Here is a 57081-nt window from a genome sequence, read left to right as displayed (position 1 = left end):
GCAGGGCAAGACGGGGCTGCACGGTTGGACTTAGCGAATCGCGCCCGTCGCTTTAGAGGTGTCCACCCATGACGCGGTATGTTTTCATCACCGGCGGCGTGGTGTCTTCGTTGGGCAAGGGCCTGGCGGCGGCGGCACTGGCCGCTCTCCTGCAAGCCCGTGGACACACGGTTCGCCTGCGCAAGCTCGACCCCTATCTCAACGTCGATCCGGGCACGATGAGCCCGTATCAGCATGGCGAGGTCTTCGTGACCGATGACGGGGCCGAGACCGACCTCGACCTCGGCCATTACGAGCGCTTTACCGGCCGGCCCTGCAACAAGGGCGACAACATCACCACCGGCCGCATCTACATGGACATCCTGACCAAGGAGCGCCGCGGCGACTATCTCGGCGCGACGATCCAGGTGGTCCCCCACGTGACCAACGCCATCAAGGAGTTCATCCTCGACGGCAATGAGGGCTATGATTTCGTCCTGATCGAAGTCGGCGGCACGGTCGGCGACATCGAGAGCCTGCCCTTCCTCGAGGCGATCCGGCAGACCGGCCAGCAATTGCCGCGCGGGCAGTGCATCTTCATCCACCTGACGCTGCTGCCCTATATCCCGACCGCTGGCGAGCTGAAGACCAAGCCGACGCAGCATTCGGTTGCGGAGCTGCGCTCGATCGGTATCCAGCCCGACATCCTGCTCTGCCGCACCGACCGCGAGATCCCGCGCGAGGAGCGCCGCAAGCTCGCTTTGTTCTGCAATGTCAGGGAGACTGCGGTCATCGAGGCCCGCGACGTCGCCTCGATCTACGACGTGCCGCTGTCCTATCATGCCGAGGGGCTCGACAACGAGGTGCTGGCCGCCTTCGGCATGGATGCCAGCCACGAGCCCGACATCTCGAACTGGCGGCGCATCTCAGAGCGGGTGAAGAACCCCGAGGGCGAGGTCACCATCGCCATCGTCGGCAAGTACACCGGCATGAAGGACGCCTACAAGTCGCTGATCGAGGCGCTGATGCATGGTGGCATCGCCAACCGCGTCAAAGTCAATCTCGACTGGATCGAATCGGAGGTCTTCGAGAAGGAGGACCCGACGCCGTTCCTCGAGCATGTCCACGGCATCCTCGTGCCCGGCGGCTTCGGCCATCGCGGCGCCGAGGGCAAGATCAAGGCTGCGACCTTCGCACGGCAGCGCAAGGTGCCCTATTTCGGCATCTGCTTTGGCATGCAGATGGCCGTGATCGAGGGCGCGCGCTCGCTCGCGGGCATCACCGATGCCAATTCGACCGAGTTCGGCCCGACCACGGAGCCCGTCGTCGGCCTGATGACGGAATGGATGCGCGGCAACGAGATCGAGCAGCGCGAGGCCGACGGCAATCTCGGCGGAACGATGCGGCTGGGCGCCTACGCCTCGACGCTCGCCCCCGGCTCCAAGATCGCGAGGATCTACGGCTCGACCGAGATCTCCGAGCGCCATCGCCACCGCTACGAGGTCAATATGGGCTACCGCGAGCGGCTCGAAGCACAGGGCATGAGCTTCTGCGGGCTCTCGCCGGACGGGCTCCTGCCCGAGACGATCGAATATCCCGACCACCCCTGGTTCATCGGCGTGCAGTATCACCCCGAGCTCAAGTCGCGCCCGTTCGAACCGCATCCGCTGTTTGCGAGCTTCGTCGAGGCGGCGGTGGTGCAGAGCCGGCTGGTCTGAGGCGGCGGCACGGGAGGCCGAGGCGACGCTGGTCGCCCGGAGCATGGCGGCCTCTATGAAGGCTTCGACCGGAGGCTCGCGGCGACGTCGTCCGCGGCCCTGTCCGCCTCGTCCGAACTCTCATCGGCAGCCATCCGGATTTCGGCCCCGGTCTGGCCCTTGAACTCCAGCGAGGCCCGGTAGACTTCGTCGCCCGCCTCGTCATCGACCTTCACCGAAGACTTGAAGCGCCTGACGCCGGGCAGTTTCTCGCGGGCGACATCCGCCAGGGATGATTGGGCATCCCGCGTGGCGGTGTTGCGATCGGGAAATTCGACGGGGCCGTCATGGCTGACCGCACCGTTTCCATCATCGCTCGTGATGAAAAACCTGGGCATGGGCGGTCTCCAACGGCACCACGATCAACGCGCGGTCGTAACCGCAGTTCCGCTCGCTTGTTGAAAACCGGCACCTTGCCAGGCCTCAGCAAGGGTACGCATCACGCAGATCGTTGGTCTCAGCCCTTTTTCGCCGGCCCCGTCGCGATCGGGCGTTCGCTCGCGCCCCATTCGGCCCAGGAGCCGTCATAGATCGCACGCGCCGGCTTGCCGATGGTTTCCAGAGCCATGGAAAGAATGGCGGCCGACACGCCCGAACCGCAGCTGGTGATCAGCGGCTTGTCGAGATCGACGCCCGCCTCGGCGAAAGCCGCCGCGACGGCGTCGGGCGATTTGAGCTGACCGTCCTTGATGATCGCGGGGAAGGGCAGGCTGAGCGAGCCCGGCATATGGCCGGAGCGGACACCGGCGCGCGGCTCCGGCGCCTCCCCGCGAAAGCGGTCGCCGGGGCGGGCGTCGACCACCTGCGCGGTTCCCTCCGACAGCGCCCGCGCGACATCGTCGGCATCGGCGACGGCCGAATGGTCGAGCCTGGCGGTGAAGCTGCGGGCGGCGCGGGCGCGCGGCGGGCCCTGTTCGATCGGTCGGTCCTCCGCCTGCCATTTCGGGAAGCCGCCCTCGAGGATGACGACGTCCCTGGCCCCGAAGGTCCTGAAGGTCCAGCGCACGCGCGGCGCCGAGAACAGGCCGAGCCCGTCATAAACGACGATGCGCATGCCGTCGCCGATGCCCATGGCACCCACGGTGGCGGCGAAGGCCTCCGGCCGCGGCAGCATGTGCGGAAGATCCGAGCCGGTGTCCTTCACCGTGTCGATGTCGAAGCGGAGCGCGCCGGGAATGCGGCGCTCGGCATACTCCGCATGCGGATCGCGGCCATGGACCGGCAGGTACCAGGAGCCATCGACCACGACGACGTCGGGGGCGTTCAGGTGCTCGCTGAGCCACTCAGTCGAGACGAAAACATCTTCGCGTGCCATGTCGAACGATTCCTCGTGTTGTCGTGCGGGGCTCGTCGGCCCCTTGCCGTCTCAGCCGAGCGCGATCCGGACGCGCCGGTTCTGCTTGCCCTTTTTCTCGATATCGGTGACCGCGACAAGGCCGATCTCGGCGGTGTTGCGGACATGGGTGCCGCCGCAGGGCTGCAAGTCGATATCGCCGATCGCGACCAGGCGGACACGGCCGGAGCCGCGCGGCGGCTTCACCGACATCGTCTTGACGAGGCCGGGATTGGCGTCGAGCTCGGCATCGGTGATCCAGCTCTCGGTGACATCGGCGTTGCGGGCAATGAGCGCATTGAGCTTGTCGGCGATCTCGGCCTTGTCGAGCCCGCCCTCGGGAATGTCGAAATCGAGCCGACCGTCGCCATCGCCGATCGCGCCGCCGGTCACCGGATAGGACAGGACGACGCTGAGCAGATGCAGCGCGGTGTGGATCCGCATGCGCTTCAGCCGCCGCTCCCAGTCGAGCAGGACCGTCACCGCCTCGCCCGGCTGGGGCGACGCCTGCCCTTCGAGCGGGACATGGATGACGCGGCTCCTGTCTTCCGGATCGTAGATCGCGGTGCCGATCGCAATCGTGGTGCCATCCGCGCGCCGCAGCATGCCGGCATCGCCGGGCTGTCCGCCGCCGGTCGCGTAGAGCACCGTGCGGTCGAGGATGATGCCGCCGCGCTCGTTCACGGCTTCGACGATGGCCGATGCTTCCGTCAGATAGGCGTCGTCACGAAAGAGCAATTCTGTCGGCATGGTCCGTCGGCTCGCTGTCTCGGCCCGGCGCATCGACGCGGGCCGCCCTCAAGGGCCGTGGAGATTGCACGGATCGGGCGGGTGGCGCCACAGCGCTTTCGTTGCATGGCGATGGAGCCGGGCCTGTTGCGCCGGCCCTTCCGCCGCGAGGATGCGCGCCTTAGTAAGATGAGCGGCTGGCCCTGCGGTCCCCGCAACTCGGGAGGTCCCATGACATTGGCGCGCATGAAGCCCGGTGACGGCGTCGCCTGGATCACCGGGGCGAGCTCGGGCATCGGCGAGGCCGTGGCGCTGGAACTGGCGCAGCGCGGCTGGACGGTCGCGATCACCGCCCGCAGGCTCGACCAGCTCGAGGAGATCGCACGCCGTGCAGAAGGCCTACCCGGCCGCGTCGTCGCCCATGCCGGGGATGTCACGGAGACGGGAGCGATGAAGGCACTGGTCGATGCCATCGAAAGCGTCCACGGGCCGATTGCGCTGGCCTTCGTCAATGCCGGCATCGCGCCAGACAGCCCAGGCGTGCTCGACATGGCCGTCTTCGAGCGGATCATCGCCGTCAATCTCACGGGAACGGCGCGGGCGCTGTCGGCCGTGATCGCGCGCATGACGCCGCGCAAGCGAGGCCAGGTCGCGATCAATGCCTCGGTCGCAGGCTATGGCGGCCTGCCGGCCTCCTCGGCCTATGGCGTGTCGAAGGCTGCGGCGATCCATCTCGGCGAGACGCTGAAGTTCCAGTGCGAACGGGACGGCATTCGCGTGCAGGTCGTGAATCCCGGCTGGATCGACACGCCGATGACGCGGCCGAAGGACCTGCCGATGCCGTTCATCATCAGCCAGGACGAAGCTGCCCGCCGGATCGTCGACGGCTTCGAAAGGGGAGGCTTCGAGATCACCTTCCCGCGTCGGCTGTCCTGGGTGATGAAGGCTGTGAACCTGCTGCCCTATCCGCTGTATTTCTGGCTGATCGCACGCGGCGCGCGCCGGACCGGAGCCAAATCGTTGTGACGGTTCAGCCGGGCGCGTCTTCCGAGCGCGTCATCGCCAACGCATCGAGCGCCCGCTTTCGGCCTAAATCGAGGTCGACGATCGGCCGCGGATAGGTCTCGCCCAATGCGATCCCGGCTCTACGCAGCGCGCCCGCATCGGCCTTCCACGGCTCATGGATCAGGCTGTCGTCGAGGCCTGCGATCTCCGGGACCCAGCGGCGGACATAGCGACCCGCGGTGTCGAATTTCAGGCCCTGCGTCACCGGGTTGAAGATGCGATAATACGGCGAGGCATCGGCGCCGGAGCCGGCAACCCATTGCCAGCCCGCGGCGTTGTTGGCCGGGTCCGCATCGACCAGCGTGTCCCAGAACCAGTCCTCGCCCTGGCGCCAGTCGATCAGCAGATGCTTGATCAGGAAGGAGGCCGTGATCATCCGGACGCGGTTGTGCATCCAGCCCGTGGTCCAGAGTTCGCGCAAGCCCGCATCGACGATCGGATATCCGGTCAGCCCGCGCTGCCATCGCTCCAGCGCCGGCTCGTCGCGCCGCCAGGGAAAGGCATCGAAACGCCGGTTGAAGTTCTCCGTCGCGAGATCGGGATTATAGAACAGCAGGTGATAGGAAAACTCGCGCCAGCCGACCTCCGACAGGAATTTCTCGACATCCGAAGAGCCCGCCGAGGCGTCTCCGCTCTCGATGGCGCTGCGGGTCGCGTGCCAGATCTGGCGCGGGCCGATCTCGCCGAAGCGCAGATGCGGCGACAGCCGCGAGGTCGCGACCCGGTCGGGACGGTCGCGGCCCTCGCCATAGCCGTCGAGGGGCCCCGCCAGGAATTCGCTCAGGCGTGCCGCCGCGCCAGCCTCGCCTGGCGTCCAGGTTTCGCGGAGTCCTCCAGCCCAGTCGGGCCTGGTCGGCTCAAGCGCCAGCTCGGCGTGAGACACCGCCATTGCAGCCAGGGCAGCAGGGAGTGGCAGCGAGGCCATGCGCCGGGGCGCCGGCATAGGTGCCGCAGGCTCGCCGACGGCACGCGCGGCGCGCCAATAGGGCGTGAACACCTTCATCGGATCGCCGGTCTTGGTGGCGACCTGCCAGGGCTCGTTCAGCAAGGCCGCGTTGAAGCTCTCGACCCTGGTGCCTGCCGCAGTGAGATCGGCCTTGAGGCGGCTGTCGAGCGCCATCGATGGCGCATCGTAGCGGCGGCTCCAGGTGACGAGGTCGACCCCGCTCGTCTCGACCACGCGCGGCAGAATCGCTGCGGGATCGCCGCGCATCAGGACGAGTTCGCTGCCCTTCGCCTCGAGCGCCGATGCCAGCGCTGCAAGCGAGCGCGACAGCCACCAGCGGCTGGCGCCGCCGAGCGGGCGGCGGGAGCCGCCTTCGTCGAGGATGTAGAGGAACAGCGTCGGGCCATGCGCCACGGCAGCCGACAGGGCAGGGTTGTCGGCGAGGCGAAGGTCGTCCCGGAACCAGTGAAGCGATGAGGCCGGCATTGGGTTGGCGTGATGCTCCGTGACGCGAGCCGCCTGGGATAGGGCGCGCAACGGGTATTACGATGGAGGCCGGACATCGGATCGCCCGGCGCGGACGTGCGGGCGAGAGACATCAAAACGCCGCCGGGCGCGAGCCCGGCGGCGGAAGCATCAGATCACCAGCGACGATCCCATTGGCGATCATTATAGCGCCGGCCATAGGCGCGCGCATGCGGTGGCGGGCCGCCGTAACCGCGTCCATAGCCGCGCCCCCGGTAGCCGTAGCGCGGGCCGGCACGATAGCCGCGGTGGCGGTAGCCATAGCCATATTGGGCGAGCTCGGCGCCGGCGGGCGCAGCGATGTCGGTAGGGACGGCGAAGGCGGGCGCCGCCGACGCGGCGCCGGGGATTGCCCCGAGACCGAGAGCCAGTGTCGCCGCGAGAATCAGTCTGCGCATATCGATCTCCTTGGGTTGACGGTATCGGTCCATCCAACGCCATCGCAGGACAACCGCGCATGAAGCGAAAAGTTCGCTGCCGTTCATCCCGGGGCGCGAATGGGGATCGGCGCGGGCCTGGGACCTACATGCGTTCCCAAAGCGAGGCGTCGCGGGCCGACTGGCGCTTGACCCAGGCATAGCGGGTCTCTGCCCGGCGCCGGATCTCGGGGCTTAGATTGTCCAGCACCAGATCGCCACGATCGGATCTGACGAGCAGCAGCAGATGCCCTTCGCCGGCAGGCGTCCTCGCGACGGCGATGAGCAGGGCCGAGGCCGGCAGCCCCAGCGCCAGGAGTTCGTGCCGCTTGGTCACGACATAGTCGTTGCAATTCCCCGTTTCGGGGTCGATCCGCCAATCGGTCGTTGCCTTCACGGATCTGATCCGCTGATTGACGCCGCGATTGATCTGCTCGATCGCGGATTCGAGCTCCGGCGTCATCTCGATCACGGCGTCGGGCACGCCCAATTCGCAATCGGCGGCATGACGCAGGCAGAATCGCGTGTAGTCGAGCGGGGCGAGTTCGAGCCGAGTTGGATCGAGGCTGGCGCGCTGCACAACGGGCCGCGAATCGACGGCGCTGTCAGTCGGGCGCGACGCGCAGGCGCCGGCGAGGCCGGCTGCGACCAGGACCATCGCCGCTGCGAATCTGGCTGTGTTACTCATGATCCGAACGGTAAAGCAGTCCCGTAAAGACTTTTGCCACGACCAGCGCGGGCAAGGGGCTCCCGGATGGCGGCAAGATCACCGAAAATCAAAAAGACCACCGAAAACCAAAAGGGCCCGGGCGATGCTATCGCTCAGGCCCTCGAAATGACTGGCTCCCGGAGCAGGATTCGAACCTGCGACCAATCGATTAACAGTCGATTGCTCTACCGCTGAGCTATCCGGGATCGGTGCTGGCGTATAGCGACGGCTCCGCGGCTGCGCAACCCCTTTCCGTCCGATGGGCGCGATTGCGTGGCGGGGGGAGGACCGGCCACGCTTGGCTGTTGCAGCGAACCTCCGCATGTGGTTATAGGCGGCCTTCGGGATTTCGCTGCGGCGGCGTCCCGCGGAAGGCCTCGTGGCGGAGTGGTTACGCAGAGGACTGCAAATCCTTGCACCCCGGTTCGATTCCGGGCGAGGCCTCCAGATTTTTCCAGCATTCGGCGCGGGCCAGGTGCCATTTCCCATCATGGGGCGGCCCCCTTGATCGGGCGGCCGCGTGGCCGTCCCGCATCGGCGGTTGCGCCCGGGCCGCGATGTCTTGCCTTTTGCCGCGCGCTCGAACAGAAAGCACGGACAGGCGCCAACGCCACCGGGTAGTCCCCGGCAAGGTCGGTCGCCGGGCTCATCGCTGCCGCAGACGGAGATTTCGGGACATGGAGAGTTTCGCCGGGCTGCGCCGCATGATGGTCGACTGCCAGATGCGCACCTATGACGTGACGGATCGCGCCGTCCTGGCCGCCGCCGACGAGGTTCCGCGCGAGGCATTCCTGCCGACCTCGCTGTCGCACCTGGCCTATCTCGACCAGCCGGTGGCTCTCCCGGGGACCGGCCGCGCATTGATGACGCCGATGGTGATCGCCCGCATGATCCAGACGCTGGACCTGCAACCGGGCGAGCAGGCTCTCGAATATGGCGGCGGCAGCGGCTATGGCGCGGCCCTGATGGCGCGCATGGGCGCGCAGGCCACGCTCTGGGAGCCCGACACGGACGCTTTGGCGCTTGCGCAGTCCGCCTTGCGCCAGACGGTGTCGAGCGCGAGCGCCTCCGCCACGCGCCCCGGCGACGAAACCTTCGACGCGGTTCTGGTCAGCGGCGCTTGCGAGACTATCCCCGAGACGCTTTTTCCACTGCTGCGCGAAGGTGGCCGGCTGATCGCGGTCGAGGGCCTCGGACGCTCCGCGCGCGTCAAACTCTACCAGAAATCGTCCGGAAAGGTCTCGGGACGCCCGGTGTTCGATGCCGCTGCGCCTGTTCTGGCCGAATTCCGCAAGGCGCCCGCCTTCGTTTTCTGACGCCGGGGTGTCGCATTTTTGCGGCACTGCGAAATTCAACAGCCCGTCCTCCTCCGGCTCCGTTGGCGCGTGCGATCGGGCAGGCTATGTAACACTTTGTTAGTATGCCGAGGCTGGGGCGATGCCTGGGCGCGACTCGAGTCCGCACATGAGGCGTCCAGTGACACGACGGAATCATTCCAAGACGATCGCCAGCCTCGGGTTCGCGGCAGCGCTGGGGTTGGTGCTCGCATCGGGCGTCTCGCCGGCTGCCATGGCGCAGACGATGGATGCGGCGCTGGCGCGTGCCTATGCCGGCAATCCGACGCTGAATGCGCAGCGCGCCTCGGTGCGTGCCACCAACGAAAACGTGCCGCAGGCGCTGTCGGGCTATCGCCCACGCATCACAGCCTCGGCCGATATAGGGGCCAGCATCACCGATTCGAATATCCCCGGAACCGTCGGCGTGACCTCGCGGCTGGGACCGCGTGGTGTCGGCGTACAGATCGATCAGAACATCTTCGACGGCGGCAAGACGCGTAACTCCGTCGGTCAGGCCGAGTCGCAGGTGCTCGGTGCCCGCGCCACCTTGCGCAACACCGAGCAAAACGTCCTGTTGGATGCCGCGACCGCCTACATGAACGTGCTGCGCGATACGGCGATCCTGAGCCTCAACCGCAACAACGTCGAGGTGCTCGAGGAGCAGTTGCGCCAGACGCGCGATCGTTTTCAGGTCGGAGAGGTGACGCGCACCGACGTCGCGCAGGCGGAGGCGCGCCTGTCGCAGTCGCAGTCGCAGGCGATCCTGGCGGAATCCAACCTGAAAACCTCGATCGCGCGCTACCGCCAGAATGTCGGCGTCGAACCCAAGCAGCTGGCGCCCGGCCGCCCCGTCGAAAACTTCATGCCCAAGACGTTGCCGGCCGCGCTCAATGCTGCCCTTTCGGGCCACCCCGCGATCATCGCCTCGTTGCACGGCGTCGATGCGGCCGAACTTCAGGTCAAGGTCAGTGAGGCCGATCTGTACCCGGTGCTGGGCGTTAGGGGGCTGGTGCAGCAGCGCTACGACGCGTCGACATTCGGCGACAACCGAACCTCCGCCAGCGTGGTCGGCACGCTGACGGTCCCGATCTATGAAGGCGGACAGGTGTATTCGCGCACGCGGCAGGCCAAGGAGACGGCAGGCCAGCGCCGGATCGAGGTCGATACGCAGCGCGACACGGTGCGTGCCGCAGTGGTCTCGGCCTGGGGCGGCCACGAGGCGGCCAAGGCCCAGATCGTCGCCGCGCAGGCCCAGGTTCAGGCGGCCGAGACCGCTCTCTCGGGTGTGCGTGAAGAGGCCAAGGTCGGACAGCGCACGACGCTGGACGTGCTGAACGCGCAGCAGGAACTCGTCAGCGCACGCGCGACCCTGGTGACGGCGCAGCGCGATCGGGTCGTCGCGTCCTATGCCGTGCTGTCCGCGGTCGGCCGGCTCTCGGCGGAAACGCTCAAGCTGAAGGCCGAGGTCTACGATTCCCGCAAGCACTACGATCAGGTCAAGGGCCTGCTCTGGGGCACGCAGACGCCCGACGGCCGCTGAGCCTCGCAACGCGGCAATCGAGCCTGGTCCCGGTTTCCTTGGGCCTCTGCGGCGCTCACGGCCCCGGCCGAATCGACATTCGCGCAACAGGCCGGATTTCCCTGTGGGCGGAAAGACATGGCGCCTTGCCTGCTAGGCCTTGCGTGAAATACTCGATGATCGGGCGGCGCTGATTCTGTCGATACGCCCGGTGTCGAGTGGTCCGGATCCTGATGAGCGCGCAACCGAAGCCCAACGAACCGTCGATGGAGGAAATTCTTGCCTCCATCCGGCGGATCATCGCGGATGACGAGGTCAAGCCTGCCGAGGCGCCAGCGGAGGTCGAGGCCGCGCCGGTCGCCGTCGAGCCTTCGCCCGAGCCGGTTGCAGAGATCGACGAGGATGTGCTCGATCTCGGCGCCGAAGCTGCGCTCGTCCTGCCACCTGCGCCCGAGATGGCCGAGTCCGATGACGGCGACATCGATTTTCTAGAACCGCCGCCGCCGGAGCCCGTCGCGGCTGCACCTCAGCCCATTCCCGAGCCGGAACCCTATGAGCCTCCGGTATTCATCGCACCGGAACGGCCCGCGAGCCCGCCGCCGTTCGACATGGCGCAACTGCTGTCGGCTCAGACCAGTTCGGCCGTCACCAGCGCCTTTGGCGATCTCGCTCATACGGTTTTGACCAACAACGCGCGCACGCTCGAGGATCTGGTCATGGACATGCTGAAGCCGATGCTCAAATCCTGGCTCGACGACAACCTGCCGACCATGGTCGAGCGGCTGGTTCGGGCCGAGATCGAACGCGTCGCCAGAGGCGGGCGCCACTAGGCCCACCTCGCAGCAACGAACGACGGCGTTCAGCGGCGCTGGACCCGTTTTGCCGTCGCAGACCGCCTGGTCGTCGGCGATGGCGCCAGTCTTTCGAACGCCCCCGCATCGTTCAGACGCTTGAACGCGAAGGCCAGCATGGTCATCGCCGCTGTCGGCGCGCCGAGGCGCGACACCAACATCGAGAGCCCAACGGCGACGGGCCGCGGATAGCGGCCGGAAGCGGCCTCCGAGGCGATCCAGGCGCCGACGACATGAACGAGCAGGTTCATCAGAGCGCGACCTTCCGGTTTGTCCCGAGATCAGGCTTGGTGCCGGTCAGCGCAGCGGCTGCCATTTTCACCGTGGTGACGATCTTCCCGGCACCCGCCCAGAACTCCGCGGCTGACGGCCTGACGCGCAGGACGCGGATATTGGGATCGTCCTTGCTGTCCCAGAACGCCTTGTTGCTGGGGTCCCAGATCTGCTCGACCTTCGCGCGATCGTCGAGAACGGTGGCTGTGCCCGTCACCGAGACGTAGCGCATGCCGCTGTTGTCGGCGAAGGCCAGGCAGACATTGTCGTTCACGTTGATCTCATCGTCCTTGTGGTGGCGACGATCGGTGAGGAAGTAGATGGCGTCCTCCTCGCGTTTGCCGTGGGCGTGCATCGGCCGGGCGCGCAGCTCGTCGCCTTCGCCGTCATGGGTGACGAGCATCGTGAACTTGATGTCGTCGATGAGGTCCCAGACGCGGTCCTGGTCGGTATGATGGGTCATGGTGAAGCTCCTGGCTTTTCGGGAGACTCAACCGGTGAACAGCGCGGCGGTTCCGTCGTCGAGGCTGCCAAACCGGCATGCGGCGAAACGCATGCCGCGCCGGCGCGACGAGGTCACGGCTCCGCGCGTGCTTCACGCGCGGACGAACGCGCGTCCTCGCGTCACGCCATCGACCTTGCCGGCGCCCCAATTTCCGACGAAACTGCACGCATCATGAGCAGCATCGATCCGTCCGTCTCGGCCCTGTCCGTCTGGCTTGCGCTGGAAAGCCCCACCCACCACACGCCCGGCGTCAACGGCATGATGGATCTCGTCGCGAGCGAGGTCGACGGCTTGCCGATCGCGGTCGAGCGCATTCCCGGCCGCAATGGCCTCGGAGACAGCCTGATCCTGCGGGCCGGGCTCGACACGGGCGAGCCGTCGGTCGCGATCATGTCGCATCTCGACACCGTGCATCCGGTCGGGACCAGCGCGCAGGATCTGCCCGTGCGGGTCGAGGGCGATCGGCTCTACGGGCCCGGCGTCTACGACATGAAGGGGGGCGCCTGGCTCGCGCTCCAGGCCTTCAAGGAGGTTGCTCTGTCGGCCACCGCGAAGCGGCCGATGGTCTTCCTGTTCACGCCCGACGAGGAGATCGGCTCGCCGACGACGCGCAAGCTGATCGAGGAGATCGGCCGCGCGTCGGCCGCCGTGCTGGTGACCGAGCCGGCGCGCGACGGCGGCAAGATCGTCACCGCGCGCAAGGGCGTCGGCCGCTTCGAGGTCAAGCTCGAAGGCCGGCCGGCACATTCGGGCTCGCGCCATGCCGATGGCCGCAGCGCGATTCGCGAGGCGGCGCACCAGATCCTGGCGATCGAGGCCATGACGGATTACGCACGCGGCATCACCACCTCGGTCGCGCTGATGGGCGGCGGCACGGCCGCCAACGTCATTCCCCAGCATGCCTGGTTCAGCGTCGATCTGCGCGTCGCGAGTTTGGTTGATGGCATCGAAATGGAAAGTCGCATTCTCGGCCTGAAGCCGCACGATCCCGACGTCGCGATCAGGATCAGCGGCGGCATGAACCGGCCGCCCTATGAGAAGTCGACGGCGGTGGCAGGGCTGTTCGAGACGGCGCGCGCGATCGCGACCGGCATCGGCTTCGACCTGCAGGACTGCCCGATGACCGGCGGCGGCTCGGACGGCAACTTCACCGCCGCGCTCGGCGTGCCGACGCTGGACGGGCTCGGCATCGACGGGGAGGGCGCCCATACGCTGTCCGAATATGCGCTGATCTCCTCGATCGCGCCGCGGCGGGCGCTGATCAAGGGGCTGCTGGAGAGCGTGTGAGGGCGCGGCGTCGCCCGTCATTCTCGGGCGAAGCGAAGCGCAGACCCGAGAATCTCCTGCCGCAGAAGCGCTGTTGCCGCGCCTTCCTAGCCTGAGATGCTCGGGTCAAGCCCGAGCATGACGTCAGCGTTTTCCAGCTCTCAGAGCGAAGCGCCTCATGCCTCGCCGCTGTCCTCCGGCGCCGGGCCGGTCTCAGCCTCGCCCTCTTCGCTGTCGCCCTCGTCGGCGATGCGCTCGACCGAGACGACCTTCTCGCTGGCGTCGGTGTTGAACACGGTCACGCCTTGGGTCGAGCGGCCGGCGATGCGGATGCGGTTGCCCGGGCCGGCATCGACGGGAACGCGGATGACCTGCCCGCCATCGGTGACGAGCATGATCTGGTCGCGCTCATCCACCGGGAAGGAGGCGATCAGCTTGCCGTTGCGGTCGTTGACGACCATGGCGACGATGCCCTTGCCGCCGCGCCCGGTGACCCGGTACTCGAAGGACGAGGTGCGCTTGCCGTAGCCCTTTTCCGACAGGGTCAGGATGAACTGCTCGGCGAGCTGCATCTCGACGCGCTTGGAACCGAGTTCGACCTCTCCGCCCGTCTCCTCGCCATCGGCCGCGGCCTCGGCCACCTCCTCGCCTTCGCCGGTCAGGGCACGGCGCTGGGCGGCGGCGTCCTTGAGATAGGTCGCGCGCTCCTCGGGTGTGGCATCGAGATGCTTCAGGATCGCCAGCGAGATCACCTCGTCGCCCTTGCCGAGGTTGATGCCGCGCACGCCGGTGGAATCGCGGCCCTTGAAGACGCGGACCTCGGTGACCTCGAAGCGGATGCACTGGCCAGCCGAGGTGGTCAGCAGCACGTCGTCGTTCTCGGTGCAGATCTGCACGTCGACGATGTGGTCGCCCTCGTCGAGCTTCATCGCAATCTTGCCGGCGCGATTGACGTTGACGAAGTCCGACAGCTTGTTGCGCCGGACGCCGCCGGATGCGGTGGCGAACATCACGTCGAGCGTCTCCCAGCTCGCCTCGTCCTCCGGCAGCGGCATGATCGTGGTGATGCGCTCGTTCTTGTCGAGCGGGAGCATGTTGACCAGCGCCTTACCCTTGGCATTCGGCGCCGCCAGCGGCAGGCGCCAGACCTTTTCCTTGTAGACCTGGCCGAGCGACGAGAAGAACAGCACCGGCGTATGCGTGTTGGCGACGAAGAGGCGGGCGACGAAATCCTCGTCGCGGGTCGCCATGCCGGAGCGGCCCTTGCCGCCGCGCTTCTGCGCCCGGTAGGTCGAAAGCGGCACGCGCTTGATGTAGCCGGCATGGGACACGGTCACGACCATGTCCTCGCGCGCGATCAGATCCTCGTCGTCGAGGTCGGAGCCCCAATCCTGGATCACGGTCCGGCGCGGCGTGGCGAAGGCGGCCCTGACCTCGGCCAGCTCGGCCTTGATGATGTCCTGGATGCGGACGCGCGAGCGCAGGATGTCGAGATAATCGGCGATTTCGGTGGCGAGCTTCTGCAGCTCGTCGCCGATTTCGTCACGGCCGAGAGCCGTGAGGCGGGCGAGGCGCAGTTCGAGGATCGCCTTGGCCTGCGCGTCCGACAGGCGATAGGTGCCGTCGGCATTGATCGGGTGGCGGGGATCGTCGACCAGCGCGATCAGCGGCGCGATGTCCTCGGCCGGCCAGTCGCGATCCATCAGCGAGGCGTGGGCTGCCGCCGGCGTCGGCGCGGTGCGGATCAGGCGGATGACCTCGTCGATATTGGCCACCGCCGTGGCGAGGCCGCAGAGCACATGGGCGCGCTCGCGGGCCTTGTTGAGCAGGAAGCGGGTGCGCTTGGAGACAACCTCCTCGCGGAACTCGACGAAGGCGACGATGAAGTCCTTGAGGTTCAGGACCTCGGGGCGGCCGCCCGTCAGCGCGACGAAGTTGCAGCCGAAGGAGGTCTGCAGCTGGGTGAAGCGATAGAGCTGGTTCAGCACGACGTCGGCCAGCGCATCGCGCTTGATCTCGATGACGACGCGGACGCCCTCGCGGCTGGATTCGTCGCGCAGGTCGGAGATGCCCTCGATGCGCTTCTCGCGCACCATGTCGGCGATCTTCTCGACCATCGAGGCCTTGTTCACCTGATAGGGAACCTCGGTGACGATGATCGCCTCGCGCTCCTTGCGGAGCTCCTCGATATGCGTCTTCGAGCGCATCACCACCGATCCGCGGCCGGTGTGATAGGCGGCGTGGATGCCGCTGCGGCCCATGATCGAGGCGCCGGTCGGGAAATCGGGGCCCGGCACGATCTCGATCAGCTCGTCGATCGTGATCTCGGGGTTGTCGATCAGCGCAACGCAGGCGTCGATGACCTCACCGAGATTATGCGGGGGGATGTTGGTGGCCATGCCGACCGCGATGCCGCCGGCGCCGTTGACGAGGAGGTTGGGATAGCGTGCCGGGAGAACCTTGGGCTCGCGCTCCTTGCCGTCATAGTTGGGTTGGAACTCGACGGTGTCGAGGTCGAGATCCTCCAGCAGCGGCATCGCCGCCTTGTCGAGCCGGGCTTCGGTATAACGATCGGCGGCAGGGGAATCGCCGTCCATCGAGCCGAAATTGCCCTGGCCGTCGATCAGCGGCAGGCGCAGCGAGAAATCCTGAGCCATGCGCACCAGCGCATCATAGACCGCGAGATTGCCGTGCGGATGGTATTTACCCATCGTGTCGCCGACGATGCGGGCGCATTTGGTGTAGGGTCGGTCGGGCAGGTTCTTGTTCTCGTGCATCGAGAACAGGATGCGCCGGTGGACGGGCTTGAGGCCGTCGCGGACGTCGGGCAGAGCGCGGCTCACGATCACGCTCATGGCGTAATCGAGATAGCTCTTCTTCATTTCGTCGGTGATGGCGATCGGCTTGATGTCGCCGCCGAAATGCGGCTCGTCCGGGCGCTTGTCGTCTTTGTCGTCGCTCAAGGGATTGGGTCCCGATTCCTGCTTGTTTTCAGGCTTCTGGCTATCCGATTTCGGTGGTTTAGGCCAGCCGCGCAGCCGGCTTTTCGGTGGAAAATAAGGTCAATTAAATCAATGGCTTATGTGGGTGGCGCAGAGCACCTTCCGATGCCCTGCACAATCCCGCCTTGATTGGGCGTCTCCGCAGGCGCGGATGGGTCGAGCCAGCATGGCCGCACGCTGACCGTTGTTCCAGTTCTCATCCTGAAGAGGTCGCTCTAGCGACCGTCTCGCAGGGGGCTCCAGCTCGCTCCAGAGCCTCCTGGAGCATCCCTTAGAGACGCTGCTGCGCAGCTCCTCAGGATGAGGGCTGGGCGTGGGCCGCTGCGCTCGAGAGGCGGGGGCCCTTCCGGTGCGGTGCGCGGCGTGTCTTAACTGGCGTCATGTCCATCGAATTCCTCACCTCCGCCCTCGTCACCCTGCTGGTGACGCTCGATCCTCCCGGGCTGGCGCCGATCTTCCTGTCGCTGACGCAGGGCATGTCGGCGGGCGAGCGGCGGCAGGTCGCGATCCGCGCCTGCATCATCGCGTTTGGCATCCTCGCCTTTTTCGGCGTGGCCGGCGACGTCGTTCTGAAGGCGCTCGGCGTCTCGCTGCCGGCCTTCCGCATCGCCGGCGGGCTTTTGCTGTTCTGGATCGCCTTCGAGATGGTGTTCGAGCGCCGCAGCGAGCGCAAGCAGCAGACCGCAACGACCGCGATCACGCAGGATCACATCCGCAATGTCGCCGCCTTCCCGCTGGCGATCCCGCTGATGGCGGGGCCGGGCGCACTGACCGCGATCATCCTGCTGGCGGGGCGCGCGGAGGGCGACCCGCTGCGACTGGTCGCGCTGGCGGTCATCTGCGGGCTGGTGATCCTGTCCTGCCTTGCCGTCTTCCTGCTGGCCTCGCCCCTGGCGCGACTGTTGGGCGTGACGGGGAACATCGTGCTGACGCGGCTGCTCGGCGTGATCCTGGCGGCGCTGGCGGTGCAGTTCGTGATCGACGGGGTCTGGGCTGTGGTACGGGCGGGATAGGGGCGGCGGTGGGTCAGTTGCGGGCAGAAGTGCTGACCTCAACCGAACGTTTCCGGGGTTCAAGGATGTCCGCTGCCAGCGTCTCGATTCACTAGCGAAATCGACCGGTTAAGTCTTGATCCACGCCGCAAGGGTCAGCCCCTCGCGTCGTGTCAGCCACCGAGTTCGATCTCAAGCGGACCCTGGGGCGGCCGAGGCCGCCTTGTCGTCAGCGAAAGAGGCCCGGGGGCAGCGGCGGCTCCTCATTGAGCAGCTTGATCGTCACCCGCCGGTTCGGCGAGAGGTAGGGGTTGTCGGGGAAGACCGGCTCGGTGTCGGCGCGTCCGACCACGGCGAAGAAGCGGTCGTTGGGGAACCCTGCCGCCGACAGGATCTCGCGCACAGCGAGCGCGCGCCCGCTGGTGAGGCTCCAGGAGTTGACGGCCCGCACCGAGCCCGGGCGCAAGGAGGCGGTATGGCCGGTGACAGACAGGCGGTTGGGCAGCCGGCGCAGGGTCGGTGCGAGCGCCTCCAGCACGAGGCGGGTGCGCTCGTAAGGGTCGACCGAGCCCTCAGGGAACATGGAGCGTCCGTCCTGATCCACGAGCGAAACGTCCACCCCATCCTTGGTCGGCTCGATCACGATGTTTCGCGACAGCTCGGCAAATTCGGGCATGTTCTGAAGCGCCTGCCGGATGCTGGCTGCGGCGCTGTGGTTGGCCTGCACGCTGGCGGCCTGGCGGACCTCGCGGTCGCTGGCACGGCCCGAATTGGTCAGGCGCGCTCCGTCTTCCTGCTTGGTGGTGCCCAAAGCCGCGTCGCGGGGCGCCGACGACTTGTTGCCTGACGTGTCCAGGGCGGTGCCCATCAGGATGCCGCCAGCGCCACTGGTGCTGGGACTCAGAGCAGCCGTCGGCGCGAAGTATTCCGCCAGGCCGTTCTTCTGCTCCTGCGTCGTCATGCTGATCAGCCACATGAGCAGAAAGAACGCCATCATGGCGGTCACAAAGTCCGCATAGGCGATCTTCCAGGCCCCGCCATGGTGCGCGTGAGCGGCCTTCTTGACCTTCTTGATGATGATCGGCTGGAGCGGCTTGGTCATCGGGTCCTTACTGGAGATTGGGGCGGGCCTAGGCGGGCAGAGCGGCTGTCGCCGTTTCCACTTCCGCGAAAGTCGGGCGGACGTCGCTCATCAGCGCCTTGCGGGCAAATTCCACCGACATCACCGGCGGCTGGCCGCTGATGTGGGCGAGGAGACCCGCCTTAAGTGAAAGGTAGTATTTGGCTTCCGCCTCAAAGGTGCTCTTGAGCGACGCCGCCATGGGCGCGAAGAAGCCATAGGCGACGAAGACGCCGAAGAAGGTGCCGACAAGCGCGCCGCCGATCAGATGACCCAGCACCTCCGGAGGCTCCTTGATCGCCCCCATCGTCTTGATCACGCCGAGCACGGCGGCAACGATGCCGAGCGCCGGAGTTCCGTCGGCAAGCGACTGCATGGCCCCAACGATACGCTCCTGCTCCTGATGGTGCGTCTCGAGTTCTTCATCCATCAACGCGTCGATCTCATGGACGTTGTTGGCGCCCAGCGACAACATACGCATGTAGTCGCAGACGAATTCGACCGCATGATGGTTCGCTGCAAAAGTCGGGAAGGCGTTGAACAGCGTCGAGCTGCTCGGATTTTCAATGTGCTCCTCGACCGCGAGCATGCCCTTCTGCTTGACAAGCTTGTACAAGGAATACTGCATCCCCAGCAGCTCGACATAGCATTTCTGCGTGTATTTGGGGCCCTTGAAGATCGTTCCAAGCATTCCGGGCACGGCCTTGAGCACCGGCCCGGGGTTGCCGATGATGAAGGCGCCGATCGCTGCACCGAGGATGATAACAAACTCGAACGGCTGCCAAAGGACCTCCAGATGGCCGCCCATAGCCGCGTAGCTGCCGAAGACGCAGGCGAAGACGATGATTGTGCCGACGATAAGCCGCATGGTTTGCCACCCCTGCGCCGCGGCAGGTACACCCCACCGCGAAGCCACTACTCGTCCGACGAGATGCCCGATCGAAGTTAAGGGCGAGTTTAGATTGGCCTGCAGGTCTGCAATCGTCATCATCCAGCCATGCTTGAGGCTGGGGCGGCAGGGTTGAGCCGGGGAGGACATCGCGCGCAATGAATCTCCGGCGTATCGTGCGATCGGTGTCCAGTCGAGACCGTCTCCGGGGCATCGACGCTGCGCTGCCTTGTTGTGACCGAGCGGTTGTCTCCGGCGACCGACCTCCGTCAATTGGATGACGCCGGTTCGGGGCCGGTTGCCGATACTGCCGTGGGGGAATCACTCGCGCCGGCGGAGGCAGCATGCGGATTCAGTCGAGGGGGCTGGTGGCGTTCGCCACTTTGGTCATGGCGCTTGCAATTCTGGCGCTCGGCGCCACATCGGCCTTCGCCCAGAAGCGGCTCGCCTTCGTCATCGGCAATGGCGGCTATACCGGGGTCGCGCCGCTGCAGAATGCGCTGAACGACGCCAATGCGACCCGTACTGTCTTGCAGGAGGCCGGCTTCGAGGTCGTGCCCGCGACCGATGCGACGCTGACGGGGATGCGCAGCGCGCTCGAGACCTTCATCGAGCGGGTGCGGGCAGCGGGGCCGGGCGCATCGGCGATGGTCTATTATGCTGGCCATGCCGTGCAGCTCGATGGCACGAACTACCTGCTGCCGGTCGATGTCCGGCTGGAGCGCTCGGCAGATCTGTCGTCGCGGGCGCTGTCGCTGAGCGAGATCCTGCGGCGCCTGGATGGGACGTCGGCAGTCTCCAAGATCGTCGTGCTCGACGCCTGCCGCAACAATCCCTTCGCCAATGCCGAGCTTTCGCGCGGGCTCTCGCTCCAGCTCGTCGACGGTGCCACCGAGGGCATCCGCTCGGAAGCAGGCCTGGCGCGGATCGATTCCGGCAGCGGCACTTTTGTGGCCTTCTCGACCTCGCCAGGCGCCACGGCCGCCGACGGGACGGGGGCCAACAGCCCCTTCACCACCGCTTTCCTGCGCGAGATCCGGGAGCCCGGCCTGCCGATCGAGCAGCTCTTCCGCCGCATCCGGCTCGCCGTTCACGATACCACCAGCGGCCAGCAGATCCCCTGGGAGACCTCATCCCTGATCACCGACTTCACCTTCTTCCAGCGCCCGGCGGCGACGCCCGGCACGGCACCGGCGGCTCCTACAACCGCGCAGGGGCCGTCGCTGACGATGCGGCCGACGGCGGCAGCGCTGCGCGCCATGGCGCCAGCCGACGCCTATCGCGCCGCGATCGCCTGGGACCGGCGCGACATCTACCGCGCCACGCTCGACGCCCACCCCGACGACGAGCGGGCGGTGCGGCTCCATCGCAGCTTCTCGTTGCGCACGGAGGAGACCACCTGGGCCGAGACAGCGCGCGCCGGCGATGCCGAATCCTACCACCTCTTCGCCAGGCTCTATCCGGGCTCGACCCATGTCGCGGAAGCGCTGCGGCTCGCTCCGGCTGCGCCCAGCCGCAACCGCGTCCAGGTCGCCGCGGCCTGCCCGGTCTGCCAGGCCGTGCCAACCCGCACCCGCCGTGCCGAGATGACCCCGCGCGACGTCACCCCGCGCGATGCGGCGCCCGCCCGTGTCGTGCCCGTCCGGCAGACGCCCCCGCCGGCAGGCGTGGCTCCTGCCCAGCCGGCCGAGGTGCCAGCACTGCCGCCGCCGCTTTTGCCCGGCAAGCCGCGCTGGACCGGGTTCTATATCGGCGGCTCGGTCGGTGGGGCCGACCAGAGGTCGCCGACGCGGATCGCCGGCGTCGGGCCCAACAACGAGGTCCAGACCTCGATCGATGCCGGCAATGTCGCGGCGCGGCTGTCGCCCTCGGGCCGCAACGTGACGTTCTCGGGCCAGGCCGGATTCAACTACCAGATCGGCATGGTCGTGCTCGGAGCGGAGACGGATTTCTCGGCGATGCATACCGGCGGCCGCAAATCCTCGACGGTCAATCCCTTCGGCGTCCAGGTGACGACGCAGGCGCAAAACGAGCTGTTTACGCTGGGCACCGTGCGCGGCCGCGCCGGCGTCGCGTTCGGGGACCTGATGATCTTCGCCACCGGCGGCTATGCCTATGGCCATCTCGGCCAGCGCGGCGCGATCAACCCCGACCCGACCAACAACCCGACCTATGCGGGCTCGAACGGGCAGATCGCGTCGGGCTGGGCATTGGGCGGCGGTCTCGAATATGCGCTGGGGCCGATGTTGTCCTTGAAGTTCGACTATCTCCGCTACGACCTCGGGACACAGCGCCTCGTGCTGAGCGAGACGCTGGGCTTCTTCACCGACGAATATGCGACGATGCGGGCAAAGACCCGCGGCGACATGGTCCGCATGGGGCTGAACATCGGCTTCTGAGGGGCCCTGCTCCGGTCCCTCGAAAACGGGTGTCATTCCGGACGCAGCCGCTGTGCGGCTTGTCCGGAATGACGGCGTCGTAACCGGGCGGGCGGCCCTACTTTTCCAGGAAGGCCCGGATCGCGCCCTCGGCCTGCTTCATCGAGATCACCCCGTCGAGATGGCCGCGAGCGCCCTGCAGATAGGCCTGCGTGACCGACACGCCGCCCTTCCTCAGGGTCTCCGCCGTTTTCTCGACCGCATCCGCGGTGAAGACCAGGTCCTTCGGCTGGGTGATCAGCAGAACCGGCGCCTTGATCTTCGTGGCTGCGTCCGCCAGCGAGGTGCCCCCAGTGGCGAAGAGCTGGTTCGCCTTGACCAGATAGAGGAAGTGATTGGCGTCCGAGACCTTGGCGCGGGCCTCGCCGGCGTTGTCGAGAATGCTCTGGATCTGGAAGCGGTTGGAGAGGGCCTTGGCCGGGTCCTCTTCCGCCTTGGCCGGACGGCGGCCGAAGGTGGCGTTGGCCCAGTCCTGATGGTTGGCCTGCAGCGTCACCACCGCCAGCGCCTTGGCGAGACCGGCATTGGGCGGCGTCCTGCCGTAATAATCGCCCTTGTTCCAGTTGGGATCGACGAGGATCGGTGCGGCCCAGACGTCGAGCCAAGCGATGAGCTGCGCATCGGCCTCGCCCGCGCCGATCACCGGCATCGCCTTGGCGACCATCTCGGGATGGCTCGCCGCCCACTCGAATGTCTGGAGCGAGCCCATCGAGGGGCCGGCGACCAGCGCCAGCCGCTTGATGCCGAGGCTTTCGACCAGCGCCTTCTGGACATTGACGAAATCGCCGACGGTCACCACCGGGAAATCGAGCGCATAGGGCTTGCCGGTGTCGGGATTGACCGAGGCCGGGCCGGTGGTCGTGGTCTTCGGGTCGCCAGTGTTGAGGTTTACCAGAGTGTCGGAGGACAGCACGAAGTATTTGTTGGTGTCGATGGCCTTGCCTGGGCCGATGATCGCATCCCAATAGCCGGGCGCGGCGTCCTTCGCGTCGTATTTTCCCGCTGCATGCGAGTTGCCGGAGAAGAAGTGGCAGATCAGGACGGCGTTGGATTTGTCGGCGTTGAGCGTGCCGTAGCTCTCCCACCCGACCTTGACGTCCTTGAGGGTGCGGCCGCCCTGCGTCGTGTAGCTTTGCAGGGTGAAGACCTTCTTCTCGGTGATCAGATCCTCAACCGCATTCTGGGCCGCTGCCGGCTGCGCCTCGATCATCGCCATCGCCATCCATCCCACGACGCCGGCCGTGGCCGCGATCCAGTATTTCATGAGCCTGTTCCTCGCCTGAGCGGCCGTCGCGCGGCCTTGACCGCATCCAAGCCGAATCCGGCGGGAAACGGAAGCAGGGAAGACAGCGCCTCAGCGCAGCGGGAAAGGCCCGCCACCGACGGCTCCGGTGGGGCGCAGCATCGATTCCGGCTCGAGCTCGAAGGTTGGCGCCTCGATCGGGCCGGTCAGGCTGAAGGGCAGCCGGAGCGCGCCAGTCGTCGGCTGGAGCAGCGCTGCCATGTCGAGCGTCTGCGTCGGCAGCGAGGCAGTGCCGATCAGGGTCATGCGATAGCCGGGGCCCGTGACCTGCGCATCGCCCAGCGTCAGCAGGCCGTTGGCGATCACGGCACTGGCGCTGGCGGTCTCGAAGGCTGTCCTGCCCTGGCGCCAGTCGCGCAGCGCCGGCCCCGGATTGCGCTCGGCCCGGCGCAGCAGGTCGCCAAAGGCAAAGCCGCCGAGTTCGCCCTGGCGCAGGGCCAGCGTCGCCTTGCCATTGAACGAGCCGAGCACATCCGGCAGCGAGCGCCCGAGCCCGTCGAGGCTAAGCTGGAGGCCGCCTGTGCCGCTCAGGCGTGAGAGCTGCGGCAGGTCGAGCCCGGCCTGGCCGAGATTGATCCGGTCCAGCCCGGCCACGAGCTTGACGTCGATTCCGTCGGGCGTCGCCATGGCGAGGAGCCGGCCCTTGACGCTACCGCCATAGGCGCTGGCGCGCAGGATGCCGGTCTCGAAGCGCCCCGTCTTGACCAAGAGATAGGTCGCAACGTCGCCGAGCTTGGCGCCGTTGAGGCGGGCGGCCTCGACCGAGACGCGCAGGTCGATGTCCTGAGCAGTCCAGGTGTCGAAGGGCAGGGCGGCGGCACCCGGCGCAGTCTCTGGCGCGGCGATGTCCATGCGCGAGACCAGCCGCCCGAGATCGAGCTCGGCGCCGGCCAGCGTACCCGACAGCGATGGGCGCCCGCCCGACATCGTCACGTTCAGCGCGCCGTCGAGCCGGTCCGTGTCGAGGCGGGCGACGACACTGCTCAAGGCCATGTCGTGCGGCCGAATCCTCGCGTCGGCGGTGAGGCTGAATGCGCCGATCGCGGAGGCCAGCCTGGGCCGTTCGCCGAACCAGCCGAGCAGCTCCGGCAGCGCCCGCGTCGCCAGGCTCAATTGCCCGGTGGTGATGGGTTCCGGCGCAGCACTTCGCGTACCGTCGAAGCTCAGTTTCAGCAGCGACGAGGTCACGCTGAGCGAGGTCCGGCCGCGTCCGGCTGCGACCGGCCAGAGCAGATTGACCTCGGCGGGAACGCCGCGCCAGGTCAGCGAGCCGGAAACGGCCAGCGGTTGTTCCGCCTCGCGCTCGTCGAGGACGAGGTTGACGTCGCGCAGGATGGTCGCGATCGCGCCTTGCGAGCGCATGAAGATCGAGCCTGAGGTGATGATGATCCGGCTCTGGCCGCGCAGGCCCTGGAGATAGTCGAGCGGGGCCGCAAGCCAGTCGGTCAGGCCCTCGCTCCCCGGCGCGACGGCGACGTCGATCTGTGGTGCGACGAGGTCGATCCTGTCGAAATCGACACGCCCGGCCAACAGGGGCAATAATTTGGGCCGTGCCCTGATGCGCAGCGCGCGACCAGAGACCTCTCCGCCGCGCTGGCTGAAGCCGACATTCGATAGGCTGATTCGCGGCAGTGGCAGCAGCGCGATCTCGGCGCGGTCGAGGCCCATTACCACGAGACCCGTGCGCGCCTCGATCGCGGCGATGACGTGCTTCTCGACGCGCGCGACCGCGATGCTCCACGATTGCAGGCCGAGCAATCCAAGCATGATGACGATGCTGTAGACGATGATCGAAGCGCGTCGTGTCATCAGTTTGCGGTATCAGGGGCTTTCGGATCGATCGGCGTTGGGAACGTATGCACCTTCCGACCGGCTCTGGGGCGGCTTTCCGTGCCGCCGAGACGATGCGTCGTCAGCGGACGCATGGAGCGATACTGACTGCGGCTACGCCCGCCTCTCACTCACCATGGGGAGGGCATGAAGCCGACCGAAATACGGCGCCCGGCTTTCGGCATCATGTCCCGTGCGTTGCCCGGTTTAGGCCGATGGCTGCGACTTGTCGAGCCGGCGAAGCGGGCTGGCCGCCCTCATCCGGGCTGGCCGCCGGCGCGCGCCAGCCTCATGGCGGGATAGAGGCCCGCGAGCACGATCAACAGGCCGGCCAGCGCGCCGTCCTCGAAGGAGCCGCGCGCGGCGTGGCCGTAGACGGTGGTCGCCAGCGTCTCGACGTTCAGCGGACGCAGCAGCAGGGTCGCGGGAAGCTCCTTCAGGCAGTCGACGAAGACGAGCAGGGCGGCGGCGGCGATGGCCGGGCGGGCAAGGGGCCAGTGCAGCTTGCGCAGCACCTCCGGCGCGCTGGCGCCCAGTGTGCGGGCGGCGTCGTCGATGCGCGGCGATATCCGCGACAGGCCGCTCTCGATGCCAGAGACCGCGATCGTGAGGAAGCGCACGACATAGGCGAGAACGAGCGCCGCGCCCGAGCCGATCAGCAGCAGTCCGGGATTGGCACCCAGCCAGCGTATCGCGGCATTGGCGACGACATTGTCGAAGGCGGCCAGCGGCACCAGGAGACCGAGCGCCAGCACGGTGCCGGGCACGGCGTAGCCGAGCGAGGCAATGCGGGCCAGCGCCGGCAGCCAGGGTTCGCGGCCCTGGCGGCCAGCGGCGACGATGCCGATCCCGAGCGCGATGACGATGCCGGCGGCGAGGCCGGAAAAGACGAGGGCATTGAGGAGGCTGCGCAGCAGGGCGGCGTCGAATTGCTGCCAGGGATCGCGGCGCAGCACCTCGAGGCCGAGAAAGCCGATCGGCAGCACGGCGCCCAGCATCACCGGCAGGGCGCAGGCGAGGCTGGCGGCGAGCCCGGCGCGTCCTGCCAGAGGCACCCGCCCGACGGCACGCGGCTGGCGCACGGGCAGGGCAAAGCGACGCTGGCCGCGCAGCTTTCCTTCGATCAGGATCAGGGCGACGACGAGCAGCAGCATGACGCAGGCAATCTGCGCCGCGCCGGGCAGCGAGTTGCGGTTGACCCAGGTCGTGTAGATCGACAGCGTCAGCGAGCGGACGCCGAGATATTCGCTGGCGCCGATGTCGTTCAGCGTCTCGAGCAGCGCGAGCGTCAAGCCGGCTGCCAGTGCAGGGCGCGCCATCGGCAGCCCGATCCGCCAGAACAGCCTGCCGCGCGAGGCGCCCAGCGTCCGGGCCGATTCGACGATCGCGGCCGCCTGGAGGCCGAAGAGCGCCCGCACGCTGAGATAGACATATGGGTAGAGCACGATCGCCATGATGCAGATCGCACCAGCGAGATTGCGCGGATCGGGAAACCAGTAGTCGCGCAGCGAGCGCCACCCTGTCAGCGCACGCAAGGCCCCCTGCAGGGGGCCCTGGAAGCCGAGGAATTCGACGTAGACATAGGCCGTGATGTAGGTCGGCAGCGCCAGCGGCAGCACCAGCAGCCATTCGAAGGCGCGCCGGCCCGGAAACTCGTACTGGGTGACCAGCCAGGCCGCACCCACCCCGATCAGTGCGCAGAGCCCCCCGACGCCGAGCAGCAGAAGCACCGTATCGGCCAGGGCAGCGGGAATGACGTTGGCCGCCAGATGCGGCCAGATCGATGCCGCCTGCGAGGACAGGGCGGTGATCGCGAGCGCCAGCACCGGCAGGGCGACGAGGCCCGCGCCGAGCAGCGACGCCCAGACGAAACGCGTCGACGGCCGCCACGTCAGTGGCGACCGTCGCTGGCTGGCGAAAGGAGCGCTCAGGCTCAATTGTCGAAGCCGACCTTGTCGACGAGGTCCGCAGCAGCCTTGCGGTTCCTGGCGACGTCGCCGAGCGGGGTGGTGTCGGGGGTGATCGTGCCGAGCAGCTTCACCGCGGCGCTCTCCTTGACGTCCTGGTTGACCGGGAACTCAAAATTGCCGTCAGCGTACAGCGCCTGTGCCTTCTCGCTGAGCATGTACTCCACCAGCTTGACGGCATTGTCCTTGTTGGGCGCGTTTTTGGCGATGGCGGCGGCAGAGACGTTCACATGGGTGCCGCCGCCGGCGAAGGTGGTCTTGAGCGGCTTGATCGCGTCGTACCAGCCCTTCTGCTCGTTCTTCGCGACGCTCATCAGGCCGATGTAATAGGTGTTGATCAGGGCGATGTCGCACTGGCCGGAGAGGATGTCGCGGGCGACGTCGCGGTCGCCGCCGCCGGGCTTGCGTGCGAGATTGGCCTTCAGCGCCTTGAGATAGGCCTCGGTCTTCTCGGCACCGTGGCGGGTGAGATAGGCTGCGAAGAAGGCATTGTTATAGGGGTGCTGGCCGGCGCGGATGCAGAACTTGCCCTTCCATTTGGGGTCGGCGAGGTCCTCATAGGTGATGGCGTCCTGGCCGACGCGCTCCTTCGAGACGACGACGATGCGGGCGCGCTTGGTCAGGGTCACCCAATTGTCGCCGGGTCCGCGGAGCTGCGCCGGCACCACCTTATCGACGACCGCAGACTTGATCGGCTGGGTCACACCGGCATCCACGGCCGCGTTGATCTCGCCGACGTCGACCACCAGCATCACATCGGCCGGGCTGTTGGCGCCTTCGGCCTTGATGCGTTCCTGCAGGCCGTCCTTGAGGAAGACGGCATTGACCTTGACGCCGGTTTCCTTGGTGAAGGCATCCAGAACCGAATTGAGCAAGGCGGGCTCACGGGTCGTGTAGAGGTTGACGCTCTGGGCCAAGGCAGGCGCTGCCAGCAGGCAGCAGGCCAACGCCACAGTCGACAGGCGGGTTGCGTGAATCATGGTTCGCTCCTTCGGGTTCAAGGCCCGTTCTTCGCATTGCAGGCGGAGCGGTAGAGGCCGGCCGAACGGGCGTCAACACAAAAAAGCGTGTTGTATCAATCGGTTAAATCAATTCTAAACTGATATGAGATTAGGATTATTCTAAAGTTCTTCAGCGTGCCGCCGCTTCGCCATGGGCGAGCTGCGCCTGCCAACGAACGGGCGTCTCGGACAGAGAGCCGCTTTGGCTGCGTCTCGGAGCGATGGCGAGGGCCCGATAGCCTCGGCGATCAAGGGACCAGGAGCGAAATCACGCGGACAGGGCCGCGCCTGACCGGATCGAGCGAGCCGCGCAGGGTGAAGCCGCCGACGGCGTCGCTGGCCAGATTGTCATCGTGGAGGCTTGCCTCGCGCAGGCGCATCTGCCGGCGCAGGCCACGGGCCTCGGCCTCCATGCGGGAGATGCCGACGCGGTCGTCGATCTGCTTGCGTTGGCCCTTGCTGAGTTCCGACGCGCTGCGGAAGTCGCGGAAGTCGCGCGCGCTGTAGGGCCAGCGCGAGCCGCCCGCGAAGGTTCGGACTTTGCCGTCGAGCACGACACTGTCGCCGGGACGCAAGGTAAAATCGCGCAGGAGCGAGACGCGGCGCTCGCCGGCCTGGACGATGGCGGGACGGCAGGCGGCCGCGTCGCGCGTGCTCTCATGGCTGTAGGCCATCGGCAGGGCGCCGTAGCGCTTGCCGTCGGCAGCCTGGGCGTTGCCGATGTCGGAGGCTCCGGCAGAGACGCGGAACACCTTGACGGGGATGCCGGGGTTCATCGCCTGGCACAGCGCTTCATGAGCTTTCATGTCGGAAGCGGTGCGCAGATAGCCGAGTGGTGCGTGAAAGCCATCGCAGAGGCGCACGCAGATCGTTCTCGCGACGTCGGCCGCGCCGGAGACGGTGTCGAGCCGGACATGGGCGACGCTTTTGGGCTGCCGTTTCTGGCCGTGGACCACCACGCGCTGGCGGAACGGGTTCAGATCGACCGGCGGATGCGCGATGCGGCCATCCGACTCCATGCGGAGCAGCGGAATCTGCCAGCCGGAGCGCGACGGGGCATAGGCGTAGGCGCGCGGCTGTGGCTGTTGAGGTGTGGCCTGATAGCCTCCAGCCTGGCGGCTGGCCGCTTCCTGGCGGTGAAAGGCGCGGATGCCTGCGTCGTCCTCGGCCTGAACCAGGGACACCGTGAAGACGGCCCCGCCGGCGCCCAGTGCGAGGCCCAGCGCGCCCAATGCGGCGAGCCTTGCCGGCCTGGCGGCTCGCGGCAGGCTGTGTTGTGACGGATTCTCGGCGGAAGCGCTCGCAGCGACAGCTCTATCGGCGCAGGTCGAAGCCTGCGTCGCAACGTCTCGGACACGCAACATCGCGTCGACTCCACCCTACGCCTGTTTACTCGTCCGCCGCCCGCCGGGTGTAGTTTACTTCTCGTTAAGGTTCAACGCCGGCACAGGATCGGAGCGGCAAAACGACCGCGATGCTTAACGCGACGGGCTTGCGCAGAACTTTTGCTGCGAGACACGCTTATCGTCATTGCGAGCGCGGCGAAGCGATCCAGGGAGGCGTCGAGCGCTGCGGTGCTGGATCATGTCGCGGCGCTCGCAATGACGGCAGGGATCCCGCGTGACTTCTCGGCCAGCCGTGGATGCTACAGGACGGCGAGGACGACGCCGATCCACATGCCAAACAGGATGGCGACGCCGACCGCGAAGATGGAGGCGCGGAGCTTGAGATTGTTCGAGCCGACATGGACCAGCGTGTGGGCCACGCGCGTCGCGACATAGGCCCAGGCCAGCGCGGCCATGATGTAGCTCGCCGCGCCGACTTCCATCGCCAGCATGATCAGTGCGAAGAAAATGACCGGCGTTTCGAACTGGTTGGAGAAGTTGTTGGCGGCGAGGCGGGCAGGCTCCGGATAGGCGTCCGTCGTGACCGCGACATCGCCCTTGCGAACCTGCTTGCCGGCGAAGGCTGCCTTGCGCCGCAGGAAGACGATGAAGAGGACGACGAAGATCCAGAGGATCAGTGCCAGCGAGGGATAAACCAGCTTGAGCGTCATGATCATCTCCGATCGTCCGACGGGGGCGTGCCCGCCCATCCAGGCTGGAGACCCTATGGTTGCGACCGAAGCCAAGCCATCGTCAAAAAGCAAGCGTACGGTCGCGAATGGGCGGGCTGCGACCGAAATGACGGTGGAAAGGCGACCGATCGATCAGCCGTCAACCGTCATGCCGGGCCTTGAGCCGGTATGACGGCGTGCCGGCTCGGCCGTGCGCGGTTCAGGAGCGCGTCGGGTAGTTCGGGCTCTCGCGCACGATGGTGACGTCGTGGACATGGCTCTCGCGCAGGCCGGCGCTGGTGATGCGGATGAAGCGGGCCTTGGCCTGGTAGTCCTTGAGGTCCTTGCCGCCGACATAGCCCATGGCGGCGCGCAGGCCGCCGGCGAGCTGGTGCAGGACGCTGGAGACCGGCCCCTTATACGCGACCTGCCCTTCGATACCCTCCGGCACCAGCTTCAGCGCGTCCTTGATGTCCTGCTGGAAGTAGCGGTCGGCGGAGCCGCGCGCCATGGCGCCCACCGAGCCCATGCCGCGATAGGATTTGTAGGAGCGGCCCTGGTAGAGGAAGGTCTCGCCGGGCGTCTCGTCGGTGCCGGCCAGAAGCGAGCCGACCATGGCGCAGGAGGCGCCCGCCGCCAGCGCCTTGGCGAGATCGCCGGAATATTTGATGCCGCCATCGGCGATCACAGGAATGCCATGCCTCTGTGCGGCCGAGGCTGCGTCCATCACGGCGGTGAGCTGAGGCACACCGACGCCGGCGACGATGCGGGTGGTGCAGATCGAGCCCGGGCCGATGCCGACCTTGATCGCATCCGCGCCGGCATCGATCAACGCCTGGGCGCCGCCGGCCGTGGCGACGTTGCCGGCGATGATCTGGACGGCGTTGGAGAGCTTCTTCACCCGCGTCACCGCCTCCAGCACCTTGGCGGAATGGCCATGGGCGGTGTCGACGACGATGATGTCGACACCGGCATCGATCAGCATCTGCGAGCGCTCGAAGCCGAGGTCGCCGGTCGTGGTCGCGGCCGCGACCAGAAGCCGACCATGCGAGTCCTTGGCTGCATTGGGATGGGCGACCTGCTTTTCCATGTCCTTGACGGTGATCAGGCCGATGCAGCGGTAATGGTCGTCAACGACGAGCAGCTTCTCGATCCGGAACTGGTGCAGCAGGCGGCGGGCCTCGTCCTGGGCGACGCCTTCGCGCACCGTGATCAGGCGATCCTTCGTCATCAGCTCGGAGACCGGCTGCTGCGGATTGGCGGCGAAGCGGACGTCGCGATTGGTCAGGATGCCGACGAGCTTGCCCTTGTGTCCCTGCGCGCCGCGCTCGACCACGGGGATGCCCGAAATGCCGTTCTGCTTCATCAGCCCGAGCGCGTCGGCCAGCGTCTCGTCCGGGAAGATCGTGATCGGGTTGAGGATCATGCCCGATTCGAATTTCTTGACGAGGCGGACTTCAGCCGCCTGCTGCTCTGCCTCGAGATTGCGGTGGATCACGCCCATGCCGCCGGCCTGCGCCATGGCGATCGCCATCCTTGCCTCGGTGACCGTGTCCATGGCGGAGGCGACGATCGGCAGGTTCAGCGAGATCGTCTTGGTCAGCTGCGTCGAGATATCGACATCGGCCGGCATGACTTCCGACGGGCCGGGCTCGAGGAGCACGTCGTCGAAGGTGAGACCGTCGCGGATCAGGCTGCCTTGGGCGATCAGAGCGTTCTGGGAAAGCGTCATCGTCAACTCCGACACCGGCTGGAAGGCCGGCTCTGTTGCGGTCTCGCGGAGGGCGCCCGCGACCGGGTTGACGAGGCCCGTTAGCATGCGTTCGTGGCTGCCGCTAGAGTGCGGCAGCGAATCTTTTGCAATGCATCGACGGCGCGGCGTCAAGCCTGCCGATCGGCGGCGGTCACTGCTGTTGGCCCGGCCTCGTCTGCGTCGTCGCAGGGGAGGGCGAAGTCGGCGCGGGCTGTACGAAGAAGCAGCCCATGCCCATCATCATGCTGCCCTTGGCATTGGCCATCAGCTGACACTCCTTCTGCCGCGTGCAGTTGTATTGGCGCAATGCGTCGCCGGAACCCGGCTGGACGTCGCGCCAGGCGCAACCGGTCTCCCACTTCATGTCGGGCCGCTGTGTCTGCGCTGCAGCGGGTCCGGCGTTCGCCGCGACGAAGATCCCGCTTGCGAACAGCGCTACAGCGGCCGCACGCGCCAAGCGTGCTGAAGATTTCATGTATCTGATATCATTGGAACAATGGTCCATGATCACCTCTTGCCGCCAGGCGGCGTGCTCGCGTTCCCGACGCTGACCGTCGTCAGCTGAAACAACGAAGCCAAAGCGAATTTGATCCGCGGCATGTGCATGCCGGCGCCATTCTTCAGCATTGGGTCTGATGTGAGCGCATGGTCGTGAGCCGGCTTCCGGAGCTGACGTTGAAGCCATGCGCCAGGCGCACATCCGCAGCGCGAGCGGGCGCAAATCGTCTGTCGGTCTCTCGCCATGGAGGCCCACCGGCAGTATGGCTGGCCGAAACGAAGCGGAAGCCTGTCTTGCAGCGCGCCAAACTCCTGCCCCTGATCGTGGCCTGTGCGCTCTTCATGGAGAACACCGATTCGACGGTGATCGCGACCTCGCTACCGGTGATCGCGCAGTCACTGGGCGAGGATCCGATCGCGCTGAAGTTGGCACTGACCTCCTATCTCGTCAGCCTGGCCGTCTTCATCCCCATCTCCGGCTGGATGGCTGACCGCTATGGTGCGCGGACGATCTTCCGGGCGGCGCTCGGGGTGTTCATGCTCGGCTCGATGCTGTGTGCGCTGTCGAACTCGCTCGGCGCCTTCGTCGGCGCGCGCTTCATCCAGGGCATGGGCGGGGCGATGATGGTGCCGGTCGGGCGGCTGGTGATCCTGCGCAGCGTCAGCAAGTCCGAACTCGTCGGCGCGCTCGCCTATCTGACGGTGCCGGCGCTGGTGGGGCCCGTGGTCGGCCCGCCGCTGGGCGGCTTCATCACGACCTATTTCGACTGGCGCTGGATCTTTTTCATCAACATCCCGATCGGGCTGATCGGAATCGTGCTGGCGAGCCTGTTCTTCGAGGATGTCCGCGAGGAGGATGTCGCCCCGCTCGATATCAAGGGCTTCATCCTCTCGGCCTTCGGCTTCGCCAGCCTGATGCTGGGGCTGGCGACGGGCGGGCGACATCTCGTGCCCGAGGCCGTGTCCTATGCCTGTGTCGCAGCCGGCGTCGCGGCGCTCGTCGCCTACTGGTTCCATTCGCGGCGCGTCACCCATCCCGTGCTGAATCTCGCGCTGCTGAAGATCCCGACCTACCGCATCGGCGTCGTCGGCGGCTCGATCTTCCGCACCGGGATCGGTGCGATCCCGTTCCTGCTGCCGCTGATGCTGCAACTGGGATTCGGGCTCGACGCTCTGCAATCAGGGCTGATCACCTTCGTCTCGGCGGCCGGAGCGCTGTTGATGAAGACGCTGGCGAAGACCATCCTGGCGCGCTTCGGCTTCCGGCGCGTTTTGACGGTCAACGCCGTCGTCGGTGCGGCATTCCTGGCGGCATCGGGGCTGTTCACGCCGCTGACGCCGCACTGGCTGATGCTGTCCGTGCTGCTGATCGGCGGCTGCTTCCGCTCGCTGCAGTTTACTGGGATCAACGCACTCAGCTATGCTGATATCTCCAACAAGGAGATGTCGGGCGCGACCAGCCTGTCGAGCGTGGCGCAGCAATTGTCGCTGAGCATGGGCGTCACCATCGGCGCCTTCGCCCTGGAGACGGCGCATTCGGTTCATGGGGGTACGACGCTGGGCGCGGGCGATTTCTGGCCGGCCTTCGTCCTGGTCGGGCTGATCTCGGCTTCCTCGGTCTTCATGATGGTGCGGCTTGCGCCCGATGCCGGGGCGGAGGTCTCCGGCCATATGTTGGGCGGCGCGCCGACAAGCGCGCCCAAGGCGACGGCCCAGGCGATTTCGGACCAGAAACCGCTCGAATAGCCAGCTCTGCTCGAGCCGGCAGCTTGTCATCCGCCGCTACGGCAGCGCACAATCGTGCGATGGAGCCGGCTGCAAACAAGCCCAGGGCGCAGTTCGACCTCGCCATCAGCGATGGCGGCATGCGGCTGAAGCTGGCCGAGGCCAGGCTGACGCTGACTGATGAGGGTATCGACTACACGCTCGACGGCCGGACGGGACTGCGGGCCTTTTCGAATCTGCGCAGCGTCAGGCTGCAGGCGGTGCATGGCGGCAAGAACAGCCCCTGGGAGGCCATGGCCGAGCTGAGCTTCGGCAGCGGCAAGCCGCTCTTCGTGCATTCCAGCTCGCCCTGGGGTGGGGACGATCCGGCGCGCGATCCGGTCTTCATCGCCTTCGTCGAGGAATTGCATCGCCGCATTCCCGCAGCGGATGCAGCGCGCATCCGCTTCCTGCGCGGCGTCAGCGAAGGCCGGCACAAGGTCATGGAGGCCGTCTGGATCGTGTTCCTGGCCGTCTTTGGCGGTGCCGGCGCGTCGATCCTCTACAAGACCCTCGACGGCACGATTCCGGTCCTGCAAATGCTTTTTCCCGTGGCCGGGCTCGTGGGTTTCGGCTTCTGGATCCATCAGTCGATCGAGAAGGCCAAGCCCGGCGTCTACAGGCCCGATGCGCTGCCGCGGGACCTGTTTCCGTGAACGCGCAGCATGGTGGTGGTGCGGCGTTCACACCGTCGACAGGGCGGTTTGAGCGCGTTGCGCGATGCCGGCGCCGAGGTCTCCGGCCACGCCGGCCGTGCAGGGAACGGTGCCGCGTATGGAAGCGACCCTGCCGTTGCTCGGTCTCGCCGGCCTGTGTTTCTGGATTTACCGAATGGCCAAGAAGGACAGGCCCGGAATCTACCGGCCTGATGAACTGCCCAGGGATCTGCTTCCGTAGGCGCTTGACCCGCTACCCCTCGGAGGGGGCCGCCGCCTCGACGCCTTGCGCCGTCTCCGCCTTACGCCGGAACCCCGTCGCCAGCACGTACAGTTCCGAGGAATCCGAGCGGCTTGCGCCCGGCTTGAGGTTGCGCACGGTCGTGAAGTCGCGCTTGAGCTGCGCCAGCAATTCGGCGCTCTCGCCACCCTGGAACAGCTTGGCGAGAAAGAAGCCGCCGGGCGCCAGGATGGTGTGGGTGAACTCCAGCGCGGCCTCGGCGAGCGCGATGATCTTGAGGTGGTCGGTCTTCTTGTGGCCGGTGGTGTTGGCCGCCATGTCCGACATCACACCATCGGCGCGCCCTCCCAGCCGCCGCGTCAGCAGGGCAGGGGCTTCGTCGGCCATGAAATCCATCTCGATCAGGTCGACGCCGGGAATCGGGTCGACGGGCAGCAGGTCGATTCCGACGATGCGGCCCTTGCCCTTCTCCAGCCCGACGCGCATCGCCGCGATCTGGCACCAGCCGCCGGGCGCGCAGCCGAGATCGATCAGCTTCTGGCCCGATTTCAGGAATTTGAAGCGGTCGTCCATCTCCTCGATCTTGAAGGCGGCGCGCGAGCGATAGCCCATCTCGCGGGCCCGCTTCACATACGGGTCGTTGAGCTGGCGCTCGAGCCAGAGCTGCGAGGAGTGCTTGAGCTTGCCGGCTTTCTTGACCTTGACGCGCATGTCGCGCGCGCCGCCGGACTTGCCGGCAACGCCGACCACCTTGCCGCCGGTCTTGCCAGCCGTGCCTGCCGCGGCCTTCGCGGCTGTCCCGAGACTGGCGCTTTCCGTCGTGCCAGCCGACTTCGTAGCCGTCTTGAGCGCGACCCGTGCAGCAGGTTTGCCGGGGATCCGCGCGACCGGCTTGCTGCTGGTCTTGCTTCTGGCCTTGCCCGCCGTTTTGCCGGCGGTCCTGCCGCCTGATTTGCCGGTGCTCATGCCTGCGTTCCCCGCATGGCCGGCGTCGTCGAAGGCGTCATGTCATCTCCGGCGCCACCAGGCGCGGTCCTCGTGCATCATCCTGAGCAGGATGCCTTCGCGCAGGCCCCGGTCGGCGATGCGGACCCGCTCGCTGGGAAAGGCGCGCCGGATCGCCTCGAAGATGGCGCAGCCGGCCAGCACGAGATCGGCCCGCTCGCGGCCGATGCAGGCATTGGCCGCGCGGGCTGCATAGTCCATTTCGACGAGCCGGTCGATGACCGTCAGAATGTCCTCCTGCCGCATCCACAAGCCATCGACCTCGCGGCGGTCGTAGCGGGGCAGGCCGAGATGGATGCCGGCGACGGTCGTGACCGTGCCCGAGGTGCCCAGCAGGTGGAAGTTCCGGGCGTTGCGCGCGGCTGCGGCCTTCTTCGCGAAAGGGGCAAGTTCCCTGCCGCATTCCTCGACCATGGTCTCGAATAGGCTACGGCTAACATCGACGCCGCCATGCCGCTCGGCGACCGTGACCACGCCGATGGGCAGCGAGGCCCATTCGCGGATGCGGGCGGCGGGATCGCGCGCCTCGTGGCGCCCGCCCATCCAGACGATCTCGGTCGAGCCGCCGCCGATGTCAAAGACGATCACGCCCTCGGCGGCCGGGTCGGCCAGCGCCGCGCAGCCCGAGACCGCCAGCGTGGCTTCGGTGCGCTGGTCGATGATCTCGAGCTGGAGCTCGGCCTCGGCCGCGACGCGGCCGACGAAATCGGAGCCGTTGATCGCCGCGCGACAGGCCTCGGTCGTCACCAGCCTGGCGCGCGTGACATTGCGATGGGCCATCTTGCCGCGGCAGATTTTCAGGGCCTCGACCGCACGGTCCATCGCCGCGTCGCAAAGCCTGCTGCTGGCCGCCAACCCCTCGCCGAGCCGGACGATTCGCGAGAAGGCATCGACGACCCGGAAACCGTGCTGCGCCGGCCGCGCGATCAGCAACCGGCAGTTGTTGGTGCCGAGATCGAGGGCGGCATAGGTAGCGGCGGGCGGGCGTTGATCGGGAATCCGGGTGTCGCCGATCGCGGAGCCCGCTATCGCGGCAGGCTGCTTCGTCGACACAGCCTTGTGCGGTGCGTCGCCCACATCCGGGTCGGCGCCGTGAAACTGCGGAAGCGCCACCGTCGCGACATTCCGCTCCTGCCGGTCCTCGACCGCCACTCTGTCGTTCCTCTGGCCGGCCGCACCTGCCCCAAAAGCGCATCGGCCCGGGCGCTGCGGCTGAGCCGGGCAAAAACCCGGCTGCCTCTTTGGAACGGAGCGTAACAACAGCGGGAGCGTGGTGCCAAGCGGAACATTGGGTTGTACCCGTGCCAAGGGCGGGTCTTGCCCTGGGATGCAGCCTTCGGCCAGTGTCCCGGCGGCAGCGCCCCTGTGGACGGGCGCGGATTTCAGGGAAGGAGGCCGGGATGACCGTGGCACGCCACATCCTCGCGATCGACCAGGGCACGACGTCATCGCGTGCGCTGATCTTCGATTCGAAGCTCGAGGTCGTCGCCAGCGCCCAGCGCGAATTCGCGCAGCATTTCCCTGCCTCGGGCTGGGTCGAGCACGAGCCCGAGGACATCTGGGAGGGCGTGCTGTCGACCTGCCGCGAGGCGCTTCGCAAGGCAGGCCTCGATGCAGCGGCCATCGCCGCCATCGGAATCACCAACCAGCGCGAGACGACGCTGGTCTGGGACCGCCGGACCGGGCGCGCGATCCACCGCGCCATCGTCTGGCAGGACCGGCGCACCGCCGGGACCTGCGCCGATCTGGTCGCGGCCGGCCATGAGGCGCTGGTGGCGGCCCGCACCGGCTTGCGCATCGATCCGTATTTCTCCGCGACCAAGATCGCCTGGCTGCTCGACAACGTGCCGGGCGCGCGCCGCCGCGCCGAGGCCGGCGAACTCGCCTTCGGGACGGTCGATTCCTTCCTGCTCTGGCGCCTGACCGGCGGGGCGGTGCATGCGACCGACGCGACCAACGCCTCGCGCAGCATGATCTTCGACATTCATCGTGGCGTCTGGGACGACGATCTGCTCGCGTTGTTCGGCATTCCCGCCGCGCTGCTGCCGGAGGTCAGGGATTGCGCGACGCTTTTCGGCGAGACGGCTCCCGACCTTTTCGGCGCCGCGATCCCCGTGCGCGGCATCGCCGGGGACCAGCAGGCGGCGACGATCGGCCAAGCCTGTTTCTCGCCCGGCATGGTCAAATCCACCTATGGCACCGGTTGCTTTGCCCTGCTCAACACGGGAGAGACGCCGGTCGCCTCGAAGCATCGGCTGCTCTCGACCATCGCCTATCAGCTCAATCGCCGACGCAGTTATGCGTTGGAGGGATCGATCTTCATCGCGGGCGCCGCCGTGCAATGGCTGCGCGACGGGCTCGGCATCATCAAGGACGCCAGCGAAACCGGCCCGCTGGCGCGCGCGGCCGACCCGGCGCAGGACGTCTACCTCGTGCCGGCTTTCGTGGGCCTGGGTGCGCCGCATTGGGATGCGCAGGCGCGGGGCGCGATCTTCGGGCTGACGCGCGGCAGCGGGCCACGCGAATTCGCCAAGGCCGCGCTGGAAAGCGTCTGCTACCAGACGCTCGACCTGATCGAGGCGATGCACGCCGACTGGCCTGAGGCAGGGCCAGGAAGCAAGGCGGTCCGCTCGGTCTTGCGCGTCGACGGCGGCATGGCGGCCTCCGACTGGACGATGCAGCGCCTCGCCGACCTTCTCGACCTGCCGGTCGACCGGCCGAGCCTGCGCGAGACGACGGCGCTGGGCGCGGCCTATCTCGCCGGCCTCGACGCCGGCCTGCTGCCGGAGCCCGACCGCTTCGCCGATCTCTGGAGGCTCGAGAGGCGCTTCACGCCGGGCATGGCGCCAAGCGAGCGCAGCCGCAAGATCGACGGCTGGCGCGACAGCGTGCGTCGGACCCTGAGCGGCGCTTGAGGGTGCCGGGGAAGGGCGGTGCTGCCGCTGGCCTTTCCTTCGTACGAGAGCGGCTGGCGGCATGTCCGACGGGGGCGTCACGCGATTGCAGGGCGGGGCGCAATCTGGGGCTTGCCATTCGGCGAAGCTTTGATTAGACCCCCGGCTCACCAAGGCCGAGCGCAGCCGACCGCGCCCTTCGCCATTGGGGGATCGTCTAACGGTAGGACCCCAGACTCTGACTCTGGTTGTCTAGGTTCGAATCCTAGTCCCCCAGCCATTTCCAGGTTTCTAACCGAAATGGCTTCTAGATTCTCAGATATTCATTGATTTCCTTGAGCTTTTTCGCGCCCTGTCTCGTGGGCGGCGTCGCCTAGGTCCACCGGACAGGTCCACTGGCTGGGCGCCGGAGACGCGGTGTGTTTACCACGTGCTTAAGGACCAGGGGGGCCATCACCCTCTTCCGTCGTAAAATTCCATCCGATCTGGAGCGGCGATTCGCGGTCCGCGAAATCGTCCGATCCCTAGGGCGCGCAAGCCCCGGCGAACGTCGCCGGATGGCAGGAGCGCTCTGGCAAGAAACGGAGGTGCTCTTCATGACCGTGCGAAATCAGCCGGGAATGAGCTTGGACGACGTCGCTGCCCTGACCAGGCGGATCGGCGGCGGTTTCTTTGCCGAGGCCGAACGCGTCGATCTGGAGACGGCAACAGGGCGCCTCGAGATCGATACACCGGCCGGTCGCAGCGCGTTTTTGCGCGGCATCGCTGCTGCTATCGCCGCAGACCAGAAGCGCGAGGGTACGATCTCCGCTGCCCTTCTCGCGAAGTCGCTGGCCCGCGAGGGGCGTTCCGTTCAAGTCGATCAGGAAATCCTGCTGCGCGACGTCGTCGCGAGCGGCCTGATACGGCGAGCCAAGGCAGCGGCCGATAATATTGACGGCGGTCTGTCCGGCACCAGCGCCGGCGAGGACGCCCTGACGGGTCGCATCATCAATGTTCTCGGCAGATTGAAGAAAGGCGACCGGCTGGACGCCTTCATCGCTGAACAGGACTGGCAGGCTTTCCTCAATCACTCGGCTGACGAGGTTGCTGCTGAACGGTCTCTCGAAGGCTATCGGCGCGACGACATCGCGATCCTGCCGGTGGCAGCTGCTGATGCGGTCGCTCGCGCTTCCGATCGTGCCGCCGAAGATCGCGCCTCCCCGGAACCACGACCTGCCGTCCCAGAGTCGTCGATCGCCACCGTTCCAAGCACCCAGACTGTCGCTGCCGCCGACCAACTGATCGCGTCAAGCGAGAGCGGGGCAGATCTTCCCTTGTTCGAGGACCTTTGGGTCCGCTTCACGAGCGAGAAGGCGGTCAAAAATGAGTGGGGCAAGCAGCAACAGATCCAAGCAAAATCGACGCGGCGGGTCTTTGTCGAAATCTGCGAGAACCGAGCGCCGGGGGCCTACACCAAGGCCGATGCAGACGAATTCAAGCTCATCATGCTGTCCCTTCCGTCAAAGTATGCGCACAACACGCGTTGGTGCCGCATGCGGGCGACCGACGGTCTCAAAATGGTCTCTCAGGTCGCAGTGGCCGAAAACCAGGCGATCGAGGCCGCTCATCGGAAGGGCGACAGGTCTCAGTCGAAGCATGAGATGCTTGATCCCAAAACCTATGACCGCCACCACTCCTGTCTTGCTGAATTTTGGCGCTGGGCGGAACGGAAAGGCCTGCTGACATCCGGCCACGGACAGATTTTCGATGGGCTCTTCATCGACATTCCCAAAGTCTCCGGCCGTTCGCTGAAGGCCAAGGCAAAGCGGGACGAATGGCACGAACCCATGCTGACCAAGCTCTTCGAGGCCCCGGTCTTGACCGGCCAGCGCTCGCGCTATTGGTGGAAGCATCCGGGAGAGCAGATCAATCGTGACGACCGGTATTGGGGATGCCTGCTCGGACCACATCATGGGATGCGTAGGGAAGAGTTTTTTCAGCTCAAGGTCGGGCATGTTCAACAGGATCCCGCGAGCGGCATCTATCATTTCGACCTGATGAGTGATCCTCCCGAGCTAGGTGTCTTGCGTCTCAAGGACTCAGGTAGTCCGCGTTTGGTGCCGCTCCACAAGAACATCATCGAACTGGGATTCATCGAGGAGCGTGTCTTGGGCAGGGAGGCGACTGAAATGTTGTTTCCTGAGGCTAGGCTGCAGGATGCGGCAGGCTATCACGGCGCCCGCTTCGGCGACTGGTTCGGGCGATTTTGCGACTGGCTCTGTGCGCCCACCAACAACGATTTTCATTCTTTCCGACTGACCTTTATCAACCGCTTGCTTCGGGCCGGTATCGCTCCGCATTTGGTTGATGAACTCGCTGGGCATGAGAGCCACGAACGCCGCTCCGTCCAGGACCAGTACGTCCGTTCGCTGCCACTGCCGATGCTGAAGGAGATCATCGATCAGCTTGTTCTACCGATCGACATCCCTTCGCTGAAGGACGCCGCGCGGCGTATGGGCAGGGTCGATTTCAGCATCGGCGACGACGATTGAAGCCCAGATTTACCCATTAGATGCAGGCCGCATATATAGTCATTGGCACGGTCGGCCCGTCGTCAAAATTGGGGAAAGGCGGAGCGGCCCTGCCCGTTTATAGACGTTCGGAAGATCGCTGGACGGTCGGGAGCCGAAATTCACCTGTCGTCCGACAGAGCGCCGGATCGCGCCACTTTCAGACATTGGAGCGCTGCCGAAAACCAGACCTTCTTCGTGTGGCGTCAATCTAGTTGGACGTCGGATAGGCGCCAAAGCGGCTGAAGCGCGTCTCCCTGCGATGGATGGCCGGTCGAGGCCTCTGCCACAGTGACCGGTGGAAATGCTTCTGGTGCGACGCGGTCAGGACCGCAAAATGCCTAAGAGGCTGCCCATGCCTGCTGGCTCAGCCCCGCTTTCTTGATCCTTTAAGCTGCGACTTCCTGAAAATGGCTGTTGCCGCACGACCGAGGACGATCGGGCCGTCGTGCCCGTCGAAGAACAACCGTGTCTCGCCTCTGTCGATGTGCTGGACTTCGGTCAGCCGTTGGCCGTTCACGATGAGCGACCGGCCCAGCTTGAGGAAGGGCGGATGCGGCAGCGACTTGTCGAGTTCGCCGAGTGACTGCTTGACCAGCATCGGCGTCGCATGGGCCGGGACGATGCGCGTGTAATCTCGCTCGGCTACGAGCGCCACGAGCGCCGCAGGCCGCAGCAACAGGGCGCGCTGTCGGGATCTGACGCGCAACACCGCATTTTCGGCCGCGCCCGGCCCGTTGGGCGAGCCGAGTACCGGCGGAAGGCGCGCCAGCGCCGCCGAGAGGCGCTCCGGCCTCACGGGCTTGAGGAGGTAATCCGTGGCCTGCACCGCAAACGCCTCGACAGCGTAGTCGGCATGGGCCGTCACGAAGATGATCGCGGGCGGTCGCTCCAGGGTCCGGACGAGGTCGAGGCCGGTGGCATCCGCCATCTCGATGTCGAGGAAGATGACGTCGGGCCGCGCGGCGTCGATCAGGGCGCGTGCCTGCGACGCCGATCCGGCCTCGCCGACGATCCTGACATCGGGATGGGCGGCCAGAAGCGTACGCAGGCCCTGGCGCGCCAGGGGTTCGTCATCGACCAGGATCACGTTAGGCATGGCGGCCCCGATAGCCGGAGTTCGGCGACGACATGGTCGCCCGCCTGCACCAGCGTGAATTGATGCCGGTCCGGATAATGCAGTTCGATCCGCCGAAGCAGCACGGCCAAACCGACGCCGGGCGTCCCCGCGACGCGCCAGTCCGGTCGCAAGGTGCCCGGGCTCGTGACACGCATGCTGATGTGCTCGCCGTCGATGGCGACGCCGATCTCGATCAGCAGCGGTCTCCTGCCCGATCTCAGCCCGTGCTTGATCGCATTCTCGACGAGCGGTTGCAGCAGGAAGCCGGGCGTCGATCGCGCCAGCGCAGGTGGCGCCGCCTCGATGCGGAAGTCCAGATCATCGCCAAAACGCGCCTTCTGCAGTTCGAGATAGGCGCGGATCGCCTCGACCTCGGCCGCGAGCGTCACCGGCCTGAGATCGCGGTGATCTAGTGAATAGCGCAGGAAATCCGCCAGCTCGCGCACCATCCCGCAGGCCCGGTCGGGGTGGACCGGGATTTCGGCGGCGATGCCGTTGAGGGCGTTGAACAGGAAATGCGGATCGAGCTGGTGGCGCAGATGCTGCAGCTCGTTGCGCAGCGCCTCGGTCTCGGCCGCCATGGCACGCTGGCGGGCTGTCGCCGCCTCGAGCTGGGCGGCGGCCCAGAGATGGGCGAGGCTCCAGCTCAGCAGGATGAAGGTGTAATAGGAGAAGGGCAGCGCCCAGCTCTGGCCCGGGCTCCAGCTCGCCACCGCCCAGCCGCCGGCCACGAGCACGAGCTTGGCGATCGCCGACTGGCACAACGCGCCGGCCATGCTGAGCAGCGCGACGAGCCCGACCGTGCCGGGCGTCAGCCTCGTGTCGAAGCCCAGCCGGCGAAAGACCAGCCTGAGGCCGATTGCGATCAGGCAGGCGAACGGCTCCAGCAGAATGGAGACGATCATGGCGCGGCCGACGCCACCATAGAGCGGCGTGCGGATGAAGGTGCCGTAGATCGTCAGGATGACGAGCGCGACGAGGTCGGCCGACCAGTCGCCGGGGTAGCGCCATCTGCCCGTCGCCGTCACTGCGATTCCCCCGTTCCTTCGCGACCCCGCCTGCTGCGTGTGGGGTTCATTGCAGTCTCTCTAGCGCGGTCTCAGTGAGCCTGTCTGCGGAGCTCTGCCCGGTTCGTCGAGTATTCTGCCCGGTTCGTCGAAATGACGTGGCGTTAGCCGAGCCGCTGCCCTGAAGAAAGGCGGGCCGTGCGTCCAGGAGATGCGCGGCCGGCGCGGGCGCTCGCCCGCAGGGTTGACGGTGGGGACCGCCTCGAAATGGCTATGAGACAGGTTTCGGGGCGCGGCATGCGCCAGACGGCCAAGGCCCGCGCCGCGCTTTTCGGCAGTGTTTCGCTGATCGCGCTGGCCGTGACCGGCGGCGAGGCGATGGCTCAGCAGGTCTATGCCAATGGCGACGACAATGCCGCCGGCATCGACCTCAATGACGCGGCGACGCGGCGCACCTTCTCCGTGCCGACCGGCGCGGCGACGCAATCGGGCGCGATCACCGAGTCGGTCGCCGGCAGCGGCCTGGAGAAAATCGGCGCCGGCACGCTGACCATCTCCAACGGCGCCAACAGCTATACCGGCGGCACGACGATCTCGGCCGGGACGCTTGTCGCGACGCAGGCCGGCGTGCTCGGCACGGGTGCGATCACGCTCAATGGCGGCACGCTGTCGAACAGCGCCAGCCTGACCCTCTCCAACGACCTCGGCGCGGCGGCGGGCACGACCTCGACCATCGTGGCGGGCGATGGCACGACGCTGACCTTCGCGCCCGGCACCTACCGCAACGCCGCCGGCTCTAGCCTGCGGCTGGGCGCGGCCGGAAGCACGGGCACGATCGATTTCCGGGCAGCCGGGAGTGCTCTGAACAGTTCAGCCGGCCCCACCGAAATCCTTGGCGGCATCGTGAGAGCGAGCGGCCCAAATTCGGCGGTGAATGCCAATAGCGACCTCACGATCGCCACCGGCGCAGCGCTTGAGCTCAACGGCTTCACCCAAGTCAGGGCCCTGCAGGGCGCAGGTGACATTCGTAGCACATCGAGCGCCCGGCTCGATGTTTTCGGGGGCGGAACGTTCAGCGGCCGGATCGGCACGGTCGGTGCCGATGCGCTCAGCCTGTCCTATCTCGGAACGGGAACGCTGACCCTGACGGGCCGCAATCTCTACACCGGCGGCACCACTATCCGTTTCGGGACGCTCGTCGCCGGCGCGGAGTCGCTCGGCTCGGGCGACATCAGCTTCGGGAATTTCGGTGGCTTTACGCGCCGCCTGATCACCTCGGGAACGCTGTCTGGCCGCTCGATCACCGTCCAGGGCAGCGGCCCCGTGGTGATCGGTGCTGGCGCCGGCCAGACCGCGCGGCTGCAACTCACCAACTTCAACACCGATCAATCGGGCCGGCTCGAATTCGGCCAGGCCGGCGTCTCCGGAACCGTGGAGTTCCAGGCGACGACGGTCTCGGTGGTCAATCCGGCACGCACGCTCGTCTTCGCCGGCGGCACGACGCGCGATACGGGCGGTCTCGGCCGGCTCATCAATGCCCTGGCTTCGACCACGGTCAACGCCGGAGCGACGCTGGCCTTCGGGGACGGCGGCGACGCCAGCGTGAACAAAGGCATCGTCAACAACGGCGCGCTCGAGATCGGCCGCTCGGATGCGATGAGTTTCTCGGGCGTGATCTCGGGAGCCGGTTCGCTGGCGCAGTCCGGGGCCGGCGTCACCACGCTGCTGGGCGCCAACAGCTATGGCGGCACGACCACCGTCTCGGCCGGCACGCTGCGCGGCGGCGCAGCCAACCGCTTCAGCAATGCCAGCGCCACGACCGTCAGTACCGGCGGCACGCTCGATCTCGGCGGCTTCAGCCAGGCGATCGCCTCGGTCGCGCTCGCCGGCGGCACGCTGACGAATGGCGCGCTGACCGGTGCGGTGACCTCCTCGGGCGGGACGATCGACGGCCTTGGCGGCTCGGCTTCCGTGACGACGCAAGCCGGCGCGACGACGCTGACCGGGACCAACAGCTACACCGGCGCGACCACAGTCAACGGCGGGACGTTGGTGGTCAACGGCGCCATCACGGCCTCGTCGGGGCTGACGGTCGCGGCGGGCGCGACCATCGGCGGCTCCGGGCAGTTGCCCTCGCTGACGGTCAACGGCACGCTCTCGCCCGGCAACTCACCGGGCACGCTCACCGTCAACGGCAATCTGACGCTCGGCGCGGGCTCGGTCTATGTCGCCGAGGTGCAGGGTGCGGTCTCCGACCGGATCAACGTGACCGGGACGGCCGCGCTCGCCGGCACGCTGCGGATCGTCCCGCTCGGCGGCGCTTATCTGTTCAGTACACCCTACACGCTGCTGTCGGCCCAGGGCGGGCGCAACGGTTCCTTCGGCTCCGTCGATACGACCGGCTCCTTCGGCGACGGCGTCACCACCGGCATCGCCTATACTGCGACCGACGTGCAGTTGACCCTGACGCCGAGGCCGCTGGCGCCGATCGCTGGCTCCGGCCAATCGAGCAATGCCTATGCGGTGGCGCGCGGCATCGACCGGGCCGTGGCGGGGGGCGCCAACCCGCCGGCGCTGTTTGCGATCTACAACCTGCCGGCGGCCCCCCCCCCCCCCGCCGTGACCCAGCCCCCGGGCGCGGCCCACACCCCCCCCCCCGCCATGGCCAACAGCGCCGCGGGGCAGTTCCTCCACACCATGCTCGACGGATCGGGCGCCGGCAGGCTCGCGGGCGCCGCAGGCGGCCCCGGCGGTGCGGCCGGCCTCCCAGCGGACCTGCCATCGCGGCAGGACGGGCCGGGGCGGGCGCGCTTCGACCCGGCGCGCTTCTCGCTCTGGGGCGCGACATTCGGTTCGACCGGGCGCACCGACGGCGACGCGGTCGCGGGCTCGGCGAGCCGCAACCTTTCCGACGCTCACATTGCAGTCGGAGCCGATGTCAGGCTCGGCTCCAACACGGTCGCGGGTCTTGCTGTCGCCGGCGGTCAGTCGCAGGCCTCGCTGTCGGGCGGGCTTGGCAAGGCGAAGGCCGATGTCCTCCAGGCCGGGCTTTATGGACGCACCACGCTCGGCGCGGTCAATCTCGCCGCCGCGCTCGGCTATGGCAGGCTCGACACCGAGACCCATCGCGCGATCCCCACGCTCGGCCGCACCGGTGTTACCGCCTCCTACGCAACGCAGGCCAGGAGCGGCCGGATCGAGGCGAGCCTGCCGGTGATGAGCCGGAGCGGCGTCACGCTCTCGCCGCTGGCCGCCTTCCAGCTGGTCCGGGCGAGCAGCCCTGCTGCCATCGAGCGCGATGGGACGGGCGCGGGTGCCGGCATGCTGACGCTGGCGCGGCGCTCCGACACCACCAGCAGGAGCGAGCTCGGCGTGCAGCTCGATGGCAGTATGATGGCCGGCGCCACGCCCGTGACAGGCTTCGTCCGCGCCGCCTGGGCAGCCTATCATCATCGCGACGCGGAGCTCACCGCCTCAATCAACGGGCTTGCCGGCGCCAGCTTCAGCGCCACGGGTGCGAGGCCGGGCCGCAATACAGCCCTCTTCTCGGCAGGGGCTGACATCAAGCTCAGCACCAGCGTGAGCATGGGCATGCGAGTCGATTCTGAGTTCGCTGCAAATACACGTCGTTTCGGCGGCACAGCCCAATTGAGAGTCAACTTCTGAGCGCTGAAACAGCACTGCGCCACCACCAGACTTTCAATGTCTGCCAACAAGCAGACATTGCGATACGAGCAAGGTTGGCCGTCGCGAGAACATCGATGCGGGCGCCCGAAGCCATCGGCGGCAGCTGGCGCCCACCAAATTCGTGGCCTGTTGTCTAACCAATCGGAAATGGAAGAGCGGCTTTCGCCGCATCGCGCACGGAGATGATTTCGTACCATCGCTGGAGGCTGGGTCGCTGCGCGCGCTCGACCGGCATGTTCAGCCAGCGATGCACACTAGGGCCGAGCACGATCTCGGCCATGCCGAAACGATCGCCGCCGACATAGTTCCGGCCTTTTGCGAGATGCGCCTCGAGTATGTCCAGGCAGCGCTCGGTCGTCGAAATCGAGGCGGCGATAGCAGCGGGATCAGCCGTAGCCGGCTCGCGCATCAGGCCCCAAAATGCCGGCACTATCACCCTTTGCAGTTCGCCTAGGGCCCAGTCCATCCAGCGATCGCCCTCGCTGCGCCGCGCCGGGTCCTCTTCCCAGATCGTATCGCAGCCGTAGCGCGCCGCGATGTAGCGAACGATCGCGTTCGATTCCCAGATATGGATGTCGCCATCCTCCAGAACCGGCACCTGACCGTTGGGGTTCTTCGCCAGATAGGCCGGCTCGCGGTTGCCGCCGAACGGGCCGCCAATATCGATCCGCTCGAACGGCTGACCCGTTTCGCCGGCGGCCCACACCACCTTCTGGACATTCACAGAGCTCAGGCGGCCCAGAATCTTCAGCATCGGGTGGTCCTCTTGTGATTCTCTATTGATTGTGAGCTTGCCGGCACCACCGGCGGCTGCGTTGCCGCCGGTGTCTATCTCGCCGCGGCTGAAGGCTATGCTCCTACAAGCTTGGCCTGTGTCCGGGTCTCGAAGTCGCCGGCACCGTGGCGTTCGTGGAGCTGCTCTGAAGGATCGCCGACGACGCGGTTGACCATGCGGCCGCGCTTGACTGCCGGGCGCGCGAGAAGCTGCACGGCCCAGCGAACCACGTTCTTGTAGTCCTGGACGGCAAGGAACTCGGCGGCGCCGTACTGCCAGCCCATGACGAGGCCGCCATACCAGGGCCAGATCGCCATGTCGGCGATGGTGTAGACGTCGCCCGCGATGAACTCGTTGTCGGCGAGGCGCCGGTCGAGCACGTCGAGCTGGCGCTTTACCTCCATGGCGTAACGGTTGATCGGGTATTCGAGCTTGGTCGGCGCATAGGCGTAGAAGTGGCCGAAGCCGCCGCCAAGAAACGGCGCCGAGCCCATCTGCCAGAACAGCCAGGACAGGGTCTCCGCCCGCGCCGGCTGTTCCTGCGGCAGGAAAGCGCCAAATTTCTCGGCGAGATGCACCAGGATAGCGCCGGATTCGAAGATGCGGATTGCGGTAGGCCCACTGCGGTCCATGAGCGCGGGAATCTTCGAGTTCGGATTGACCTCGACGAAGCCGGAGCCGAACTGGTCGCCGTCGCTGATCTTGATCAGCCAGGCATCGTACTCGGCGCCCTCGTGGCCGGCAGCCAGCAATTCCTCCAGCATCACCGTGACCTTGATCCCGTTCGGGGTTCCCAGCGAATAGAGCTGGAGGGGATGCTTGCCGACGGGCAGGTCTTTCTCATGGGTCGGGCCGGCGATGGGCCGGTTGATATTGGCGAAGCGCCCGCCGCTGGCCTTGTCCCAGGTCCAGACCTTGGGTGGGACGTAGTCCGTATTGTCGCTCATGCGATGATCTCCAGGCTTGCTCAGGACACAGGTGGGTAATTCGAGGGGAAGAGCGCACGCTTCGCCTCTTCGTCGCGGACCTGCTTGAAGGCATGGTCCTGCCCAACGGCGCGAGCCCGCGCGACCGCTGGCCGCGCATCAACGGTCTCAAAGAGGCGCTTGAGATTGGGGAACGGCGCGAGCGGGTCATTGGCTTCCTTGAGCACCCGGGAAGCGCGATCGAGCCAGCCCCAGGCCGAGATGTCAGCGATCGTATAGGTCTCACCGACGATGTAGCTGCGCCCCGCCAGATGATCGTCCAGCACCTGATAGTGACGCTCGGCCTCGCGGCGATACCGGTTCAGGGCATAGTCGAGGCCGTCCGGCGCCGCGAACTGGAAATGCACCGCTTGCCCCGAAAAGGGGCCGAGGCCCGAGGCTATGAACAGAAGCCAGGAGAGCAGCTGCGGCCGGTCTTCGGAAGCGCCGAGGAACTGTCCGGTCTTCTCGGCGAGATAGAGCAGGATCGCGGTGGAATCGAAGACGCGCGCCTCCCGGCCCCCTGGCCCGTCCGTATCGACGATCGCCGGCACCTTGCCGTTCGGGTTGATGGCGCGGAAGCTGGGCAGGTGCTGCTCCCCCTTGCTGGTATCCACGGGAATCGTCTCGTAAGGGAGACCGGTCTCCTCCAAGAGCAGAGCCACCTTGGCCGGGTTGGGCGTTGGGTGGAAATAGAAGCGGATCATCGGGTTACCTCTTCTGTGTTAGACGGATTGGGGCGGCGGGTTGCGAGCAGGACCCCCAACACGATAATAGCGACCGCCACGCCCTCGGTCGGCGATGGGTGCTCCCCGAGGATGGGTATGGCGAGGAGCGTAGCGATCGCTGGGATGAGCGCGATCATCGCGGTGGCGGCCGAGAACCCGAGCAGCGAGACCGCGCGGTTGAAGGTGAAGATTGCGACCCCGCTCATCAGCACGCCCTGGTAGAAGGCCTGCAGGGCGACTTCGCCCGCGCCGGCACGTCCGAGCCGGCTCAAGCCCCCGAGCCCGTAGACCGGCAGGAAGAGCACGGCCGACCAGAAGCAAATCAGCGCCGCCGACTCGATCGGCGCGAGACCGCTGCGGCGGAAGAGCAGCGTGTACACCGCCCACATCGCCGCGGCGGCCGCGAGCGCGCCGATGCCGGCGGCGCTCGGCGGCCCGCCGGCAGCGGCGCCCGCCAGCAGAAGCAGCGACAATCCGACGAGGATCGCGGCGTATCCGCTCCAGCGCCACCGACCCTGCGCTTCGCCGAGGAAGGCCCGCGAAGAGGCCGGCGAAGAGCGGCATCAGCGTCGGGGCGATCGAGGCAGCCTGGGCGGCGGAGGTGAGGCTGAGACCAAGCGCCACGAGCAGCACGAATGGCACGCCCCAGAGCATAGCGAACGCCAAGCCCATGCCCCAGGCCGCGCGAGGCAGCCTTGCGCGGTTTCGGACGAGAACAGGAGCCAGAAGCAGAGCGCCGATCCCGAAGCGAAGCGCCGTGATGTCCCAGATGCCCAGCTCCCGCGTCACGCTGAAGCGCGTAATGACGAACCAGCCGGAAAAAATGGAGACCGTTAGCGCCGCCCAGACAAGGCCAAGCGCTCGGCCACTCAGCCGCGGCAAGGCCGCCCCCCTTCGCTCCGCCGCAGTCGTCCGGACTCCGGACATGGTCAGGACCGCGCCGTTTGCAGCGCCCCGAGAATTGCATCGGGCTCGAGGCGCCTCCTGTAGTCGATGTGGAGCGAGGCGAGCAGGACGCGCCGATCCGTGCCGATGACATAGGTCGCGGGGACCGGAAGCTCCCAGCTGTCGTCGCCATTGATGCGCGACAGAGCCTTGCCGTTTGAACGCAGCGCCTCGCGCAATTCGGGCGGCAGCGCATAGACCAGGCCAAAGCTCCGGGCCACCCCGTTCCCGACGTCACTGAGGACGTCGAAGATCAATCCGTTTTTCCCTGCGGTGTCGAGCGAGTTGTCCGGAAGCTGGGGGGAGACGGCGACAAGTCGGGCACCTAACGCGGTGATTTCCGAGAGGGCTGCCTGATAAGCGCGAAGCTGGAGATTGCAGTACGGACACCAGCCACCGCGATAGAAGGTGAGCACGACCGGCCCCTGACGGAGCAGATCTTCGAGCATGATCTGGCGCCCATCGACACCAGGAAGCGCGAAGCTCGGCGCCTCGTCGCCTACACCGATCGCCTGCTCTTGTGCGAAGGCGGCCCGCAATTCCTCGATCTTCGCCTCATATAACGCGACACGACCTTCCGGCGCCGTTCGCGCGAACTCGGCCTGGAAGGCCGTCAAATCCTGCTCAAGAGCCATGGTACCCGACAACCTCCCGCCAGGTCGGCGCTTGGGCCTTTGAGTTTTAGTTCGTTTGATCTAAAATGCAAGACACGTTCATCCGTTTGGCCATTTCCACTCAGCTGACGAAGGAGCATCATGGGAAGGCCTAGGGAATTTGATGAAGCGGTTGTGCTTGATGCGGCTGTCCAGTGTTTCTGGAAACGCGGCTACGAGGCGACGTCGATCCGCGACCTGATTTCAGGTACGGGCCTTACCGGCGCAAGCCTCTACAATGCCTTCGGCGACAAGGATTCCCTGTATCGTCGCGCGCTCGATCATTATGTCGCGGGTAGTATCGGCGAGCGGATCCGGCGCTGCGAGGCCATGGAACCGCGCTCGGCGATCGAGGCTTTCTTTCGCGAGATCCTGGCCCGATCGCTCAAGGACGAGGAGTGCAAGGGTTGCATGCTGGTGAATGCCGCACTCGACGTGGCACCTGAAGATGCGGGCTTACGGGCTGCGGTTGCGGACGAGCTTCGCCGGATCGAAGGCTTCTTCCGGTCCTGTATCAAAAAAGGCCAGGCCAGCGGCTCGATCACGCCCTCTCGCTCGGCCGAGAATCTCGCACAGCACTTTCTTGGTGTGCTGATGGGTGTCCGCGTGCTGGCACGGGTGCGGCCGGAAAGAGCCCTGCTCGAGGGTGTCGTCGACATCGCAATGACCGTACTCGATTAGGCAGATCTCGGCCGTCCATAAGCATGAACGCGCGGGCGGTCTTGCTCACCTCGTGGACGCTGGTGGCCAAGACGGAAGGGTGGCTACCCTCATGCCAATGCAGCAAGCCTGTCACGCAGCCAGCTTTGTGCTGGGTGGCTAGTGGTCCGGTCGTGCCAGATACTGGCGATGACAAATCCGGGTATGTGGAGCGGCGGTTCCAGCACCTGCACCCGGTCTGACCAACCGTCTGCGATCCGGCGTGGGATCAGCGCGATCATATCGGATCGCGACACGATCTCTGGCACGATCAGGAAGCCCGAAGTGGACAAGGCGACGGTACGACGGCGGCCGATCGCCTCGAGCGCCGCATCTGTAGGCCCGGCAAAGCCGCCGCCCTGAGGTGAAACCACGACGTGGTCCAGCGCGCAGAACAAGTCCAGATCAAGGACACCCCGCACGGCTGGATGCCCCTGTCGCGCGACGACCACATACTCCTCCTCGAACAGTCGGCGCTGGCGCATCGCCGCCGGCGCGTGTTCGGGCGTTGCCAAGGCCAGGTCCACCTCGCCACGCTCCAACTGCGTCGAGAGTGCCATCACGTCTAACGCCCGCCAGGCGATGCGAATCATCGGCGCCTCGGCCCGCAAGGCGACCGAGTAGCGTGTCAGCAGCGCATACTGGACATAGTCGCTCGCCGCGACCGCCACGGTCGCACGCAGGGTCTCCGGATTGATCGGCGCTCCTTGCTCGACAACGCGACGAACACCCTCCAGTGCCTCGTGCAGCGGCTGCATCATCTCTAGTGCCCGTTGGGTCAGAATCATTCCGCGCCGGCCCGGGATTAGGAGCGGATCGTCCAGCGCTTCGCGGAGCCGTGCCAGCCGTGCCGATAAAGCAGGCTGGCTGAGATTCAGCCGGCGCGCAGCGTGCGTGACGTTGCGCTCCGCCAGCAGGGCCTCAAGCGTCACGAGAAGTCCGAGATCGATGTTCCTGGTATCCATCGTGTCGATAACGGCACGAAAAACGTTCGATTTCAATACCCACGGTGGCCGCACTATTTAGGCGCGGCGCGGGCAAAATCCTGCGGCGCTTCAATCGACGGCACGGATACCGGTTCGCCTATGAAAGCTATCCAGACTCGTCCGCACCGAGGGCTCGACGGCCTGACGCTGGTGGACCTCCCTGACCCCGGCGAACCCGGACCGGACGCCATCCGCGTGCGTGTGCATGCCACCTCCCTGAACTTCCATGATCTGGGTGTGGTGACAGGGCGGCTGCCGGCCGTCGATAGACGCATCCCCATGGCGGATGGCGCCGGGGTGGTGGAGGCAGTCGGCTCCGAAGTCACGGAGTTCAAGCCCGGCGACCATGTCGTATCCACGTTTTTCCCAACCTGGCTGGACGGCGAGGCCACTCTCGCCGGCTTCGCCACCACGCCGGGCGACGGGATCGACGGCTTCGCCCGGGAAGTCGTGGTGGCGCCCGCCACGTCCTTCACGCGCGCGCCGGCAGGCTGGAGCCACGCCGCCGCCGCGACCCTGACTACGGCCGGTGTGACAGCCTGGCGGGCCTTGGTGGTCAATGGCGGCCTCAAGGTCGGCGACAGCGTGCTTGTCCTCGGCACGGGCGGAGTGTCGATCTTCGCGCTGCAGATCGCGCGGGCCATGGGAGCCACGGTGATCGCGACCTCCTCCTCCGACCAGAAGCTGGAGCGGCTTCGCGCGATGGGCGCAGCGCACGTCATCAACTACCGCCAGGACGAGAACTGGGGCGACCGGGTGCGGGACCTGACGGGCGGCGCGGGCGTGGACCATGTCGTGGAGGTCGGTGGCCCAGGCACACTGGCGCAGTCGATCAAGGCCGCGCGCGTCGGCGGCCACATCTCTTTGATCGGCGTGCTGACCGGGATGGCGGGCGACGTGCCGACAGCCATCCTCATGGCGCGGCAGCAACGGCTCCAGGGCCTGATCGTCGGCAGTCGCCGGCACCAATTGGACCTGATCCGCGGTATCGACGCCGTCCACGGCCACCCGGTGATCGACCGCTCCTTTCCGCTGGCCGAACTCGCGGACGCCTTCCGGCTCCAGGAATCTGGCGGCCATTTCGGCAAGATTGTCGTCGAATACTGACTACCCCCAACTATCAAGAAGAGATCATCATGAGAATTCTCGTTGTTTACGCGCGCCCCGAACCCACTTCGCTGACGCGGCGGTTGGTCGATGTGACCGCTGAGGCGTTGTCGGCGGCGGGAAGAACCGCAATTCATCCCGGCCGCTACGGCATGAAGTGGAAGGCGGCGTACGAACCCTCAAGCGGAAGGCTGGGATCGGTGCGACCTTCCGGACGAACGCCGCCAACCTATTCCAATCGCCTAGTCCAGCTCGGGCAACCCACGCTTAACCGCGCTCGATAGCCATCACCCTTACCATTCAGGAGAACATAATGTCTGATCCAGGCAACACTTTCATGCGGCGTTTTGTGCAGTTCATCAACACTGCCGACGAAATGCTCGGTGAGGAACTCATCGCGCCGAATGCGGAGTTTTACGTTCCTTTTCAAAGCGACCCGCTCATAGGCCCGCCGGGATGGCTCGCAGCCATCAACGTGATGCGCGGCGGCTTCCCGGACGTCCAATGGACGCTTGAGGAGTTGGTCGTCGAGGGTGAGAAGATCGCCGCGAGGTATACGATGCGTGGCACACACGAAGGCGTCTTTTTCGGTGTACCGGCGACCAGAAGGCAGATTACGGTCCAAACCATGAACTTCTATGTCATGGCCAACGGGAAGATCGTCGGCGAGCGTGGTCAGCCCGATCTCCTCGGGTTGATGCAGCAGATCGGGGCCGTGCCCGCGCCCAGTTGATCGCAGCGGCAGATCCACCAAATGGCAGGTTTCGCGCTCGCACCGGCTGAAATGAAACTGTCGACTCCGGCCAAATCGAGCGGTTCCGCCCCGCGCCTAAGGCAGCCGTTAAATGGCTGCATCTCCAACGAGATGTTCGAAGGCCGAAATCGCGGATGACTTCCGGTTCCAGGAATCCGGCGGCCATTTCGGCAATATCTCGTCGGATTCTAGCAGCCCCCAACGATCAAGAAGAAATCATCATGAAAATTCTCGTTGTTTACGCGCACCCCGAACCCAATTCGCTGACACGGCAGTTGGTCGATGTGACTGCTGACACGTTGTCGGCAGCGGGACACACCGTGACCTATTCGGATCTCTACGGCATGAAGTGGAAGGCGGTGTACGACGCCGATGACTTTCCGATGCGCAACAACCCTGAACGGCTGTCGTTCATCACGGAGTCAGGCCATGCTTACGCAAGCGGGCATCAGACGCCCGACGTGATCGCCGAGCAGCAGAAGCTGCTCGAAGCCGATGCTGTGGTCTTGCAATTCCCGCTGTGGTGGTTCGGCGTGCCCGCGATCTTGAAGGGCTGGATAGAGCGAGTCTATGCCTTCGGTTTTGCCTACGGCTATCATAATGGCTCCAACGAATTTCGCTTTGGCGACGGCATACTCAAGGGCAAGCGAGCGCTGGTCAACGTGCAGGCAGGCGGCCCAGTGGCCGATTATGGCCCGCGGGGTATCAACGGGCCGATAGAGCAGCTGTTGTTCCCGCTGACTCATGGCGCGCTGTTCTACCCCGGCATGGACGTGCTCCCGACGCACGCGGTCTATGGCGCGGGTCACGTTTCTACGGTGGAGGAAGTGGAGGCGATCAAGGCAGCATGGCGTGTGCGTCTTGCCGGGCTATTCACCGACAAGCCGATCCCCTTCCGTTCGCAAAACGGAGGCGACTTCCCCGATCGCCACACCATGGCCGACCACGTTGCGCCGGGCCAGACCGGCCTCGCCGCGCACCTTGCCGATCTGGTCGACGCATAAGGACATGGAAATGGATGTAGCATTTATCGGGCTTGGGCAGATGGGCTCGGGCATGGCCGACAATCTCGTGGCGGCCGGTCACTAGGTCCCCGTCTGGAACCGGGACCGGGCCAAGGCGGAGCCGTTCGCCGCTCGGGGTGCGAAGGTTGCCGCCGATCTCGCCTTGGCCGCCCGGGCTGGCACCGTCATGACGATGCTGGCCGACGACGCGGCCGTCGAGGCGGTCGTGTTCGGAGACGGCGGGCTGCTCGCGGCAGGTCCCGACCTGCTCCATATCTCGTGCAGCACGGTCAGCGTGGACCTCACCGCCAGACTGGCGGCGGCGCACGCCGCGGCGGGACAGCGTTTCGTGTCGGCGCAGGTGCTGGGCCGCCCGGACGTGGCGGCGGCCGGCAAGCTGTCGGTGATCGCGGCGGGCGCGGCGGAGGATCTGGATGTCGCACAGCCCTTGTTCGACGCGATCGGGGCGGGGACGCAACGGGTCGGCGACCGCCCGGTGATGGCCGCGGCGGTGAAGGTCGCGCTCAACGCCGGCATCCCGGCCATCATGCAGATGCTTCGACGTAACAGTTCCGCATCGTCGCCGCCCACGGCATCGCCGCGGATCGGATGGCTGCGCTGCTGATAGACGTAAGCTATGGCAATCGGCTGATCGGGAGCTACGGCCCGATCATCGCGGAGCAGCAGTTCGAGCCGGCTGGGTTTCCGATGCGGCTGGGCCGCAAGGACGTGGGATTGGCGCTCGCGGCGGCAGGCGACGCGGATTTGCTGCTGACTGAGCTGATCGCCTCCCGCATGGACGCGATCATCGCCGCCGGCGGTGGTGAACAGGACTGGGCGGCGATTAGCCAGCGATCCGGTATATGCCGCCGGGCCTTTTTTCAAAGCCTCGCTGATTGCCCAGTCGCTCCGGAACGGGTGGGATCGTAGCGGATTAGGTCATTCCCATCCTAATGGTCGGGATCGCAAAGCCCGGGAGCGACCAGATGGACTGCCTGAGAGCAGAAGTTCGCAATGGCAGCTATGGGCCAAACTTTCCCGTTGACCGCTGTCCAGGGAGCAGACATCCGGCGCGAACCAAGCCGGATATTTCCAATCAATCCACTAGGCCGCCAACGCGTTCTATTCCGGAAGTACATAATCAGGCCAAAGAGATGTATCTGGCAGGAGACTGGTTGGGTGATCCGTTGCGCTAGCGGCCAGATCTCTGCTTCTCATGATGATCAATGCGGCGTCATTTTCATGCGCCAGATCAATTGCCTTCTTTTGTGAAACGCCGCTCGCAACGATAACACTGCTACCCCCGGCGCGAGGTGTAACACGCAAAATATCGGGCTGTAGTTCGACCGCTATTGACCTGCCACTGAGTTTTTCCTCCACGCGGAGTTAGAGTCCGGCCCTGATGAGGACGGACTGATGAAGCGAGCAAGATTCACGGAAGAGCAGATCATTGCGGTGCTGAAGGAGCACGAGGCTGGGG

47 protein-coding genes, 3 tRNA genes and 3 pseudogenes are annotated in these 57081 nt (G+C 66.5%); 22 read left to right on the top strand and 31 right to left on the bottom strand.

All coding sequences use genetic code 11. The annotated features are described in order from the left end of the window. Positions 1–68: 68 nt before the first annotated feature. Positions 69–1697, top strand: coding sequence for a CTP synthase (locus AE618_RS22210; RefSeq protein WP_054211255.1), 1629 nt, complete (start codon positions 69–71; stop codon positions 1695–1697). A 53-nt stretch (positions 1698–1750) separates the two neighbouring features. Here AE618_RS22210 and AE618_RS22205 read toward each other — a convergent pair whose 3' ends face one another. The 3 genes from AE618_RS22205 to AE618_RS22195 form a co-directional block, all read right to left on the bottom strand. Next, entirely contained in the window at positions 1751–2074 is a 324-nt protein-coding gene (locus AE618_RS22205; RefSeq protein ID WP_054211254.1) for a DUF6894 family protein, read from the bottom strand. Positions 2075–2193: 119 nt separating this feature from the next. Continuing rightward, a complete protein-coding gene (gene sseA / locus AE618_RS22200; RefSeq protein ID WP_054211253.1) occupies positions 2194–3051 on the bottom strand; it encodes a 3-mercaptopyruvate sulfurtransferase in 858 nt (285 codons plus the stop codon). Between the two features lie 51 nt (positions 3052–3102). Continuing rightward, positions 3103–3819: an alanyl-tRNA editing protein gene (locus AE618_RS22195; RefSeq protein ID WP_054211252.1), complete on the bottom strand. Its 717-nt coding sequence runs from the start codon at positions 3817–3819 to the stop codon at positions 3103–3105. 210 nt (positions 3820–4029) lie between these two features. Between AE618_RS22195 and AE618_RS22190 the strand changes: the two genes are divergently transcribed. Next, positions 4030–4824, top strand: a complete 795-nt coding sequence (locus AE618_RS22190; protein ID WP_054211251.1) for an SDR family NAD(P)-dependent oxidoreductase — start codon at positions 4030–4032, stop codon at positions 4822–4824. Between the two features lie 4 nt (positions 4825–4828). On the opposite strand, the gene AE618_RS22185 is transcribed toward AE618_RS22190, so the two are convergent. From AE618_RS22185 to AE618_RS22170, 4 genes are all read right to left on the bottom strand, one after another. Beyond that, a complete protein-coding gene (locus AE618_RS22185) occupies positions 4829–6295 on the bottom strand; it encodes a cryptochrome/photolyase family protein (protein WP_054211250.1) in 1467 nt (488 codons plus the stop codon). Positions 6296–6450: 155 nt separating this feature from the next. After that, on the bottom strand, positions 6451–6732 hold the full coding sequence (locus AE618_RS22180) for a hypothetical protein (RefSeq protein WP_054211249.1): 282 nt from the start codon (positions 6730–6732) through the stop codon (positions 6451–6453). Positions 6733–6856: 124 nt separating this feature from the next. Next, positions 6857–7438: a transglutaminase-like cysteine peptidase gene (locus AE618_RS22175; protein WP_082365485.1), complete on the bottom strand. Its 582-nt coding sequence runs from the start codon at positions 7436–7438 to the stop codon at positions 6857–6859. Between the two features lie 152 nt (positions 7439–7590). Then, positions 7591–7665: transfer RNA gene (locus AE618_RS22170), tRNA-Asn, on the bottom strand. A 167-nt stretch (positions 7666–7832) separates the two neighbouring features. Between AE618_RS22170 and AE618_RS22165 the strand changes: the two genes are divergently transcribed. The 4 genes from AE618_RS22165 to AE618_RS22150 all read left to right on the top strand — a co-directional run bounded on the left by AE618_RS22165 (position 7833) and on the right by AE618_RS22150 (position 11145). Next, positions 7833–7906 (top strand) — tRNA-Cys (locus AE618_RS22165). Between the two features lie 230 nt (positions 7907–8136). Then, positions 8137–8775: a protein-L-isoaspartate O-methyltransferase family protein gene (locus AE618_RS22160; protein WP_054211247.1), complete on the top strand. Its 639-nt coding sequence runs from the start codon at positions 8137–8139 to the stop codon at positions 8773–8775. A 148-nt stretch (positions 8776–8923) separates the two neighbouring features. Beyond that, complete coding sequence (locus AE618_RS22155) at positions 8924–10336, top strand: TolC family outer membrane protein (RefSeq protein ID WP_432704520.1); 1413 nt, start codon at positions 8924–8926, stop codon at positions 10334–10336. A 212-nt stretch (positions 10337–10548) separates the two neighbouring features. After that, a complete protein-coding gene (locus tag AE618_RS22150) occupies positions 10549–11145 on the top strand; it encodes a PopZ family protein (RefSeq protein ID WP_082365488.1) in 597 nt (198 codons plus the stop codon). Positions 11146–11174: 29 nt separating this feature from the next. Here the strand turns inward: AE618_RS22150 and AE618_RS22145 are convergent, their stop codons facing one another. Then, positions 11175–11417: a hypothetical protein gene (locus AE618_RS22145; protein WP_054211246.1), complete on the bottom strand. Its 243-nt coding sequence runs from the start codon at positions 11415–11417 to the stop codon at positions 11175–11177. Then, entirely contained in the window at positions 11417–11902 is a 486-nt protein-coding gene (locus AE618_RS22140) for a pyridoxamine 5'-phosphate oxidase family protein (protein ID WP_054211281.1), read from the bottom strand. Before AE618_RS22140 ends, AE618_RS22145 begins: the two co-directional genes overlap by 1 nt. Before the next feature lie 213 nt (positions 11903–12115). Between AE618_RS22140 and AE618_RS22135 the strand changes: the two genes are divergently transcribed. Then, positions 12116–13231 carry a M20 family metallopeptidase gene (locus AE618_RS22135; protein WP_156330428.1) on the top strand — a complete coding sequence of 372 codons (1116 nt, stop codon included), beginning with the start codon at positions 12116–12118 and terminating at the stop codon, positions 13229–13231. 155 nt (positions 13232–13386) lie between these two features. Here the strand turns inward: AE618_RS22135 and gyrA are convergent, their stop codons facing one another. Then, on the bottom strand, positions 13387–16173 hold the full coding sequence (gyrA, locus tag AE618_RS22130; RefSeq protein WP_054211245.1) for a DNA gyrase subunit A: 2787 nt from the start codon (positions 16171–16173) through the stop codon (positions 13387–13389). 419 nt (positions 16174–16592) lie between these two features. Between gyrA and AE618_RS22125 the strand changes: the two genes are divergently transcribed. Next, positions 16593–17225 (top strand): MarC family protein, encoded by a 633-nt coding sequence (locus AE618_RS22125; protein ID WP_054211244.1) that lies wholly within the window; start codon positions 16593–16595, stop codon positions 17223–17225. Between the two features lie 208 nt (positions 17226–17433). Here AE618_RS22125 and AE618_RS22120 read toward each other — a convergent pair whose 3' ends face one another. Both AE618_RS22120 and motA read right to left on the bottom strand, forming a co-directional pair. Continuing rightward, on the bottom strand, positions 17434–18306 hold the full coding sequence (locus AE618_RS22120; RefSeq protein WP_054211243.1) for a flagellar motor protein MotB: 873 nt from the start codon (positions 18304–18306) through the stop codon (positions 17434–17436). Between the two features lie 28 nt (positions 18307–18334). Further along, positions 18335–19315, bottom strand: coding sequence for a flagellar motor stator protein MotA (gene motA / locus AE618_RS22115; RefSeq protein WP_248310981.1), 981 nt, complete (start codon positions 19313–19315; stop codon positions 18335–18337). A 242-nt stretch (positions 19316–19557) separates the two neighbouring features. Between motA and AE618_RS22110 the strand changes: the two genes are divergently transcribed. Continuing rightward, positions 19558–21612: a caspase family protein gene (locus AE618_RS22110; RefSeq protein WP_082365482.1), complete on the top strand. Its 2055-nt coding sequence runs from the start codon at positions 19558–19560 to the stop codon at positions 21610–21612. Positions 21613–21709: 97 nt separating this feature from the next. Here the strand turns inward: AE618_RS22110 and AE618_RS22105 are convergent, their stop codons facing one another. The 8 genes from AE618_RS22105 to AE618_RS22070 all read right to left on the bottom strand — a co-directional run bounded on the left by AE618_RS22105 (position 21710) and on the right by AE618_RS22070 (position 32066). Beyond that, positions 21710–22915, bottom strand: coding sequence for an E22 family MetX-like putative esterase (locus AE618_RS22105; protein WP_082365481.1), 1206 nt, complete (start codon positions 22913–22915; stop codon positions 21710–21712). A gap of 90 nt (positions 22916–23005) precedes the next feature. Next, positions 23006–24763 carry an AsmA family protein gene (locus AE618_RS22100; RefSeq protein WP_054211240.1) on the bottom strand — a complete coding sequence of 586 codons (1758 nt, stop codon included), beginning with the start codon at positions 24761–24763 and terminating at the stop codon, positions 23006–23008. Between the two features lie 278 nt (positions 24764–25041). After that, positions 25042–26721: an ABC transporter permease gene (locus tag AE618_RS22095; RefSeq protein ID WP_054211239.1), complete on the bottom strand. Its 1680-nt coding sequence runs from the start codon at positions 26719–26721 to the stop codon at positions 25042–25044. Then, positions 26718–27731 carry an extracellular solute-binding protein gene (locus AE618_RS22090; RefSeq protein WP_054211238.1) on the bottom strand — a complete coding sequence of 338 codons (1014 nt, stop codon included), beginning with the start codon at positions 27729–27731 and terminating at the stop codon, positions 26718–26720. Before AE618_RS22090 ends, AE618_RS22095 begins: the two co-directional genes overlap by 4 nt. Positions 27732–28000: 269 nt before the next feature. Then, complete coding sequence (locus AE618_RS22085) at positions 28001–29116, bottom strand: DUF2865 domain-containing protein (RefSeq protein ID WP_156330427.1); 1116 nt, start codon at positions 29114–29116, stop codon at positions 28001–28003. A gap of 281 nt (positions 29117–29397) precedes the next feature. Beyond that, positions 29398–29808, bottom strand: a complete 411-nt coding sequence (locus AE618_RS22080) for an MAPEG family protein (protein ID WP_197280859.1) — start codon at positions 29806–29808, stop codon at positions 29398–29400. Positions 29809–30028: 220 nt separating this feature from the next. Beyond that, a complete protein-coding gene (gene guaB / locus AE618_RS22075) occupies positions 30029–31540 on the bottom strand; it encodes an IMP dehydrogenase (protein ID WP_054211278.1) in 1512 nt (503 codons plus the stop codon). 172 nt (positions 31541–31712) lie between these two features. Further along, positions 31713–32066: a hypothetical protein gene (locus AE618_RS22070; protein WP_156330426.1), complete on the bottom strand. Its 354-nt coding sequence runs from the start codon at positions 32064–32066 to the stop codon at positions 31713–31715. 287 nt (positions 32067–32353) lie between these two features. On the opposite strand from AE618_RS22070, the gene AE618_RS22065 reads away from it, so the two are divergent. After that, positions 32354–33805 carry an MFS transporter gene (locus AE618_RS22065; protein WP_054211234.1) on the top strand — a complete coding sequence of 484 codons (1452 nt, stop codon included), beginning with the start codon at positions 32354–32356 and terminating at the stop codon, positions 33803–33805. Positions 33806–33864: 59 nt separating this feature from the next. Then, entirely contained in the window at positions 33865–34479 is a 615-nt protein-coding gene (locus tag AE618_RS22060) for a hypothetical protein (protein WP_054211233.1), read from the top strand. A 253-nt stretch (positions 34480–34732) separates the two neighbouring features. Here the strand turns inward: AE618_RS22060 and AE618_RS22055 are convergent, their stop codons facing one another. Beyond that, positions 34733–35686, bottom strand: coding sequence for an RlmE family RNA methyltransferase (locus AE618_RS22055; RefSeq protein WP_082365479.1), 954 nt, complete (start codon positions 35684–35686; stop codon positions 34733–34735). 42 nt (positions 35687–35728) lie between these two features. Next, positions 35729–36754 (bottom strand): Ppx/GppA phosphatase family protein, encoded by a 1026-nt coding sequence (locus tag AE618_RS22050; protein ID WP_248310983.1) that lies wholly within the window; start codon positions 36752–36754, stop codon positions 35729–35731. 371 nt (positions 36755–37125) lie between these two features. Between AE618_RS22050 and glpK the strand changes: the two genes are divergently transcribed. The 4 genes and pseudogenes from glpK to AE618_RS22035 all read left to right on the top strand — a co-directional run bounded on the left by glpK (position 37126) and on the right by AE618_RS22035 (position 41153). Next, positions 37126–38640, top strand: a complete 1515-nt coding sequence (gene glpK, locus AE618_RS22045; RefSeq protein ID WP_054211232.1) for a glycerol kinase GlpK — start codon at positions 37126–37128, stop codon at positions 38638–38640. 185 nt (positions 38641–38825) lie between these two features. Continuing rightward, positions 38826–38899, top strand: a tRNA-Gln gene (locus AE618_RS22040). A 139-nt stretch (positions 38900–39038) separates the two neighbouring features. After that, positions 39039–39215: pseudogene (locus AE618_RS29300) on the top strand (DUF6538 domain-containing protein); the annotation flags it as partial. Beyond that, the gene (locus AE618_RS22035) at positions 39216–41153 is read left to right on the top strand and encodes a tyrosine-type recombinase/integrase (protein ID WP_197280858.1); all 1938 of its coding nucleotides are present in this window, start codon (positions 39216–39218) and stop codon (positions 41151–41153) included. 385 nt (positions 41154–41538) lie between these two features. Here the strand turns inward: AE618_RS22035 and AE618_RS22030 are convergent, their stop codons facing one another. Continuing rightward, positions 41539–42270, bottom strand: coding sequence for a LytR/AlgR family response regulator transcription factor (locus AE618_RS22030; RefSeq protein ID WP_156330425.1), 732 nt, complete (start codon positions 42268–42270; stop codon positions 41539–41541). Continuing rightward, on the bottom strand, positions 42258–43319 hold the full coding sequence (locus tag AE618_RS22025; RefSeq protein WP_054211229.1) for a sensor histidine kinase: 1062 nt from the start codon (positions 43317–43319) through the stop codon (positions 42258–42260). The genes AE618_RS22030 and AE618_RS22025 overlap by 13 nt, the downstream gene beginning before the upstream one ends. A gap of 252 nt (positions 43320–43571) precedes the next feature. On the opposite strand from AE618_RS22025, the gene AE618_RS22020 reads away from it, so the two are divergent. Continuing rightward, complete coding sequence (locus AE618_RS22020; RefSeq protein ID WP_197280857.1) at positions 43572–46964, top strand: autotransporter domain-containing protein; 3393 nt, start codon at positions 43572–43574, stop codon at positions 46962–46964. Between the two features lie 154 nt (positions 46965–47118). On the opposite strand, the gene AE618_RS22015 is transcribed toward AE618_RS22020, so the two are convergent. From AE618_RS22015 to AE618_RS21995, 6 genes and pseudogenes are all read right to left on the bottom strand, one after another. Continuing rightward, complete coding sequence (locus tag AE618_RS22015; protein ID WP_054211227.1) at positions 47119–47739, bottom strand: glutathione S-transferase family protein; 621 nt, start codon at positions 47737–47739, stop codon at positions 47119–47121. Between the two features lie 95 nt (positions 47740–47834). Continuing rightward, entirely contained in the window at positions 47835–48707 is an 873-nt protein-coding gene (gene yghU / locus AE618_RS22010) for a glutathione-dependent disulfide-bond oxidoreductase (protein ID WP_054211226.1), read from the bottom strand. 20 nt (positions 48708–48727) lie between these two features. Continuing rightward, on the bottom strand, positions 48728–49432 hold the full coding sequence (locus tag AE618_RS22005; RefSeq protein ID WP_054211225.1) for a glutathione S-transferase family protein: 705 nt from the start codon (positions 49430–49432) through the stop codon (positions 48728–48730). Then, positions 49429–49926 carry a DMT family transporter gene (locus tag AE618_RS28915; protein ID WP_248310980.1) on the bottom strand — a complete coding sequence of 166 codons (498 nt, stop codon included), beginning with the start codon at positions 49924–49926 and terminating at the stop codon, positions 49429–49431. The genes AE618_RS22005 and AE618_RS28915 overlap by 4 nt, the downstream gene beginning before the upstream one ends. A 73-nt stretch (positions 49927–49999) precedes the next feature. Next, positions 50000–50380, bottom strand: a pseudogene (locus AE618_RS28910) (EamA family transporter); the annotation flags it as partial. A gap of 2 nt (positions 50381–50382) precedes the next feature. Beyond that, positions 50383–51033: a peroxiredoxin-like family protein gene (locus AE618_RS21995; RefSeq protein ID WP_054211224.1), complete on the bottom strand. Its 651-nt coding sequence runs from the start codon at positions 51031–51033 to the stop codon at positions 50383–50385. A 120-nt stretch (positions 51034–51153) separates the two neighbouring features. On the opposite strand from AE618_RS21995, the gene AE618_RS21990 reads away from it, so the two are divergent. Continuing rightward, positions 51154–51732, top strand: coding sequence for a TetR/AcrR family transcriptional regulator (locus AE618_RS21990; RefSeq protein WP_054211223.1), 579 nt, complete (start codon positions 51154–51156; stop codon positions 51730–51732). Between the two features lie 89 nt (positions 51733–51821). Here AE618_RS21990 and AE618_RS21985 read toward each other — a convergent pair whose 3' ends face one another. Beyond that, complete coding sequence (locus AE618_RS21985; protein WP_248310979.1) at positions 51822–52751, bottom strand: LysR family transcriptional regulator; 930 nt, start codon at positions 52749–52751, stop codon at positions 51822–51824. Positions 52752–52835: 84 nt separating this feature from the next. Between AE618_RS21985 and AE618_RS21980 the strand changes: the two genes are divergently transcribed. From AE618_RS21980 to AE618_RS28590, 5 genes and pseudogenes are all read left to right on the top strand, one after another. Beyond that, positions 52836–53843: a zinc-dependent alcohol dehydrogenase family protein gene (locus AE618_RS21980; protein ID WP_054211221.1), complete on the top strand. Its 1008-nt coding sequence runs from the start codon at positions 52836–52838 to the stop codon at positions 53841–53843. 313 nt (positions 53844–54156) lie between these two features. Further along, positions 54157–54576, top strand: a complete 420-nt coding sequence (locus tag AE618_RS21975; protein WP_054211220.1) for an ester cyclase — start codon at positions 54157–54159, stop codon at positions 54574–54576. 242 nt (positions 54577–54818) lie between these two features. Next, complete coding sequence (locus tag AE618_RS21970) at positions 54819–55601, top strand: NAD(P)H-dependent oxidoreductase (RefSeq protein WP_054211219.1); 783 nt, start codon at positions 54819–54821, stop codon at positions 55599–55601. Between the two features lie 4 nt (positions 55602–55605). Further along, positions 55606–56226 (top strand): annotated as a pseudogene (locus tag AE618_RS28595) (NAD(P)-dependent oxidoreductase). Further along, positions 56211–56531, top strand: coding sequence for a hypothetical protein (locus AE618_RS28590; RefSeq protein ID WP_054211217.1), 321 nt, complete (start codon positions 56211–56213; stop codon positions 56529–56531). The pseudogene AE618_RS28595 and the gene AE618_RS28590 overlap by 16 nt, the downstream one beginning before the upstream one ends. Positions 56532–57081: the final 550 nt, after the last annotated feature.

This window comes from Allobosea vaviloviae (assembly GCF_001298265.1).
Taxonomy (GTDB): domain Bacteria; phylum Pseudomonadota; class Alphaproteobacteria; order Rhizobiales; family Beijerinckiaceae; genus Allobosea; species Allobosea vaviloviae_B.
Note: the sequence above shows the minus strand (reverse complement) of the source record. Positions and strands in the feature narration are given on the sequence as shown.

Bases quoted from the DNA above. Each gene is read 5' to 3' on its own strand.
- AE618_RS22210 (WP_054211255.1), top strand. From the start codon at position 69: ATGACGCGGTATGTTTTCATCACCGGCGGCGTGGTGTCTTCGTTGGGC.
- AE618_RS22205 (WP_054211254.1), bottom strand. From the start codon at position 2,074: ATGCCCAGGTTTTTCATCACGAGCGATGATGGAAACGGTGCGGTCAGC.
- sseA (WP_054211253.1), bottom strand. From the start codon at position 3,051: ATGGCACGCGAAGATGTTTTCGTCTCGACTGAGTGGCTCAGCGAGCAC.
- AE618_RS22195 (WP_054211252.1), bottom strand. From the start codon at position 3,819: ATGCCGACAGAATTGCTCTTTCGTGACGACGCCTATCTGACGGAAGCA.
- AE618_RS22190 (WP_054211251.1), top strand. From the start codon at position 4,030: ATGACATTGGCGCGCATGAAGCCCGGTGACGGCGTCGCCTGGATCACC.
- AE618_RS22185 (WP_054211250.1), bottom strand. From the start codon at position 6,295: ATGCCGGCCTCATCGCTTCACTGGTTCCGGGACGACCTTCGCCTCGCC.
- AE618_RS22180 (WP_054211249.1), bottom strand. From the start codon at position 6,732: ATGCGCAGACTGATTCTCGCGGCGACACTGGCTCTCGGTCTCGGGGCA.
- AE618_RS22175 (WP_082365485.1), bottom strand. From the start codon at position 7,438: ATGAGTAACACAGCCAGATTCGCAGCGGCGATGGTCCTGGTCGCAGCC.
- AE618_RS22160 (WP_054211247.1), top strand. From the start codon at position 8,137: ATGGAGAGTTTCGCCGGGCTGCGCCGCATGATGGTCGACTGCCAGATG.
- AE618_RS22155 (WP_432704520.1), top strand. From the start codon at position 8,924: ATGAGGCGTCCAGTGACACGACGGAATCATTCCAAGACGATCGCCAGC.
- AE618_RS22150 (WP_082365488.1), top strand. From the start codon at position 10,549: ATGAGCGCGCAACCGAAGCCCAACGAACCGTCGATGGAGGAAATTCTT.
- AE618_RS22145 (WP_054211246.1), bottom strand. From the start codon at position 11,417: ATGAACCTGCTCGTTCATGTCGTCGGCGCCTGGATCGCCTCGGAGGCC.
- AE618_RS22140 (WP_054211281.1), bottom strand. From the start codon at position 11,902: ATGACCCATCATACCGACCAGGACCGCGTCTGGGACCTCATCGACGAC.
- AE618_RS22135 (WP_156330428.1), top strand. From the start codon at position 12,116: ATGAGCAGCATCGATCCGTCCGTCTCGGCCCTGTCCGTCTGGCTTGCG.
- AE618_RS22125 (WP_054211244.1), top strand. From the start codon at position 16,593: ATGTCCATCGAATTCCTCACCTCCGCCCTCGTCACCCTGCTGGTGACG.
- AE618_RS22120 (WP_054211243.1), bottom strand. From the start codon at position 18,306: ATGACCAAGCCGCTCCAGCCGATCATCATCAAGAAGGTCAAGAAGGCC.
- motA (WP_248310981.1), bottom strand. From the start codon at position 19,315: ATGATGACGATTGCAGACCTGCAGGCCAATCTAAACTCGCCCTTAACT.
- AE618_RS22110 (WP_082365482.1), top strand. From the start codon at position 19,558: ATGCGGATTCAGTCGAGGGGGCTGGTGGCGTTCGCCACTTTGGTCATG.
- AE618_RS22105 (WP_082365481.1), bottom strand. From the start codon at position 22,915: ATGAAATACTGGATCGCGGCCACGGCCGGCGTCGTGGGATGGATGGCG.
- AE618_RS22100 (WP_054211240.1), bottom strand. From the start codon at position 24,763: ATGACACGACGCGCTTCGATCATCGTCTACAGCATCGTCATCATGCTT.
- AE618_RS22090 (WP_054211238.1), bottom strand. From the start codon at position 27,731: ATGATTCACGCAACCCGCCTGTCGACTGTGGCGTTGGCCTGCTGCCTG.
- AE618_RS22085 (WP_156330427.1), bottom strand. From the start codon at position 29,116: ATGTTGCGTGTCCGAGACGTTGCGACGCAGGCTTCGACCTGCGCCGAT.
- AE618_RS22080 (WP_197280859.1), bottom strand. From the start codon at position 29,808: ATGACGCTCAAGCTGGTTTATCCCTCGCTGGCACTGATCCTCTGGATC.
- guaB (WP_054211278.1), bottom strand. From the start codon at position 31,540: ATGACGCTTTCCCAGAACGCTCTGATCGCCCAAGGCAGCCTGATCCGC.
- AE618_RS22070 (WP_156330426.1), bottom strand. From the start codon at position 32,066: ATGGACCATTGTTCCAATGATATCAGATACATGAAATCTTCAGCACGC.
- AE618_RS22060 (WP_054211233.1), top strand. From the start codon at position 33,865: ATGGAGCCGGCTGCAAACAAGCCCAGGGCGCAGTTCGACCTCGCCATC.
- AE618_RS22055 (WP_082365479.1), bottom strand. From the start codon at position 35,686: ATGAGCACCGGCAAATCAGGCGGCAGGACCGCCGGCAAAACGGCGGGC.
- glpK (WP_054211232.1), top strand. From the start codon at position 37,126: ATGACCGTGGCACGCCACATCCTCGCGATCGACCAGGGCACGACGTCA.
- AE618_RS22035 (WP_197280858.1), top strand. From the start codon at position 39,216: ATGACCGTGCGAAATCAGCCGGGAATGAGCTTGGACGACGTCGCTGCC.
- AE618_RS22030 (WP_156330425.1), bottom strand. From the start codon at position 42,270: ATGCCTAACGTGATCCTGGTCGATGACGAACCCCTGGCGCGCCAGGGC.
- AE618_RS22020 (WP_197280857.1), top strand. From the start codon at position 43,572: ATGAGACAGGTTTCGGGGCGCGGCATGCGCCAGACGGCCAAGGCCCGC.
- AE618_RS22015 (WP_054211227.1), bottom strand. From the start codon at position 47,739: ATGCTGAAGATTCTGGGCCGCCTGAGCTCTGTGAATGTCCAGAAGGTG.
- yghU (WP_054211226.1), bottom strand. From the start codon at position 48,707: ATGAGCGACAATACGGACTACGTCCCACCCAAGGTCTGGACCTGGGAC.
- AE618_RS22005 (WP_054211225.1), bottom strand. From the start codon at position 49,432: ATGATCCGCTTCTATTTCCACCCAACGCCCAACCCGGCCAAGGTGGCT.
- AE618_RS21995 (WP_054211224.1), bottom strand. From the start codon at position 51,033: ATGGCTCTTGAGCAGGATTTGACGGCCTTCCAGGCCGAGTTCGCGCGA.
- AE618_RS21990 (WP_054211223.1), top strand. From the start codon at position 51,154: ATGGGAAGGCCTAGGGAATTTGATGAAGCGGTTGTGCTTGATGCGGCT.
- AE618_RS21980 (WP_054211221.1), top strand. From the start codon at position 52,836: ATGAAAGCTATCCAGACTCGTCCGCACCGAGGGCTCGACGGCCTGACG.
- AE618_RS21975 (WP_054211220.1), top strand. From the start codon at position 54,157: ATGTCTGATCCAGGCAACACTTTCATGCGGCGTTTTGTGCAGTTCATC.
- AE618_RS21970 (WP_054211219.1), top strand. From the start codon at position 54,819: ATGAAAATTCTCGTTGTTTACGCGCACCCCGAACCCAATTCGCTGACA.
- AE618_RS28590 (WP_054211217.1), top strand. From the start codon at position 56,211: ATGGCTGCGCTGCTGATAGACGTAAGCTATGGCAATCGGCTGATCGGG.